General features: G+C 59.1%; 47 protein-coding genes and 1 tRNA gene (2 of these 48 cut by a window edge). 18 read left to right on the top strand and 30 right to left on the bottom strand.

Going from position 1 to position 57,671, the window contains the following annotated elements; all coding sequences use genetic code 11:
• The 4 genes from ABJM03_RS08935 to ABJM03_RS08920 form a co-directional block, all read right to left on the bottom strand.
• Window positions 1–4,261, bottom strand: partial view of a MupA/Atu3671 family FMN-dependent luciferase-like monooxygenase gene (locus tag ABJM03_RS08935; protein ID WP_348417043.1) — the 5' portion only. The gene continues 176 nt to the left of window position 1, outside the view; only the first 4,261 of its 4,437 coding nucleotides appear in the window; its start codon is at window positions 4,259–4,261; its stop codon lies off the left edge, out of view.
• Window positions 4,258–5,232 carry a glycosyltransferase family 2 protein gene (locus ABJM03_RS08930; protein WP_348417042.1) on the bottom strand — a complete coding sequence of 325 codons (975 nt, stop codon included), beginning with the start codon at window positions 5,230–5,232 and terminating at the stop codon, window positions 4,258–4,260. The genes ABJM03_RS08935 and ABJM03_RS08930 overlap by 4 nt, the downstream gene beginning before the upstream one ends.
• A 4-nt stretch (window positions 5,233–5,236) precedes the next feature.
• A complete protein-coding gene (locus ABJM03_RS08925) occupies window positions 5,237–11,650 on the bottom strand; it encodes a beta-ketoacyl synthase N-terminal-like domain-containing protein (protein ID WP_348417041.1) in 6,414 nt (2,137 codons plus the stop codon).
• Window positions 11,651–11,949: 299 nt separating this feature from the next.
• The gene (locus tag ABJM03_RS08920) at window positions 11,950–13,407 is read right to left on the bottom strand and encodes a hypothetical protein (protein WP_348417040.1); all 1,458 of its coding nucleotides are present in this window, start codon (window positions 13,405–13,407) and stop codon (window positions 11,950–11,952) included.
• A 198-nt stretch (window positions 13,408–13,605) separates the two neighbouring features.
• Here ABJM03_RS08920 and ABJM03_RS08915 point away from each other — a divergent pair, with 198 nt between their 5' ends.
• On the top strand, window positions 13,606–14,352 hold the full coding sequence (locus ABJM03_RS08915; RefSeq protein ID WP_348417039.1) for a WecB/TagA/CpsF family glycosyltransferase: 747 nt from the start codon (window positions 13,606–13,608) through the stop codon (window positions 14,350–14,352).
• Window position 14,353: 1 nt separating this feature from the next.
• Here ABJM03_RS08915 and ABJM03_RS08910 read toward each other — a convergent pair whose 3' ends face one another.
• From ABJM03_RS08910 to ABJM03_RS08885, 6 genes are all read right to left on the bottom strand, one after another.
• Complete coding sequence (locus tag ABJM03_RS08910; protein WP_348417038.1) at window positions 14,354–15,295, bottom strand: glycosyltransferase; 942 nt, start codon at window positions 15,293–15,295, stop codon at window positions 14,354–14,356.
• Window positions 15,292–16,320 carry a glycosyltransferase family 2 protein gene (locus ABJM03_RS08905; protein WP_348417037.1) on the bottom strand — a complete coding sequence of 343 codons (1,029 nt, stop codon included), beginning with the start codon at window positions 16,318–16,320 and terminating at the stop codon, window positions 15,292–15,294. The genes ABJM03_RS08910 and ABJM03_RS08905 overlap by 4 nt, the downstream gene beginning before the upstream one ends.
• Window positions 16,321–16,428: 108 nt before the next feature.
• Entirely contained in the window at window positions 16,429–17,457 is a 1,029-nt protein-coding gene (locus tag ABJM03_RS08900) for a diguanylate cyclase (RefSeq protein WP_348417036.1), read from the bottom strand.
• Window positions 17,454–18,041, bottom strand: coding sequence for a heme NO-binding domain-containing protein (locus tag ABJM03_RS08895; RefSeq protein ID WP_348417576.1), 588 nt, complete (start codon window positions 18,039–18,041; stop codon window positions 17,454–17,456). The genes ABJM03_RS08900 and ABJM03_RS08895 overlap by 4 nt, the downstream gene beginning before the upstream one ends.
• Window positions 18,042–18,165: 124 nt before the next feature.
• Complete coding sequence (locus ABJM03_RS08890) at window positions 18,166–18,876, bottom strand: HAD family hydrolase (protein WP_348417035.1); 711 nt, start codon at window positions 18,874–18,876, stop codon at window positions 18,166–18,168.
• A 2-nt stretch (window positions 18,877–18,878) separates the two neighbouring features.
• Complete coding sequence (locus ABJM03_RS08885; RefSeq protein WP_348417034.1) at window positions 18,879–19,163, bottom strand: DUF3572 domain-containing protein; 285 nt, start codon at window positions 19,161–19,163, stop codon at window positions 18,879–18,881.
• A gap of 94 nt (window positions 19,164–19,257) precedes the next feature.
• Between ABJM03_RS08885 and ABJM03_RS08880 the strand changes: the two genes are divergently transcribed.
• Window positions 19,258–20,667, top strand: a complete 1,410-nt coding sequence (locus tag ABJM03_RS08880; RefSeq protein WP_348417033.1) for a diguanylate cyclase — start codon at window positions 19,258–19,260, stop codon at window positions 20,665–20,667.
• A gap of 142 nt (window positions 20,668–20,809) precedes the next feature.
• Here ABJM03_RS08880 and ABJM03_RS08875 read toward each other — a convergent pair whose 3' ends face one another.
• From ABJM03_RS08875 to ABJM03_RS08860, 4 genes are all read right to left on the bottom strand, one after another.
• On the bottom strand, window positions 20,810–21,283 hold the full coding sequence (locus ABJM03_RS08875; protein ID WP_348417032.1) for a periplasmic heavy metal sensor: 474 nt from the start codon (window positions 21,281–21,283) through the stop codon (window positions 20,810–20,812).
• A 4-nt stretch (window positions 21,284–21,287) separates the two neighbouring features.
• The gene (locus ABJM03_RS08870; RefSeq protein ID WP_348417031.1) at window positions 21,288–21,647 is read right to left on the bottom strand and encodes a hypothetical protein; all 360 of its coding nucleotides are present in this window, start codon (window positions 21,645–21,647) and stop codon (window positions 21,288–21,290) included.
• Complete coding sequence (locus ABJM03_RS08865; protein WP_348417574.1) at window positions 21,634–22,206, bottom strand: RNA polymerase sigma factor; 573 nt, start codon at window positions 22,204–22,206, stop codon at window positions 21,634–21,636. The genes ABJM03_RS08870 and ABJM03_RS08865 overlap by 14 nt, the downstream gene beginning before the upstream one ends.
• A gap of 80 nt (window positions 22,207–22,286) precedes the next feature.
• The gene (locus tag ABJM03_RS08860) at window positions 22,287–22,922 is read right to left on the bottom strand and encodes a hypothetical protein (protein WP_348417030.1); all 636 of its coding nucleotides are present in this window, start codon (window positions 22,920–22,922) and stop codon (window positions 22,287–22,289) included.
• A 30-nt stretch (window positions 22,923–22,952) separates the two neighbouring features.
• On the opposite strand from ABJM03_RS08860, the gene ABJM03_RS08855 reads away from it, so the two are divergent.
• On the top strand, window positions 22,953–23,369 hold the full coding sequence (locus tag ABJM03_RS08855) for a DUF983 domain-containing protein (RefSeq protein WP_348417029.1): 417 nt from the start codon (window positions 22,953–22,955) through the stop codon (window positions 23,367–23,369).
• A 24-nt stretch (window positions 23,370–23,393) separates the two neighbouring features.
• Complete coding sequence (locus ABJM03_RS08850; protein WP_348417028.1) at window positions 23,394–24,101, top strand: NUDIX hydrolase; 708 nt, start codon at window positions 23,394–23,396, stop codon at window positions 24,099–24,101.
• Here ABJM03_RS08850 and ABJM03_RS08845 read toward each other — a convergent pair.
• From ABJM03_RS08845 to ABJM03_RS08825, 5 genes are all read right to left on the bottom strand, one after another.
• Window positions 24,098–25,012, bottom strand: coding sequence for a DMT family transporter (locus ABJM03_RS08845; RefSeq protein WP_348417027.1), 915 nt, complete (start codon window positions 25,010–25,012; stop codon window positions 24,098–24,100). The two genes, ABJM03_RS08850 and ABJM03_RS08845, sit on opposite strands and share 4 nt — an antisense overlap.
• A gap of 33 nt (window positions 25,013–25,045) precedes the next feature.
• Window positions 25,046–26,512 carry a carnitine 3-dehydrogenase gene (locus tag ABJM03_RS08840; RefSeq protein ID WP_348417026.1) on the bottom strand — a complete coding sequence of 489 codons (1,467 nt, stop codon included), beginning with the start codon at window positions 26,510–26,512 and terminating at the stop codon, window positions 25,046–25,048.
• Window positions 26,509–27,042, bottom strand: coding sequence for a lipocalin family protein (locus tag ABJM03_RS08835; protein ID WP_348417025.1), 534 nt, complete (start codon window positions 27,040–27,042; stop codon window positions 26,509–26,511). The genes ABJM03_RS08840 and ABJM03_RS08835 overlap by 4 nt, the downstream gene beginning before the upstream one ends.
• Window positions 27,039–27,950: a 3-keto-5-aminohexanoate cleavage protein gene (locus ABJM03_RS08830; protein WP_348417024.1), complete on the bottom strand. Its 912-nt coding sequence runs from the start codon at window positions 27,948–27,950 to the stop codon at window positions 27,039–27,041. Before ABJM03_RS08830 ends, ABJM03_RS08835 begins: the two co-directional genes overlap by 4 nt.
• 89 nt (window positions 27,951–28,039) lie before the next feature.
• The gene (locus tag ABJM03_RS08825; RefSeq protein ID WP_348417023.1) at window positions 28,040–29,083 is read right to left on the bottom strand and encodes an aldo/keto reductase; all 1,044 of its coding nucleotides are present in this window, start codon (window positions 29,081–29,083) and stop codon (window positions 28,040–28,042) included.
• A 143-nt stretch (window positions 29,084–29,226) separates the two neighbouring features.
• Between ABJM03_RS08825 and ABJM03_RS08820 the strand changes: the two genes are divergently transcribed.
• Both ABJM03_RS08820 and metG read left to right on the top strand, forming a co-directional pair.
• Window positions 29,227–30,459 carry an MFS transporter gene (locus ABJM03_RS08820; RefSeq protein ID WP_348417022.1) on the top strand — a complete coding sequence of 411 codons (1,233 nt, stop codon included), beginning with the start codon at window positions 29,227–29,229 and terminating at the stop codon, window positions 30,457–30,459.
• A gap of 63 nt (window positions 30,460–30,522) precedes the next feature.
• On the top strand, window positions 30,523–32,235 hold the full coding sequence (gene metG, locus ABJM03_RS08815; protein WP_348417021.1) for a methionine--tRNA ligase: 1,713 nt from the start codon (window positions 30,523–30,525) through the stop codon (window positions 32,233–32,235).
• 206 nt (window positions 32,236–32,441) lie between these two features.
• Here the strand turns inward: metG and ABJM03_RS08810 are convergent, their stop codons facing one another.
• Window positions 32,442–33,323: an arginine deiminase-related protein gene (locus tag ABJM03_RS08810; RefSeq protein WP_348417573.1), complete on the bottom strand. Its 882-nt coding sequence runs from the start codon at window positions 33,321–33,323 to the stop codon at window positions 32,442–32,444.
• Window positions 33,324–33,492: 169 nt separating this feature from the next.
• Between ABJM03_RS08810 and ABJM03_RS08805 the strand changes: the two genes are divergently transcribed.
• Complete coding sequence (locus tag ABJM03_RS08805; RefSeq protein WP_348417020.1) at window positions 33,493–33,939, top strand: Lrp/AsnC family transcriptional regulator; 447 nt, start codon at window positions 33,493–33,495, stop codon at window positions 33,937–33,939.
• A gap of 163 nt (window positions 33,940–34,102) precedes the next feature.
• Here the strand turns inward: ABJM03_RS08805 and ABJM03_RS08800 are convergent.
• Both ABJM03_RS08800 and ABJM03_RS08795 read right to left on the bottom strand, forming a co-directional pair.
• Window positions 34,103–34,188 (bottom strand) — tRNA-Leu (locus ABJM03_RS08800).
• A 62-nt stretch (window positions 34,189–34,250) separates the two neighbouring features.
• A complete protein-coding gene (locus ABJM03_RS08795; protein ID WP_348417019.1) occupies window positions 34,251–34,724 on the bottom strand; it encodes an Lrp/AsnC ligand binding domain-containing protein in 474 nt (157 codons plus the stop codon).
• Window positions 34,725–34,834: 110 nt separating this feature from the next.
• Between ABJM03_RS08795 and putA the strand changes: the two genes are divergently transcribed.
• From putA to ABJM03_RS08780, 3 genes are all read left to right on the top strand, one after another.
• Window positions 34,835–38,248, top strand: a complete 3,414-nt coding sequence (gene putA, locus ABJM03_RS08790) for a bifunctional proline dehydrogenase/L-glutamate gamma-semialdehyde dehydrogenase PutA (RefSeq protein WP_348417018.1) — start codon at window positions 34,835–34,837, stop codon at window positions 38,246–38,248.
• 91 nt (window positions 38,249–38,339) lie between these two features.
• Window positions 38,340–39,056 (top strand): rhomboid family intramembrane serine protease, encoded by a 717-nt coding sequence (locus ABJM03_RS08785; protein ID WP_348417017.1) that lies wholly within the window; start codon window positions 38,340–38,342, stop codon window positions 39,054–39,056.
• Window positions 39,053–39,424: a GFA family protein gene (locus ABJM03_RS08780; protein ID WP_348417016.1), complete on the top strand. Its 372-nt coding sequence runs from the start codon at window positions 39,053–39,055 to the stop codon at window positions 39,422–39,424. Before ABJM03_RS08785 ends, ABJM03_RS08780 begins: the two co-directional genes overlap by 4 nt.
• A 2-nt stretch (window positions 39,425–39,426) precedes the next feature.
• Here ABJM03_RS08780 and ABJM03_RS08775 read toward each other — a convergent pair whose 3' ends face one another.
• Entirely contained in the window at window positions 39,427–40,212 is a 786-nt protein-coding gene (locus ABJM03_RS08775; RefSeq protein ID WP_348417015.1) for an inositol monophosphatase family protein, read from the bottom strand.
• A 138-nt stretch (window positions 40,213–40,350) separates the two neighbouring features.
• On the opposite strand from ABJM03_RS08775, the gene ABJM03_RS08770 reads away from it, so the two are divergent.
• Window positions 40,351–41,391 (top strand): NADP-dependent oxidoreductase, encoded by a 1,041-nt coding sequence (locus tag ABJM03_RS08770; RefSeq protein WP_348417014.1) that lies wholly within the window; start codon window positions 40,351–40,353, stop codon window positions 41,389–41,391.
• A 121-nt stretch (window positions 41,392–41,512) separates the two neighbouring features.
• On the opposite strand, the gene ABJM03_RS08765 is transcribed toward ABJM03_RS08770, so the two are convergent.
• Window positions 41,513–42,418 (bottom strand): LysR substrate-binding domain-containing protein, encoded by a 906-nt coding sequence (locus ABJM03_RS08765; RefSeq protein ID WP_348417013.1) that lies wholly within the window; start codon window positions 42,416–42,418, stop codon window positions 41,513–41,515.
• 104 nt (window positions 42,419–42,522) lie between these two features.
• Between ABJM03_RS08765 and metF the strand changes: the two genes are divergently transcribed.
• Both metF and ABJM03_RS08755 read left to right on the top strand, forming a co-directional pair.
• Entirely contained in the window at window positions 42,523–43,389 is an 867-nt protein-coding gene (gene metF, locus ABJM03_RS08760; RefSeq protein ID WP_348417012.1) for a methylenetetrahydrofolate reductase [NAD(P)H], read from the top strand.
• 62 nt (window positions 43,390–43,451) lie between these two features.
• The gene (locus ABJM03_RS08755; RefSeq protein ID WP_348417011.1) at window positions 43,452–43,934 is read left to right on the top strand and encodes a PaaI family thioesterase; all 483 of its coding nucleotides are present in this window, start codon (window positions 43,452–43,454) and stop codon (window positions 43,932–43,934) included.
• 21 nt (window positions 43,935–43,955) lie between these two features.
• Here the strand turns inward: ABJM03_RS08755 and ABJM03_RS08750 are convergent, their stop codons facing one another.
• Both ABJM03_RS08750 and ABJM03_RS08745 read right to left on the bottom strand, forming a co-directional pair.
• A complete protein-coding gene (locus ABJM03_RS08750; RefSeq protein ID WP_348417010.1) occupies window positions 43,956–45,029 on the bottom strand; it encodes a DUF2235 domain-containing protein in 1,074 nt (357 codons plus the stop codon).
• Complete coding sequence (locus ABJM03_RS08745; RefSeq protein ID WP_348417009.1) at window positions 45,010–47,304, bottom strand: xanthine dehydrogenase family protein molybdopterin-binding subunit; 2,295 nt, start codon at window positions 47,302–47,304, stop codon at window positions 45,010–45,012. The genes ABJM03_RS08750 and ABJM03_RS08745 overlap by 20 nt, the downstream gene beginning before the upstream one ends.
• Window positions 47,305–47,518: 214 nt before the next feature.
• Between ABJM03_RS08745 and ABJM03_RS08740 the strand changes: the two genes are divergently transcribed.
• Entirely contained in the window at window positions 47,519–50,458 is a 2,940-nt protein-coding gene (locus tag ABJM03_RS08740) for a valine--tRNA ligase (protein ID WP_348417008.1), read from the top strand.
• Window positions 50,459–50,497: 39 nt separating this feature from the next.
• On the opposite strand, the gene ABJM03_RS08735 is transcribed toward ABJM03_RS08740, so the two are convergent.
• Both ABJM03_RS08735 and ABJM03_RS08730 read right to left on the bottom strand, forming a co-directional pair.
• Window positions 50,498–51,286, bottom strand: coding sequence for a crotonase/enoyl-CoA hydratase family protein (locus ABJM03_RS08735; RefSeq protein ID WP_348417007.1), 789 nt, complete (start codon window positions 51,284–51,286; stop codon window positions 50,498–50,500).
• Window positions 51,287–51,361: 75 nt separating this feature from the next.
• On the bottom strand, window positions 51,362–51,529 hold the full coding sequence (locus ABJM03_RS08730) for a Tat pathway signal protein (protein ID WP_348417006.1): 168 nt from the start codon (window positions 51,527–51,529) through the stop codon (window positions 51,362–51,364).
• 97 nt (window positions 51,530–51,626) lie between these two features.
• On the opposite strand from ABJM03_RS08730, the gene ABJM03_RS08725 reads away from it, so the two are divergent.
• Both ABJM03_RS08725 and ABJM03_RS08720 read left to right on the top strand, forming a co-directional pair.
• The gene (locus tag ABJM03_RS08725; RefSeq protein WP_348417005.1) at window positions 51,627–52,730 is read left to right on the top strand and encodes a pyridoxal phosphate-dependent aminotransferase; all 1,104 of its coding nucleotides are present in this window, start codon (window positions 51,627–51,629) and stop codon (window positions 52,728–52,730) included.
• 53 nt (window positions 52,731–52,783) lie between these two features.
• On the top strand, window positions 52,784–52,960 hold the full coding sequence (locus ABJM03_RS08720; protein WP_348417004.1) for a hypothetical protein: 177 nt from the start codon (window positions 52,784–52,786) through the stop codon (window positions 52,958–52,960).
• On the opposite strand, the gene ABJM03_RS08715 is transcribed toward ABJM03_RS08720, so the two are convergent.
• Window positions 52,957–54,165: an aminotransferase class V-fold PLP-dependent enzyme gene (locus tag ABJM03_RS08715; RefSeq protein WP_348417003.1), complete on the bottom strand. Its 1,209-nt coding sequence runs from the start codon at window positions 54,163–54,165 to the stop codon at window positions 52,957–52,959. The two genes, ABJM03_RS08720 and ABJM03_RS08715, sit on opposite strands and share 4 nt — an antisense overlap.
• A 162-nt stretch (window positions 54,166–54,327) precedes the next feature.
• Here ABJM03_RS08715 and ABJM03_RS08710 point away from each other — a divergent pair, with 162 nt between their 5' ends.
• Complete coding sequence (locus tag ABJM03_RS08710) at window positions 54,328–56,187, top strand: ABC transporter ATP-binding protein (protein ID WP_348417002.1); 1,860 nt, start codon at window positions 54,328–54,330, stop codon at window positions 56,185–56,187.
• 3 nt (window positions 56,188–56,190) lie between these two features.
• Here ABJM03_RS08710 and ABJM03_RS08705 read toward each other — a convergent pair whose 3' ends face one another.
• On the bottom strand, window positions 56,191–56,874 hold the full coding sequence (locus tag ABJM03_RS08705) for a TIGR04283 family arsenosugar biosynthesis glycosyltransferase (protein ID WP_348417001.1): 684 nt from the start codon (window positions 56,872–56,874) through the stop codon (window positions 56,191–56,193).
• A 78-nt stretch (window positions 56,875–56,952) separates the two neighbouring features.
• On the opposite strand from ABJM03_RS08705, the gene ABJM03_RS08700 reads away from it, so the two are divergent.
• Window positions 56,953–57,671, top strand: the 5' portion of a protein-coding gene (locus ABJM03_RS08700) for a folate-binding protein (RefSeq protein ID WP_348417000.1). 31 nt of this gene lie beyond the right edge of the window; 719 of the gene's 750 nt are visible here — the first part of the coding sequence; its start codon is at window positions 56,953–56,955; its stop codon lies beyond the right edge, outside the window.

Here is a 57,671-nt window from a genome sequence, read left to right as displayed (position 1 = left end):
TATCCGCGCCCAGCGCTGCTTTGATATCGCGGTGCGCCTGTACGGCCAGCAACGAATGCCCCCCCAGCGCAAAGAAGTTATCCGATGGCCGGATCACTGCCACCCCAAGGATCGCCGTCCAGACCTGTGCAATTGCCGCCTGCGTGTCGCTTTGCGGTGCGGCCTGCATGGCAGGTGCCTCAGCCACCGCTTTGGCCTGCGGCGCAGGCAGGGCCTTGCGGTCGATCTTTTTGTTCGGCGTCAAAGGCATACGCGCCACTTCTACAATGCGCGCAGGCACCATAATATCTGGCAAACGCTCAGCCAGTGCTGCACGCAAGGCGTCTTCATCAATGGTGCCGCCCGTCACATAGCCAACCAGCTGCGCACCACCGGCCGCGTCGCGCGCCACAACAACGGCTTGGGTGATGCCTGCCTGTGCGGCAAGCGCGCTCTCGATCTCGCCCAGCTCGATCCGGTGACCACGGATTTTCACCTGATCATCCGCACGGCCCATAAAGCCAAGGCTGCCATCTGCGCGCCATGCCGCCAGATCGCCTGTGCGGTACATGCGCCCTGCGCCAAAGGGGTTATCGACAAAACGCTCCGCCGTCATCTCAGGGCGCGCGTGATATCCATGTGTGACGCCATCTCCCGCGATATAAAGCTCTCCAGCCACGCCTACGGGGCGCGGCTCAAGTGCTCCGTCCAACACATAGACCTGCGTATTGGCAATCGGCGTGCCAATGGCGGCTGTTGTCTCCGCCTGCGTCACCATCTGCGTTGTGGACCAGATCGTCGTTTCGGTCGGCCCGTACATATTCTGCACCCGCCCCCCACAAGCCGCCATCAGATCCGCCGCCAGTGCACCAGGCAAGGCTTCGCCGCCTACCATCAGCTCCTTCAGCCCCGCAAGTGCGTGGCGCGTCTCATCGTTCATCACCAACATCTGCGCCATAGAGGGCGTGCATTGCATATGGCTCACTTTGTGCCGCATCAGCTGCGCGGCAAGCGAGAAATCATCATCCGCCAAAGCCGCGCCCGCATTGCTGCGCGCCAGAACCTCGGCCAATGGTTTAAGCCCTGCCATGACCCTATCCACAGCAATGCCATAGTCGATCAAACAGGCAATCTCATCCACGCCGATGCGTTTGAGCTCTTCTGCGCGGGCCACGCCATCTTCGATCGTGCCAAACAGCCCGCTGTCATTGAAATAGCGCTGAAAGGCGAACTCAAGGATCGCTTCCATCTCCTCAGCATCCAGCCCCTCAAGATCCACCTGAAACGGGCTTGTCGCGCCTTCGGGTTTCTTGAAGGCCGGAAAGGCCCAAGCGTATTGTTTGATCAGACCCGCCGCCGAGCGCAGGTAATCCTTCATCGGCTCGCGTGCGATTTCCTCAGCGCGTTCACGCGTTTCATCCAGATAGGTGTGCAGCATGACTGTCACCTTGAAATCAACCGGATCATGCCCCGCCTCGCGAAGTGCCGCGTGGTAGATTTTGATCTTATCGGCCACTTCGGCCACCGATTGGCCCAGCAGGTGCGTAAGCACATTCGCCCCGATCTGCCCCGCTTCTTTCCACGTCTCGGGGTTGCCCGCAGTGGTCACCCAGACCGGCAGCTCTTTGGACACAGGACGGGGCTGGGTCACCACAGCAAACGGCGTGCCGTCTTTGGTCGGGAACTCAACCGCATCGCCGCGCCACAGCGCGCGCAGCTGATCAATGGCCGCATACATGGCCGGCTTATTATGGGGCGGCGTGTTCTCGGGACGCAACACAAAATCATCGGGCTGCCAGCCGCTGGCGATGGCAAGCCCCACACGCCCGTTGGTCAGGTTGTCGATCACCGCCCATTCCTCGGCAATGCGGGCGGGATGGTGCAAAGGTGCGACGCAAGACCCTGCGCGCACGTCCAGATTTGAGGTCACCGCCGCCACCGCAGCCCCCGTCACCGAGGGGTTCGGATAGGGGCCACCAAAGGCGTGGAAGTGCCGCTCGGGCGTCCAAACGGCGTTGAACCCATGGGCATCGGCAAATTTCGCCCCCTCCAGCAACAGCTGGTATTTTGCAGGGCCCACGCCATCGTCATTGCCCCAGTAGAACAGGTTAAAGTCGATCTTGCGATCCGACACAGCAATCGGGCCACGCGACAGCTCGGTCCGGCTATCATCCCCAGCAAGCACCAGTTTGAACCCGCGCGATAGTGTCCAGAACAGCTCTAGCACAGAAATATCGAAGGACAGGCTCGTCACTGCGAGCCAAGCATCCCCTGCCTCATAGGCGATCCGTTGATCCATGCCCGCAAAGAAATTGGCGACATTTCCGTGGCCCACCATCACCCCTTTGGGCGTCCCCGTGGAGCCAGAGGTGTAGATGAGATAGGCCAGCGTCTCAGCGTCAGCGCCTGCGTCGGGATTGCTTTCGGCTGCGGTGGCAAGCTCTGCATCCGTGTCGAGCACCAAAAGCGACGCCTCCCCGCGTGGCAAGCTATCTGCCAGCGCGGATTGCGTCACGATCACCGGTGCGCCGCTGTCCGCGATATAATGTTTGATCCGGTCCGCAGGATAGGCAGGGTCAAGCGGCACATAGGCCCCGCCGGCCTTCAAAATTCCCAACGCACCGATCAACAAATCAGGCCCGCGCGACGTGGCAAGGCCCACGGGCGTGCCGGTCTTCACCCCAGTCGCAATCAAACGATGCGCCAACCTGTTGGCGGCCGCGTTTAGCGCGGTATAGCTGAGGCTTTGATCTTCAAAAACCAGCGCTGTGGCATCTGGCGTCCGTGCAACCTGTGCCTCAAAACTCTTGTGGATCGGCTCGGCCGTATAATCGGTTTGCGTGGCGTTCCATGCCTCAAGCAACAGGGCACGTTCGGCCTCGGGCAGGCCAGCGGTATCCGTAATGCGGGCCGCGATCAGATCCATTGCGGCATCTGACAGCAACCCACTGTCACCATGCAGGGTGATCTGGTCACCCGCGACCGTAATGGTCAGCGCACTGCCCGCCACAGGCGCATCCGCCAGCATAATCGCAGGGCGCTCCAAGGTGATCGCGGGGTCACGCAGGCCCAAATCGCTTGAGAAACCGGCCGTCTTTTCGATCCGCGCCATCTGTGCGTCCAACGGCGCATCACAGCGCAGTGGCACCCAATCCGCGGCAAATCCTGCCAGCGCAGGCGTCACGGCAACGCCAATATCGCCAGCAACCTGCCCCGCGCCCAAGGTCAGCGCCGCCATCACAACCTTGATGTCGCCCTCTACCCGCCGCTCAACCCATGTGCCGGATGCCTTCCCCGTGGCTAAAGGCAGGGGCAGTGCCTCCATGGCAGCAAGCTTACCGCGCCAATAGGCTTCATCTGCCACCAAACGGTCCTGAACTGCGGCCATCGCATCTGTTGGCGCATCGAGCATTGTACCAACAGCAGGCAAATCGCCCGTCACCCCATTCAGCGCAATGGCAGCATCAGAGGTCGCAACGACCAACCGGCCCGCCGCGCTTTGTAGTACTGTGCCGCTTGGGCCTTCACCGGCTGCAGCCTCACCGCCCGAAACCGTAAGGATGTCCCCGTTGCAAGCAATCTTGGCCACGCCCAATGGGTTCCAATAGCCCGCAAAATCCATCCCCCGCAGCAGGGCTGCAATCTGGCTGGTGCTTTGCGTAAAATCAATCAACCCCAGCACTGCAGGCCGCTGGTCCCGCGCGAAATAGCTGCGCTGACTGAGGTCTTGGGCGCGACGCTCTGGCGCGCCACTCTCCAGCTGTGCAATCACGCTGGCAAAGCTCTCCATCCCTGCCGCATAGCATTTGGAATTGAGACTAAAGGCCGTTTCATCCTCGGCGATATCCACCATCTGTTGGGCCAACAGATCGCCCTCGTCCACGCCCCCCTCGATCATGTGCCAGCTGACGCCGTGCTGCGTTTCGCCGTTGATGATCGCCCATGCTGGCGTGTTCAGCCCTGCATAGCGCGGCAAAGGGCCATCATGGAAATTCACCGCCCCTTTTGTGGGCAGCGCCAATGCGGCTTCGGGGATGATGCGCAGATTGGCAATGCTCAGCAACCAGTCGAAACTGGGCAAATCAACACGGGCAAGATCGGCAGGCGCGTTGTAAACAGCAATGCCTTGCGCCTCGGCCCAGCTGCGCACATCTGTATCCCGCGTGACAACCGCCAGAACGCGGTGCCCGCCTGCCACGATCATATCGGCGCAAGCAATGGTCAGCGACTCGTCGCCCAGCAATACACAGGAAAATGCGGATGGATTGAATGGCGCGGTCATGATCGGTCCTCCGGAGACAGACGGTAGGGGGTCGTGGCATGGGCTGCAAGGTCACGTAAGAACCAGCTTGGGTCCTGCGGTTTGCGGCCAACAAGCCCTGTACGCAAGCGGTGCAAAACCCCGCCAGACAGATGCGCCCACAGGGCGAGGGCGGCATAAAAGCGCCCGTGATTTTTGATAAAATAATGGCGGCGCGAGTCGTACCAATAGGATGGCATGCGCCGTTTGGTCTTCATCCCCGTAGAGACAGAGCCGATATGCACAACCCGGCTGTCAGGCACATACCAACAGCTCCACCCTGCCCGTGCTGCGCGCAGGCACAGATCGGTTTCCTCAAAATACAGGAAAAAGACCTCATCAAAGGTGCCGATTTCCTCAAGCATCGTCCGGCGCAGCATCATGCTTGCGCCTGCGCTCCAATCGACCTGCTGCGTTACTGTGGGCTGTGGCATGGGCACAGGGGCCTCAGGCAGCAGCCGCTCGAACAGACCAAGACGCGCGGCCCCGACAAATTCACCCGCAATGGTTGGAAAGCGAAACGCCGTGGTGTGTACCACATTATCTTCGCCGCGAATGTGGCTACAGGCGATGCCCGCAGTTGGGTTCGCCTCTAGATGCTGGACCACCGCCGAAGTACAGCCCGCATCAGGGAAGGCATCAGAGTTCAGGATATAGTAATAGTCCGGCAGCCGCCCATCGCTCATCGCCATGCGCAGGCCGATGTTATTGCCCGCGCCAAAGCCGCCATTGACCGGCGATGCCACAACCCGCACCAGTCCGCCCTCACCCCAGCCGCGCGCGGCCACAACTTCGCGGATCATCTCGAATGAGCCGTCACCAGAGGCGTTATCGACAATCACCAATTCCCCGCCCAAGCCATGTAGATCAGCCAAGGCCGCCTCTGCTGCGCGCAGGGTCATCTCGGGTGTGCGGAAATTGAGCAAGATGCACAGGACAGAAGGCACAGGCATCCGGTTACTCCGCTGCGGTCGCTTGTTGGGGGCTGGCCGCGGATAGTGCGGCGTCAATCACTTCGCGTAACTCGGCCGCCATGACCACCACATTCGGAGAAAGCACCATACTGTCGTGATCCCCCGGCACTTCGATCACCTGCACGTGGGGTGCATATTGCGTCCAGTCATTGTCGGCAAAAACATATTCGCGCGCCTCACTCACCCAATTTCCGCCCGTCACCTTAAACCTGCGGTCCAGCACGGGACGCAACAGCGTCATCGGCCCGTCCCACCGCGGCGTGTCATAACGGGCTACAGCGCGCAAAAAGGCGGCTTCGATTTTGGTATTGTTGAACTGCGCCTCTTCTGACACGGCAACCGGCCTATCCGCCCGCTTTGCCCTTTCCCAGGCAATGCGGTTTTGCCCCCATTCCAGCAGGTAACGCGGACCTTTTGCACGCAGCTCTGCCAGTTTGATCAATGCCTTGTCAGGCTTGCTTAAACCGGGGCGCACGGGGAGCGGCGTATCCAGCAACGCCAGAACCGCCACCTCTTGGCCTGCTGCACGCAACTGGCGTGCCATTTCATAGGCGGTGATTCCGCCCCCCGAGAAACCCGACAGCAGATAAGGCCCCTCAGCCTGTACCTGACGCAGCTCTGCAATATAATCGGCGGCGGCCTCTTCGACCGTTTCATGGGGTGCGCTGTCACCGATCAGCCCGCGCGCCTGCAAACCGAATACAGCCCGCGTATCGCTGAACTGCAACGCCAGATGGCGCAGGTTCAACACATTGCCGAACATGCCAGCCACCACAAACAACGGGGCCGCCTGCGCAGGTTTCACCCCGTTAAGTGGTACCAGATGGATGAACCGGGGCTGTGCCGCTGCCACATCAGAAACGGCCACAGCCGTGTCCGACGCACCGGTCTGCTCAATGATCCGCGCCGAGATTTCCGCAATTGTCGGTGCCTCGAACAGAATCGAAATCGGGAATTCTACGCCGAATTCACGTTTGACTGCTGCAAACAGGCGTACGGCGATCAACGAATGCCCGCCAAGATCAAAAAAGCTGTCTTCGGCCCCAACAGGCGAGACCCCCAGCAAAGTGGACCACATGTCTGCAAGCGCCTCTTGCACGCGGCCTTGGGGGGCAATGAAACCTTCCAGATCGGTCCGCTCAAAGCTCTGCCCCTTAGGCATCTCGCGCGGCGGCACATCCGCTTGGGCAACCAGCGCCTGCAACGGCATAGACGAGACATAGACCTGCGGCACATCCAGTGCGAGCGCCCTCGAAAACGCGTCCGGACCTTCGGTCGCTGTGATCCCCTGTGCCACCAGATAGGCCAGACGCTCTTCGGCCTCGCTGGGCGCTCGGTCCTGCTTGGCCGTGTCCGTGTCAAAGATCACTTCATTCGCTTTCAACACTGTCGTTTGGGCCGCAAATCCCCCCTTGAGGCGGGTCATTGCAAAATCATACACCTCAACCAGCACGACACCGTCCGTATCGCAAATCGTGACGTCAAAGCGGGCGTCATCAGCGCCAGCACTTACAAGGCGCACCCAGCTGTAGATGTCTTTGGGCAGCGGTGCCTGCACAGTAATCTCGCCATATGACATCGGCACCCAAAGATCTGTCCCGTCATACCCACCAGCCAATTCAATCGCCCAACCTGTGGCCAAATCCATCAAGCCGGGGTGTAGAATTTGCCCTTCATCCAGCGCGCTATCCAATGTGAGCCGTGCAAGCCCCTCACCCCTGCCCAGTTGCCGTGCGCGAAGCACTTGCCACTGCGGCCCAAAGCGCAAATGCGCCTCCTGCGGCGTGGGCATATGTGCGCCAGCCTGCTCTTGGATATCGCCAAGACGGTTCGAGATTCCTTTAAGGTCGATCCTCACCTGCGCCGCAGTGGAGCCGACGATACGCGCCTCGCTATGGGCTTGCCAGCCAGAGCGGCCTTCAAGGGTGCAATCGCTCATCAACACCGCGCGAAAACCGTTGCCCGCTTCAGGCTTCAGGCTCACTCGCATCTGACGGTTTTGACCTTCAGGAGCGTTGAAAGCGCGTAAAAAGTACAGATCGCGCAACGTGAAAGTTGTGCGCAACCCCGCAGCACGCCCCGCTTGCGCCAATGCCTCGATCATGCCCGTGCCGGGCATCACCGAAGTGCCATCAGCCATGCGGTGCTGGTCCAGAACCCAATCCCGACCCGCGTCAAACGATCCGGCAAAGCGGGTCTCGTTCTCGAGCACCTCGACGCTATCCAACAGCGGTACGTCCAGATCGCGCGGCGGTAATGTCTCGACCGGTGCATGGCCAACGGCTTCGGCTGCCATGCCGACATCTGCCCAGACGCCCCAGTTTATCGCGACCACGCGGGTTTTGCCCTGCTTGCGCGATTTGGCAAAGGCATTGAGATACTCATTGGCGGCGACATAGTCTACCTGCCCTGCGGCGCGGGTCGCCGTAGAAGTCGAAGCAAAGAGCACCATCAAATCGATACTGCCATCTGGCAACAGCTGGTCCAACACACGCAAACCTTGCACCTTGGGGGCCAGAACTGCATCAACCTGCGCCTGTGTCTTACCCAGCAACGGCGCATCATCTAAGGTGCCAGCGGCATGGATCACGCCATCAATTGCGCCACGTGTTTGCAACCCGTCGATGACCTTGCGCATTTGCGCGACATTCATCACATCCGCCGCGGCGACCTCAACCCTGCCGCCCAGCGCCTCGAGCCGTTGCACCGCGCGGATGCGGCGCGCAGTGGCGTCCCCCGCATGGGTGGTCTCAAGCACATGGGGCCATGTCTCGCGCGCGGGAAGCGGCGTCCGGCTCAACAAAACAACATGGGCGTTATGAGAGGACAGCAGGTCTGCCGCGATGGTCTGGCCGATGCCGCCGAAACCGCCCGTAATCAGATAGGTGCCGTCGCGTTTGATCGCTGGTGCATCCGCTTGGGCCAATCGCTGCGGGCGCAGCCCCTGCTCATACCGGCGCTCCCCGCGCAGCGCACAAACCGCATTCGAAGGCGTGGCCAGAATTTCCTCCAGCAGAACATCCGTGATCTCACCGGTTGCCGCCTCTACCGGACGTTTGAACAGCCCTGTAGATTTCGTGGCCTCGGGCAGCACCACATCAACCGTAGAGACAGTTACACCGGCAATCTCATGCGGGATCACACCGGCAGGGCCGCTAATCATTGCCTTGGCCGGATATTGCAAAAGCTCATCTGAGACCTGCGCCGCGCCATTGGTGAAAACAGTCAGATGTGTCGGGGCCGGATCCTTCCGCTCGGCCAATGCCTGACCCAGCCACAACAGGCTGTAAAAGCCCTGCTCGAGCATCCGGTCATAAAAACTGCTGCCCGGGCGGTAGGTTTCGGCATCGGTGACGCCCCAGAGATGCGCAATACGGTCGGGACTGTGCCCTGCATTTTCCAACGCGGCCATAAGCGCGTCATAGCCTTCGCGCCCCTGCTCCGGTGCAAGCCTATAACGCCCCTCACCCAAATCGGCAAAACTGTCGCCGGCGGTTACAACACTCACCACAGCACCTGCGGCGCGCAGACGGGCAATAACCGGCGCCGCAACAGCATCGCTGTCAGCAAAGACCAGCCATGTCCGGGCTGCCCCCTGCGCAAGCGCGGCCTCGGGATCGGCGTCCACATCGGCATAGGCAGCACGCCAGCTTGGCACGCTGCCCCAATCGGCCATGTTCTCCAACCGTGCAGCCGCTTTTGGGGCCGCTTCTATGGCTTGTGTTCCCGGCTCGATGAAATAGGGGCTGCGCTGGAATTGATAGGTAGGCAACACAACGCGGTTGCGCCGCGCATCGCCCCAGATCTGATCCCAGTCGGCCTCGACCCCGCAAGCCCACAACCGCCCGATGATACCCATGAAATACACATCATCCGCAATTTCCTGATCGGGATGGCGCAAAGAGCTCAACACCTGAGCCGGAGCCACATCCGAGCACATCTGAGCTAACGAAGACAGCGCCTTGCCGGGGCCAACCTCAAGGAATACGCGCTTGTCACCTGCCGCCAGTGTCGCGATGCAATCGGCAAAATGCACGGTATTACGCAGCTGCCCAACCCAATAATCGGGATCGGTGGCCTGTGCTGCTGTCATTTGCTGACCGCTGGTGTTCGACATAACAGGCATTTCAGGCGCGCGCAGGTCCAGCGATGCCAAAAAGGCGCGGTAATCGCTCAGGATCGGCTCCAACATGCGGCTGTGCGCCGCGATATCAATGGCGATGCGCTGGCTTTCGACGTCATCCTTGGCCAGCCGCTCGGCCAGCGCCAAAAGCGCCCCGTCAGGGCCAGAAACCGCTATAAGCTCAGGCCCGTTCACCGAAGCGATATCAAGATCACCGTCGAGATAAGGTGTGACCGCTTCCAGAGACAGAGGCACGCTCAGCATTCCGCCCGCGGGCACGGTATCGAACAAACGCCCGCGCAACAGCACCAGATCAATCAGGTTCTCAAAGCTCATCACACCCGCAAGGCAGGCCGCGACGTTTTCACCCATCGAATGGCCAACCATTGCCGCAGGCCTTACACCCCAGCTGATCCACAGCTGCGCCAGCGCATATTCCACAATCGCAATCAGTGGCAGCTGCACCGAAGGTTTCTTGAACTCCTCAGCTGCCTGCGCCATATCGCCGTCCGGCAACCAAAGCGCGCGGATGTCATACTCCAACTGCGGCGCAAGATGGGCAAGCCCGCGGTCCATAGCTTCGGCAAAGGCCGGTTCGGTTTCGTAAAGATCACGCGCCATAGCCGGATATTGCGCCCCGCCACCGGGGAACATGAATACAACCTGTGGCGCATCACCCAACAGCTCATGGGTAAACACGCGGCGGGTGTCCATGCCTTCGAGCAGATCGGCCGCTTCGCTAGCGGTTTCCGCGACCACCACACGGCGGCGATCAAATCCGCGCCGCCCGTTTTTCAGCGTAAAGGCCACATCAGCCAGATCAAGATCGGGATTGGCCCGCAGATGCGCAGCCAAGGCCGCCGTGTTCGCGTCTAATGCCGCTTTGCTTTGACCCGAAAGGCACAGCGGGTGAAACGGAAAATCACCTTCTTCCGAAGCTGCACGTGCAGGCGCTTCGCCAAGGATCATATGGGCATTCGTGCCGCCCACGCCCAGCGCGTTAATAGCCGCATAGCGGGGCGTATCCCTCCGCGGCCAAGCCGTGAGTGCAGCGTTCACAGAAAACGGGCTGCCCTCGAACCCGATGGCGGGATTGGGCGCTTCATAGCCCAGCGACGGCGGCATTGCGCCGTGGTGAAGCGCCAGCGTCGCCTTGACCAGACCGGCCACCCCCGCAGCGGTATCCAGATGCCCGATATTTGTTTTGACAGAACCCAGCCGCGCATAATCCACTTTGTCAGTCTGCGAGCGGTATGCCTCGGTTAATGCGGCCACCTCGATCGGGTCGCCAAGATAGGTGCCCGTGCCGTGACATTCGACCATTTCGATCTGGTCCGCCGGCACGCCCGATACCGCCAGCGCCTTACCAATGGCCTCGGCCTGCCCCTCGACGGAAGGGGCAAGATATCCCGCCTTGGCCGCACCATCATTGTTGAGCGCCGAGCCCTTGATTACGGCCCAGATGTGGTCGCCATCCGCCTGCGCGTCCGATAAACGCTTGAGCGCGACACAGCCCGCACCAGAGCCGAACACCGTGCCCTGAGCGCGGTGATCAAACGCATGGCATTCACCGTCCGGCGACAGAATCTCGTTTTCCTTAAAGACATAGCCCCGCCCCTGCGGCAGTTCGATCGTAACGCCCCCCGCCAGCGCCATATCCACCTCACCTGAACGCAGTGCGGCAGCCGCATAGTGGATTGCAACCAGCGACGTCGAACAGGCTGTTTGCAGATTGATTGACGGGCCCTTGAGATCAAATACATGGCTCACACGGGTCGACAGGAAATCCTTGTCGTTGCCTGTGTGACGCAACAGGAACATGCCGGTTTCATCCACCAGATCGCGGTTCGAACAGATGTTGAAATAGAAATAGCTGCCCATGCCACAACCGGCATAAACGCCAATAGGGCCCGACACATTTTCCGGCACATGGCCAGCCTGTTCCATTGCCTCCCATGCCACTTCGAGGAATTTGCGGTGCTGCGGGTCAAGGATGGCCGCATCTTTTGGCGAAAATCCGAAGAAATCTGCATCAAATGTCTCGAACCCTTTGAGATCGGCTGCTGCGCGCACGTAATTTTTGCGGGCGATATTCTCGGATGTCTCGCCAGCGGCCAGCAGTTCTTCTTCGGTGAGCTTGCGGATGGATGAAACACCATCGCGCAGGTTATCCCAGAAGGCCGCAACCGTCTGCGCACCGGGCACATTCACGGCCATGCCGACAATGGCAATATCATCCCCTGCGCCAGATGCCTTGCGATCCTGCTCAGTCATAAAACTCACCCTTCGGGCCGCCGGCCTTGGCGGTCCCCTTCTCCAACGAACTTGTATTAAATGCAGACCATTTACTCAGGCACGATTGTCCTACCGAGAACACATTATTGCCCTATCTTGTCGATTCAATGGCAATAGGCGCAATTTTCAACATGAAAATAAGGGGAGAATACCACATGATTGCCCCTCATATTACACCTAAATTCACCTTGCCCCCAACAGTTACCAACACCACAGACCGATTGCATATGCCTCATGCAGCCCCCCCCTACAAAGTCGCGGTCATCCGTCACGCCCACTTATAGAACGGTCTGCTGCCGATTGCCTCGTTGCGCCCCCATGACCGGAGCATGTTTGAGCGCATAACGCGGTTTGCGGGCACGGCGCGGGCTCAATCGCTCGGCATAGCCTAAAACCGCCCCTGCCGTCAGCCAGGTGAACGGGGTCAAAGTGGCGTTGAGCAACATATCAATCAACGTAATCCCGAGGATCAGCGCCACCGCCCCGATGTAGGGCGACAGCTCTGCCTTTTTGTGTCGCAACACATGCACACCCAACAACAGCAGCGGCAGCGCCAGCAGGCCAAATTCCGCGATATACCCCAGCCAGCCGAAGCTGCCGAAAACGATGATCCAGCGCCCGTCAGGGATGGTCAAAATCTCCCCATCCTCGGGGTCGCGCACCAGACTGCGTCCCCAACCGCTCCATCCGAAGGCAGGCTTTTGCGCCGCGCGGTCCAGCAGCTGCGCCTCATTATTGAAACGGTATTCGAGCGATTGTGCCCGCAAGGGGTTCACATCAGCAATTCTGGACACAATCGCATCCGTCGGGATCGCCCCGATATTACGCAGCGCAGGATAGGTCACCGCGACCAACGCAAAGACGGTCGCCAACAGGATCATCCAACGGCGCGGCGCGAAATAGACGAAAGGCACCAGCAAAAGACCATATGCCATCGAGGCGGCACTTTTGCAGGCAATTAGAAACACAACAAGGTACAGCGTCCAAAGCACCGCCTTCCAGCGCTCAAGGCGTGGCGTGATCCGAGCCAAAGCAGCCGCGGCCATCGCAGCGGTGCATACAAACAGCGCCAGCCAAAGACCATGCGGCAGGAACACGATAGGACGGTAGCCCCCTGCCCGAATTGTCTGCTCGAAACTATGCTGGAAAAACCCGTAGACCCAGACATTCATCTGCGGTGAGACCGCGATTTCAATGAACGAGGGCACTGAATAGAACAACGCCCCCACCATCAGCGCCCGCAAAATCTCGCGCAAACCGCTTTCAGAGCTCAGAAATTGCCGCGCAATCAGGAAAGGCACCACCGTCAGGACCTGCCCGATCAACACCGAACCGATGTCGCGGACCGATTGGCCGGGCAGCGCATCAATCAAGAACAGGATCGGGTCCGCATCGCGCAACACCTCGAATAGGATGGGTTCGCGATTGGTCAGCACTGTCGGGATGGCCGAGAACACCAAAAGCCCGACCAGCCCCCGTGCCAATCGCCCTTCGGGCAACAGCTGCAGCTTATGCGTTGTGCCGAACATCAAGATCAGCAAAACACATAGGTTCGGCACCGATACCTTGTCCATTGCGGGCACCAGCGGCAGGTTGAATTCGGTCAGCGGGGGCAACAAAAGATACCCGCCAAGGATCGACCAGACCACCGCCCGTTCGACCGATTGCGTACGAAACAGCACAAGGCACGCCGCAGGCCAGATCAGCAGCATCAGATATGCAATCGGGTTGGGCATGAGGCTTTTGGCACCGCAGGGTTGGGAATAGATCCCCTAAATACACCCTTGGCCAAGCTGTGTCATCACGGTAGTTTGCCCAGCAGCACCGGAACGGGCGCATAAAAACACAACTACGCAATTGAATTGGCTATATATTTTGAAAATCGCCACCGATAAAACTGCCACCACCCTATGGCACTGCTGCGCAGGTGTGTTGTGAAATTTGGCAAAGACAGTAACGCAGTCGAGGTCAATATCCCGACCCGCACCGCATTGTTTCATGCCGTGCAGACAAGGTTTGAGAAGTCCAAAGGATTCGCATTGGCCACGCTCAACCTTGATCACCTGACAAAACTCCCCGCCGATCCGGCCTTTGCCGCTGCCTACCGCGCGCAGGAGCTTGTGGTGGCCGACGGGCGGCCCGTGGTCTGGCTGGCGCGGCTGGCAGGCAAACCCTTAGAGCTGATCCCCGGATCGGATTTGGTTATCCCGCTGTGCGAGCTTGCCGCGAAGATGCAGATGCCGGTCGCCTTGGTGGGCAGCACCGACACAGCCCTTGCCGGTGCCAAAATCGCCCTCCAAGAGCAGATCCCGGCACTGAACATCGTACTCACCTATGCGCCGCCCTACGGGTTTGACCCCGCAGGTGATATGGCTACGGAAATTTGCGAAATGCTCAATACATCCGGTGCGCGATTGTGCTTTGTCGCTCTTGGTGCGCCAAAGCAGGAGCTGTTCGCCGCCTTTGCACGGAACAAAGCCCCGACCGTGGGTTTTGCCTCTGTCGGGGCGGGTTTGGATTTTCTGGCAGGCCAACAGGTACGCGCGCCGAAATTCATGCGTGCATTGGCGCTGGAATGGCTATGGCGCGCGCTGCAAAGCCCCAAGCGGATGATCCCGCGCTATGCTAAATGTTTCGCCATCTTACCCGGCCTCATATGTGACGCTTTGCGCCAGCGCTAACTCACTTATATTCGATGAGCCGCTTTTTGCGCCCCATCAGGCGACTCCGGTAATAGCCCAGCGCGCCCTGCGCCTCGGCGAATTTTCCCAGCACGCTAAACAATGCCCAAATACCCCCGCCCCTGCGCGAAAGCCGCAGCACCTGTAACGGATAGACCAAAGCACCCAACAGCCCGACAGGACCAATTGCCACGACAAGCAGCACAATCGCCAACGGTCCCGCCATCCCCCAAAGCAATGCACGGCGCGCCTCGGCAACCCAATGGCGTTCAGGCATGGTGCCATGCAGTGCGGCCCCTTCGGCAAATGCATGGCCTGCGCGTTTGCTGCGCTGCCACCACTGCGCAAAGCGGGTGATCTGGGCATCATGGGCTGTCATCTCGGCCTCCAACCGCCAGATCCGCCAACCCGCCTGACGCAGGCGCACGCACATCTCCGGCTCTTCGCCCGCGATCAGATCCGCACGGTATCCGCCCACAGCGCGCAGCGCCGCCACGCGCATCAACGCATCGCCGCCACAGTACAATGCCTCGCCCACTGGCGTGTTCCATTCATCGTCGATCAGGCGATTATAGACCGACGCTTCGGGGTTGATCTCGCGGCGCCGGCCACACACAATGGCCACATCCGGCTGCGCCTCCAGAAAGCCGACCGCCGCCGCAATCCAGCCCTCCTGCACCACACAGTCGCCATCCAGAAATTGCACCAGCTCCGCCTCTTTGGGCAAAGCGGCCAAGCCCGCATTGCGCGCACGTGCCGCCGTAAAGGGCTGCGTCATATCCAACGCCACCACCTGCGCGCCACGTGCCTGTGCCGCCGCAACCGATCCATCGGTCGAACCGCTATCCACATAGATCACGGGAGCGACCCCGCCCAGTGCATCAAGACAGGCGATCAGCCGTGCGCCCTCATTACGCCCGATCACAATGGCGGCCAGACTCATGCCTGCACCGTGGCTTCGTAAGCTTCTGATTTAACTATAAAACCAGCCTCCTGCAGCGGCGCAATCCCTGCCCATTCCCGCGCATCCGGTGAATATAGCGACAGCGCTTCTTGGGCCTGTAAAACCGCAAGGCGGGCCTGATCCTCGCCATGGGCCAAATCGCCGCTTTCGGCAGAGGCGGCATCCCGTGCAGCTACATTGCCTGCGAATTTATAATGCCGGATCACAGCCGACATATCCGATACAGTCACATTTCGGGACAAATGCGGATGCGGCGCAGGCACCACACCCGCTCCGTTAAAGATAAGCGGGTGTTTGGTCAGGCAGCAGGCCTCGCCAAACACTTTGCCGCGCACCCCACCGAATTTGAATTTGAGTTCATCCGTGCTTAGCCGGTTATCCCGCAGCAGCGCTTCGAAGCTAATAGCGCGCGCATGATAGTCAAAGCTTTCGACAGTACTGATGTCGTAAAAGCGGAACGCTTCCAACGATTGGGCAAAGGACAGATCACACACCTCTGACAACGGGGCGCGAGGGAACATCTCAAGCATTTGCGCCATCAACGCCGTGTGGCCATTCCGTTCGAGATAACGCAGCAACGCAGGCAATCCGGCTGTTTCACGCCCTGTAAAATCGAATTGCTCGTCCATATCCACATAAAGACACCAACGATCCCGCCCGTAGGTTTGCGCCGGATAGGCCCGCAATAAATCCTCGTATTGTGCCAACGGCAGCACCGCACGGTCCACCACGCAGCCAGCTTCGTTGCGCAGACGTGCCACTGTTCCGTCGGTCGATCCATTATCGATAAAGGCAAAATACCGGATACCCAGACTGCGGTAGTAATCGAAAAACGCATCCATATAATACGCACCGTCCCTCACCAGCACGATGGCCAGCATCTCGCCCTCAGGCACAGAGATCGTCCCGTGCAGATGCTCGACAGCGCGGGAAAACCGGCGGCGGCGGGCAACCTCGTTTAATCGGGTGCGGATGCGGGTCAAAAGCGAGCGGGTTCGGGTCATACTACGTCTTTACGCCAAGGCCACCCGCCGGTCTACTCTCCAGCCCGGCGCGGGGGCCTTTGTTCAGCAATCAGGCATTTGTGTCGCTTGGCGCAAACGCCTCTGGCGTCAGTTTGCACCCGATCCGCGCCCCACAGGGGGCTTGGCGCAATTGGCACTGGCGCGCAGCTGCGGTGTATAGAATGTCTGGCACGCGCGGCCTTTGTTTTTTGACGCATAAAGGGCAAGGTCCGCATCGGCCAATACCCTTTCGCGGGTCGCAGCCTTATTGCTCTGGATCCAGACAGTGCCAATGCTGGCTGATATATTGCACAAGCTGTCGTTAAAGGGGATCGGCACTTCGATCCGGTCAATGATGCGGCGGCCAATGCGCGTAAGCACGTCCAGATCCGCCACCTGCGGTAAGATGACTGTGAACTCATCACCGCCCACACGCGCGACCGTGTCCGACGCGCGCGTTTCCTCAAGCATTGCTGCAGCGACCACTTGTAAAACATGATCGCCCGCCGCATGCCCCAAAGTATCATTGACCGCTTTGAAATAATCCAGATCAATATGCATCACTGCAAACTGCATTTTCGCCGCCAGCATCATCTCTAACACCTGATCCATCGCACGGCGATTTTTCAGCCCGGTCAATGTATCGGTAAAGGCTTGCTCTTCGGCTGCGGCCTTGGCCCCTTGCAAGCGCAGATTGAGCTTGCGCGACGCCTCCATCGCTGCGGTTTTCGCCTCAACCAAATAGAGCATCTCGATCGCGAGATCGGTCGCTGCGAAATCCGCGTTGGTCAGGGCATAATCCCGCACACCGTCGAGAATGGAGATCCCGAAGGACAGGTTAACAATCGCCCCGCCCGTCGTATCACAGACCACAACCCCCTTTAACCGCGCCGGTGGTGCGCCTTGCATTTCAAGATGCAGCTTGACGTTCAGCGACTTCCACACCTGAGACATCGTAACGATCCCGCGCGGTCGCATGACGCGAAACGCCTCAAGGAACGAAGTACCGACAAGCGGTGTATCAGGGCGCAGTTTTTGTGTGGTAGGCCCTGCATTGGTGATTATCCCATCGCCATCCAACGTCAGATGCATCGGGCACAGAACATCCAGAATGCTCGCTTTTATGGGACCCGTCATTGCGCACCTGCACCAAGCTCGAATCGGCGACCATCGGTAAAATCCGTCTTGATCAACTGTATACGCACCGTTTCACGCCCGTCTTCGCAATCCTCGAGATCCAACAGGGCAAGTGCACCGTAATCATCAGCCATTACCCGCAGCACCCCCATCATCAGGTTTCCGAAACCCGCCAGACCACTGACACAGATCAGGCTAAAGCAGCCTGCCGCGTGTTCGTGCAGCTCAATCGCAGGCAGGTGCAGATCAGAAACCGCCATGCGCGCCCGATCGGGCAAATCATCCAGCGAATGCAGAAAATCCTCAAAATTCATTCCGCCGAAACGCAACAGGCGCCGGACGGCTTCGGTATTGGGATGGGAGACAAGAAAGGCGCCGATATCCTCCATCACATCCGCACGCGCCCTGCGCAAAACCGCAGCGCAGGCATCCAGAACAGCCGGCGTAACCTCGTCAGGGTAGGTCAGCATCGCCTCGAATTCAGGCGGCGAAAGCCCGACCCGCGCAGCCACAGCGTGCCACGCCCCGAGGCCGTAGCTGTCGGTCATGTAGTTCTGAATACTTCGATTTATCAGCCCATGCATGGTTTTACTCACTCCTACCCCCTCACTTTGGGCGTATGGAAGTTAACATCAGGCTAAAGGCACCGTGCCAACAAAGAGTGGTCCGAATTTCTATAGGCGCAATCGGTTTTAAATGCTCTCTATTTTAGAACGCTCTTTGCGCGGCGAGCCATACGGGGATTTCTCCGATGTCATTTAAAACGACATCCGCAAGAGGAGCCAACGCCGGCGCTTTGGCGGCTCCTGTCAGAACTGCGATTGTGCGCATGCCTGCCGTGCGGCCCGCATGAAGGTCATGTGTGCTATCCCCTACCATCGCGATTTGATCAGGCGACACCCCGACCGCCTGCGCAAAGGCCAACAACTGCCCTGCGGCCGGTTTTCCACCATACCCGCTATCGTAACCTGCAATAAAATCGAACAATCCGGTCACCCCTGCCTGATCCAGATGGGCTCGCGCCGGACCCTCGGCATCATTGGTAGCCACCCCCAGTTTTAGCCCTTTGTCCCGCAATCCCGTCAGCAAAGGATGCAGCGGCACTGCAGGGAATTGCGGTGCATTGCTGGCCTCTTCATTGATCAAGGCCAGACATTCGTCGACCGACCGCGGCGCAAACAGCGGAGCGAGGGCTGCTGAAATCTCACCTGCTGTACCCGCGATGACGATACTATCAGAGCTATATTTACGCAGCGCCATATCAAAGCCGATCACCGCCCCTGCGCCGGTCGCAAGGGCCATATCGCCTTCGGCCAGGCGCAACAACAATGACGCCGCCCATGCCTCCCAGGTGGCTGCAAAATCGAACAGGGTGCCGTCTTTGTCAAAACACAGCGCTTTTATTTTCTGGGGCCGCATATTCATGTCCAATGTATTGTTTCTCCGCCCGGCAGACATTGCCGCGCCTCCATCAAGCGCTCATAGGGGATCGTCTGGGCATCACAGCAGCCGATTATCCATGCGTCATCCATCAAAATGAAATCCAGCACCGATCCCAGAAACCCCGGATCAGCCGCTGCCGCGCGCAAATCGCCCTCGGATACACCCGTCGCCCCCAGAAAGACCGGCAGCAATTCCTCATTGCCCACCAGCCACCCCAAAGCCTGTAACGCAATGGTTTCGGCGGATTCACGCGTAAGACTCATGGGGGTTCCTTTTTGGTAGCAATCTAAAGGCTTTGTTAACCAATTGGTCAGAAAACAGAAGCTAAGTTAACACTTAAACGTGGAAGGAATGCATATGCAGGGCAAAATCCTCATCATTGATGGAATCTCCACGAACCGTATTGTGCTGAAGGTTAAACTTTCAGCAGCCCTTTACCAAGTCGTACAAGCCTCTACTCTCAAAGAAGCGATGGATATTATCGAGGAAGACCCACCCGATATCGTCCTGACAGCGATGAGTCTGCCCGATGGGACAGCCGCGCAACTGTGCAGACAGATCTACGCCCACAATATCAAGATCACCCTGCCCGTTTTGGCGATTGCCAATGATAACGACCGCGAGGCACGTATCGAGACATTGCGTGCGGGTGCGTTTGACGTAATGGAAAAACCGGTAAACGAGGCGCTTTTGCTGGGGCGTGTACGCAGTATGATCCGCGCTCATCACAAATTCGCCGAATGGGAAATTCGCGACGATACCAGCTGCGCGCTGGGCCTTGCCGAAGCACCAACAGAATTTCTGGCACCGGATGCGATTTCGCTCATCGGGCCGGATGCCTCACCGCTACAAGGCTGGGTCCGCAGGCTTCAGGGGCAAATGCGCGGCCAGTTCAGTGTTACTTTGCTTCGTGATGCTTTGGCAGGTCTGCACAAAGGGCGGCTTACCGATGCTGTTGTTCTGGCCCTGCCCGATACACCCGCTGCGACCGATGATTGCTTGCGGCTGATCTCGGCCATGCGGGCCAGCGCGATCACCCGTGACATCGCCTTGCTTGTCATCCAGAACACCCCCGACCCTACCCGCGCGACATTGGCGCTGGATATGGGGGCAGATGATGTCATGACTGCCGGCTTTGACGCACAGGAACTCGCGTGGCGTTTGCAGGTCTTGCTGCGCCGCAAGCGCCAGGTCGCAAAGATGCTGCATTCGGTCCGGACCGGTCTGCGCGAGGTGGTGCATGATCCGCTCACGCAATTATATAACCGCCGGTACGCCGTGCCCTTCATTGCCCGTCTGATTGACCGCAGCGTGACGTCAAAGGCGCCCTTCGCGCTGATCCTCGCAGATATGGATCACTTCAAGCGCATCAATGACCAATATGGCCATGCTTCGGGAGATGCCGTTCTAATCGAGACTGCCTCACGCTTGCGCAACGCTGTGCGCGAGGCTGATATGGTCGCACGAATAGGGGGGGAGGAATTTGTCATTGCCATGCCCGCCACGGATATGGCCACAGCGCGCCGCATTGCCGATCGGCTTTGCCAATGTATCAGTGATCGACCTTTTGACGTGCCGGGCGCAAAACGGCCCGTCAACATTACGGTCAGCCTTGGCCTTGCCATGGGGGGAACCGCTGCTGATAGCAAGCAGCTTGAAACCGTAGATACGGTGATGGACCGCGCAGACAAAGCACTCTACCGCGCCAAGACCCAAGGTCGAAACCGCGTCACCCTAAGCCGGCCACATTCACGACCCGCAGCCTGAAAGCCTGCAACAGGGGCATTGCCCCAGGGCCGTCCTTGTTGCCGGATCTCACATCTCTAGCCACCGGCATTATTGTCGCATGAAAGCAAACGTCGCCAACTGTATGCGCCTAAAAGGCGCAGATCGTTGGCGGCGGTGATCTTTATTCGTCGCGGTCTTTGCGCGGCTTGTCTTTTTTCTGGGCAATCATTTCTTCAAGCCGATCCGCATATTGCGCCCGTTCCTGCGCCGTCATCGCCTCGACCTGAACAAACCATGCCGCGCGGGCGATATCATTGCGCGCAAGCCCGTGGTTGCGTTGCGCATCCAGAACAAGCGCAGCCGTTTCCGTATCAAAGGGGTCTTTCCGCAACGCCGCCAACAGCGCGCTATTATCCATGCGCAAACGCGGTTGGTTGCGCAGCTCGTCGCGTACCGCGGCCCGTGCCTCCGGGGGCAATGCCTTTACGAATGCGGCCCCCTTTTGAGCACCACCGTCACGGGGCATTCCGCCATTGGGGCCGCCATGGTTCCGCCAGACCGCGCCGCCAATGGCCGCAATCACCGCACAGTTCAGCGCCAGCGAGACCGTCAGCACAACCGGCATCCAGCGCCGTTTCGGTTTCATATTCTCCATCGTGCTATCCCTCTTCGCTGTCCCATCCGATTGCGCTGAGGTTCAGAAAGGCCTCATCCACATCGGTATCTGTTTCTACACCCTGCGCAGTTCCCCGCAGCCCGACCAGCTCAAGCGGATCGCCCACGCCGTTTGGCGGTGCTACCCCGATCCACAGGCCGACCATTGTCGCCGTGACCAGCCCGCCAAGGCTGGCAGTTCCGCCAATCGCAGCCATCAGCCGCTGCAATAACGGCGCAGGCGGCAGGTTGGCTTCGGCATCTGCCAAAATTCGTGCGCTCAGCCCAATCGGCATCTGCGGTGGCGTGTTGCGCGCGGCATCAAAGGCCGCTTCAAGATCAAAGGCGTTATCAGACTGTGTCATCATCATATCCCAATGCATCGCGCTGCGCGGCCAAATCCGCTGTAAGCGCCCTTTTACCCCGTGCTGTCAGGCTCTCTACGGCCTCGACGCCCACGTCCAGTATTTCGGCGATTTCAGGGTTCGCCAACCCTTCGATATGCCTCAAGATAACCGCCTGACGCTGTCGTTCCGGCAGGCGCAACAAAGCCGCCTGTAACGCGTCATAGCGTGCCGCATCCTGCATCCGTGCCTCAACCCCTGCCGACGGATCAGCCGGCACATCAATCTCGTCCAGCCCGCTTTCGCGGCGCTTGCGCAGCCGGTCGGTACACAGATTGGCCACCACACGGTATACCCATGTGCTTGCCTGTGCGCGACCCGCGTCCCATTTTGCGGCCTGTTTCCACAGGCGCAACAAGGCTTCTTGTGCCACGTCCTCGGCCTCGGCGCTGTCGCCCAACACGCGATACGCATGGGCATAGGCGCGCGGCGACAAACGGGCAGACAGCACACGCGCTGCCGCCATATCCCCCGCCGCATAACGCGCCATCAACTGCGCATCTTCGGCACGGGCATCCATATGCTCTGGCAAATCTTTCACAGCGCCCCTTCCAGTTCCGGGCGGCCCCTACGGGCCGCCCGATGTCTTCACGTCAAAGATTAGTCGGCTTTTTTGTGGCCGGGCTTGTCTTTACCATGGGGCTTACCTTTGCCATGTTCGCGCGCCTTTGAAAACTCATCCAAGCTGACGCCGCCGCTTTTGTCAGTATCCAGCTTTGCAATCATCTTCGCCGGATCACGACGACCTTGGGATTCTTCCTGTGTCAGATTGCCGTCTTTATCGGCATCCATACGCTCGAATTGCTTATCCACGCGCTTGGCCATACGTTCGGCTTCACGCTTCTGGGCCGAAGCCAGCACTTCGTCTTTGGACAAAACGCCATCGCCATTGGTGTCTGTCTCGGTAAAGCGGGCCAGCGCCCCCGTTTCCAATTCGGCTGCAGTCACTTCACCGTCGCCGTTTACGTCCATTTGAGTAAAGCGGGCTTCCATCTTCTCGCCGCCTTCTTGTGCTTGCGCTCCTGTAGCTACAAAGCCTGCAACGATGGCGAATGCTGTCATAGTTTCTTTAAACATGGTGTTCTCCGTTTTTATGGACTGCACAGTGTCTTTCTTGCGCAGTTGGATGTCATACGCCCCTGCCAAACGGTTCCGTCGCAATAAATGTGAATTAATTTCACGCCCCCGAATATTGAGACAAATCGCCACCTTCCCTTTGCCCGTCAATTCCATCATCAATTACGGGCTTGAGCATAGGATACAGACATGACGACTTCCGGCCCCCCCGCGACCGATACAAGCCGTGACACAGATACAGGCGAGCGCGCGCGCTGGCCGGCTATGCTGCGCGGGTGGCGGGGCAAATGCCCCAAATGCGGCGCGGGGCCATTGCTGTTCGGTTATCTGAAGGTTCACGACCATTGCGCGGTCTGCGAACAGGAATTCCACCACCACCGTGCGGATGATGGTCCTGCCTATCTGACCATCCTTTTGGTCGGGCATTTGATGGCTCCCAGCCTGCACATCGCATTTGTGCACTTCCGTCCCGAACCGATTGTCCTGTTTACTATCTTTGCAGTTGGCACGGTTGGCTTGTCCCTCTACCTTCTACCCAGATTGAAGGGAGCCCTGATCGGTTTCCAATGGGCCAAGGAAATGGGCGGCTTCGGACGCAACCCCTGACGCCCGCAAGCACATCGAGGGCATATGGCGGAGATTGACAAGGCGGCGATCCGGAATGCGGCCACTGTTATTGTAATCCGCGACCGCATGACCGCGCCTGCGATCCTGATGGGCCAACGTGGCGCGACAGCGGCTTTCATGCCCAATAAATTCGTCTTTCCCGGTGGGGCCGTGGATGAGGGGGATGCTCAGGTCCCACTTGCCAGCCCTCTCAATCCGCAATGCGCCGCGCGCATAGGCGAAGACGCGGCTCCTGCACTGGCTCATGCGATCCCCGCCGCCGCCATTCGCGAGCTCTGGGAGGAAACCGGCCTCATCCTTGGGACGAAAGGCACATGGCAGGGAGATACGCCCGCCGATTGGCAAAGCTTTGCCGCCACGGGCCACCTGCCCCATGCAGCCCCCTTGCAATTTGTGTTCCGCGCCCTCACTCCGCCAGGCCGCCCTCGCCGGTTTGACGCGCGGTTCTTTTTGCTGGACGCGGATGAAATCGCCAGCGATCTGGACAACTTTGACGCCGCCTGCGACGAGCTATCACATCTGCAATGGGTCCCGCTAAGCCAAGCACGCCGTTTCGATGTGCCCTTCATCACCGAGGTGGTTCTGGCCGAGATCACCGCACGCATCCGCGACCCGCATCCGCCCGCCTCAGTCCCGTTTTTCAAAAACAATGACGAAGAAAGCTTGTTCTTACGTCTGCGCGGCACCCTGCCGGAGGCCGCCACAGATTAGACGAAGAGGATCAACAACAAGATCGAAACCGTCAGGACACCCATGCCAATCGCTTCACGCAGGCTGATCTTTTCGCGAAAAAACAAAGTTGTGGCAAAGACGCTAAAGATCAGCTCAACCTGACCCAGCGCATTCACATAAGCTGCATTTTGCAAGGTGAAGGCGGTGAACCAGCATATTGATCCCGCCATTGAGGTCAGCCCGATCCACACCGCAACGCGGCGCGCGCGCCAGACACGGCCCAGCTCTCCGCGCTCGCGCAGGTGCAACCAGACCGCCATGATTACGATCTGCATCGCAATCACCGCCATCAATGTCACCCCCGCCCGCAACAACGGGTCCTCTACCGCCAGCGCCAAACTCGCCCCGCGATAGCTCACTCCGGAAAAGCCGAACAAGACGCCCGACAGCAGCCCAAGCCCAACCGCACGGTTCTTCATATCGCGCAGCTTGAAGCCTTTTGCATCTTTAGGCGCTGACAGCAGCAAAACCCCCACCAGCCCCAACACAATCGCACCAAAACCCCGCCAGCTGACCGTTTCGCCCAGCAAAACAATACCCACCAGCACAGTCTGGATGACTTCGGTTTTCTTGAAGGTGATACCGACCGAAAAATTGCGCTCCTTAAAAACTGCAACCACACAGATCGTGGCAAGGATCTGTGTAACACCTCCAAGCAGCCCGAACCCCCAGAACCGCGCATCCAGCGCAGGCAGGCTCGCCCCCGTCTGGCCCATATAAAAGAGCAACAACACGGCAAGGAAAGGCGCAGCATAGATGAACCGCGCAAAAGTAGCCCCCGCCGGACTAAGCGTGGCGGTGGCCAGCACCTTTTGCAGCATAAAGCGCACAGTTTGGAAGGCCGCCGCGATCAGCGTTACGACAACCCACAGATCAGGCAGGTTACTCATTCAGGAAACCACCGCCCTCTGGGCTGCAATTTGTCACCTTGGTGCACCGATTGCACGGCCCAGCCCGTCGGGCGCAGGCAATGTGGCATGACCTTGGGCAAAGCGCACCAAAGCCGCTTCGATATGGGGCGCAGGTGGCGTGGGCTTGCGGGTCTCAAGGCTCACGTGCAGCAAGAAATGCTCACCTGTGGCCAGCAGGCGCTCGCCTTCAAACATCTCATGGAACAGATGCATCTTCTTGCCTTCGCCCATCACCACACGGGTGCGTATGGTAATCAACGCACCCGCGTGGACCTCATCTATATGGCGGATATGGGTCTCAGCGGTGAAATAGCTGCCGCCTGATTTGATGTATTCCGCATCGCAGCCAATGATCGTCATAAAGCGGTCTGTAGCATCGGCAAAAGCCTGCAAATAGCGCGATTCCGTCATGTGCCCGTTATAGTCGGTCCAATCCAGCGGCACAGTGCGATGCGCCGTCTCAACCAGTGCAGCGGCCTCCAGATCAGCCGCCACAGCGCCCTGAACGGTGCCTTTGCGCATCTCGGCTTCTTGGCGGTTCAGCAACGCGCCTGCCCCCCAATTCTGCGCCTTCAGCCCACGGATCATAGTCACCAGATTATTGTCGCGGATACGCTCTAGTTCGCGGATCGAATGCATGCCTGATTGCGCGTCTGACTGCCCTGCGATCAGGTCCACCAGCTCTTCGGTGAACTCGGGCACATCCATCAGCTTGGTCCATGGCGATTTCAAACAGGGACCAAATTGCGCCATGAAATGCTTCATGCCTGCCTCGCCCCCCGCCACGCGGTAGGTCTCGAACAGGCCCATCTGCGCCCAGCGGATGCCAAAGCCATAGCGGATCGCATCATCGATTTCCTCGGTGGTGGCGATACCGTCTTTGACCAGCCACAAAGCCTCACGCCAGACCGCCTCAAGAAAGCGGTCAGCAACATGGGCGTCGATCTCTTTTTTCAGGTGCAGCGGGTGCATGCCCAAAGATTCAAGAGTGGTTTTCGCCGTCTCGATCAGCGCCGCATCGCCATTGGTCGTGACCAATTCGATCAATGGCAGCAGGTAGACGGGGTTAAACGGATGCGCGACCATGATCTGGCTCGGACGCATAGCCCCGACCTGCAGCTCAGAGGGTTTAAAGCCCGAAGTCGAAGAGCCGATCACCGCATCCGCGCGGCAAGCAGCCTGAATTTCGGCGAATGTCGCATGTTTGATCTCGATCCGCTCCGGCACGCTTTCCTGAACCCAATCCACCCCAGCGACCGCCTCGGCAATCGTGTCGCAAAACCGCATCGTACCCTCAGCGGGCAGCGCCACATCAGTGAGCCCCGGCAGCGAGCGGCGCGCGTTCTCCATCACTTCGCCGATCTTCCGCTCGGCCTGAGGATCAGGGTCGAACACCTGCACGTCCCAGCCATTCAGCAAGAACCGCGCAGCCCAGCCGCCGCCAATCACGCCACCGCCGATAATCGCTGCTGTTTTCATTTTATCACCCTGAGTTTGCTCACATCGTAGCCATTAAAATCTAATATCTCGCGCGCGGCCTTGATCCGGTCCGCACCACCTTTGGTGCTGCGGTCGATGATCCAGCCGAATTCGCCCGTCTTATTGCCCAGTACCGCCGTTCGAAAACCTTCATCCACCCAAAGCACCCAAAAATCGCGTGGCGTGCCATCTGGCAGCGTCACGCGAAACTGCCCGTTGCCAAAAGGGCTTACAGGCAGGTCTTCGGAATAGTCGCCACAGACGCCTTCACTTTCGCAAACGAAAACGCCCAACCGCATCACGCGCCCTTTCGGACCGTCCAGCAGGTTAAATCCCGTCCGCCCCATCGCAGGGTCAAACCCTGCGCGCACGTACCAGACGCCCGCGAACTTTGCATCGTCATAGCGCGACGTCACACCAATGAGCGCGTTGGGGTCGCGGTAGCTGGGCCCAAGCACGACAGGTTCAGGCGCTGTGGCGGCACAGGCCCCCAACGTCAACGCTGCCGCCAAGGCCCAGCTAAACCTCATTTTGGCATCCGTTTTTGCAGGCCCAGCTTTTCACGCACCTGCGCGGGGCTCATCAAAGTGGCCCCCATGCCCTCGATGATGCCGCGCGCGCGGGTCACCAGCTGGTGGTTTTCGGCCAGCACGCCTTTATCGAGCCACAGGTTGTCCTCAAGCCCGACGCGCACATGGCCCCCAGCCAGAACCGATGCCGCAACATAGGCCATCTGGTTGCGTCCCAGACCAAAGGCCGAGAACGTCCAGTCATCCGGCACATTATTGGCCATCGCCATAAAGGTATTAAGATCATCAGGCGCCCCCCATTTGACGCCCATGCACAGCTGAACCAAGGCAGGGCTGTCCAGCACGCCCATTTTCACCAGCTCTTTGGCGTACCAAAGATGGCCCGTGTCAAAGGCCTCAATCTCGGGCTTTACGCCCAGATCGGTCATCATCTGCCCCATCGCCACCAACATGCCCGGCGTGTTGGTCATCACATAGTCTGCCTCGGCAAAGTTCATCGTGCCGCAATCAAGGGTGCAAATCTCGGGCAGGCATTCGGTGATATGGGCCATCCGCTCGGTGGCGCCGGCCATGTCGGTGCCCGCTTCGTTGAGGTCCATGGGGTTTTCCACATCGCCAAACACGATGTCGCCGCCCATGCCCGCAGTGAGATTCAACACAACATCCGTATCGCTGTCGCGGATACGGTCGGTCACTTCACGGAACATGCCCACATCACGGCTTGGCGCGCCGGTCTCGGGGTCGCGCACGTGGCAATGCACCACGGCAGCGCCCGCTTTGGCGGCGGCAATGGCGCTATCGGCGATCTGTTCGGGGCTGCGCGGCACATGGTGGCTGCGGTCTTGGGTGGCACCGGATCCGGTGACGGCGCAGGTGATGAACACCTCACGGCTCATGGCAAGTGGCATAGAAGCTCTCCTTGGAAATATAGGGTGATAGTCTGCGACGGGCAGCATTTTACTACCCTCAAAACGGCATCTTCAGGTGTCTTTACGCCTTAATAGGGCATCGGATGGGCGCGGTGCGCTGTGTCGATATCGGCCATCACCTCATCGCCTAGCACCACGTCGGCACCCGCAATGATATGCTCCAGTTGCGCGATGCTCGTCGCTCCGAAGATGGCCGAGGCTATGAACGGACGGTCGCGCACAAAGGCCATCGCCATATGCACCGGATCAATCCCGTGCTTTTTCGCAACGTCAAGATAGGCATCAACCGCTGCAAACGCGCGCGGCGTTTTGCGCCCGCCCAGCTCTGGCGACAGCGAAAGGCGCGACCCTTCGGGCACCGCGCCGTTTTGATATTTGCCCGTCAACAACCCCGTAGCCAGTGGCGAGAAGGACAACATGCCGATGTCTTCGTTATGGAGCGTTTCAGCCACGTCAGTGTCGTTCAGCCGGAACATCAGCGAATATTCGTTTTGCACCGTGGCCACACGCGGGCCGCCCACACGTTCGGCGGCATTCACCCATTGTGTCAGACCCCAAGCGCCTTCATTGCTCATGCCAAAGGCGCGAATACGGCCGCGATCGACCTCCCTTTGCAAGGCACCCAAACAGTCTTCCATGTCCTGCAATGTCGCGGCACGGTCCTGACTCGTCGGATCATAGGTCCAGTTCTTGCGAAACATATAGCTGCCGCGATTGGGCCAGTGGAATTGATACAGGTCGATGTAATCCGTCTTGAGCCGCGCAAGCGAGCCATCAATCGCCTCGGGAATTGAATCCGGCGTGATATCGCGCCCGTCGCGCACCCAGCGGATCCCGTTGCCCGAGTGTTTGGTGGCCAGCACCATGCGGTCCCGCGCACCACCTGCGGCAAACCAGTCGCCGATCACGCTTTCGGTGGCCCCTTGGGTTTCGGCGCTAAGCGGATTGACGGGATACATCTCGGCAGTGTCGACAAAGTTGATCCCCGCATCCAGCGCGCAGTCAATCTGCGCATGGCCTTCGGCGATGGTGTTCTGCGTGCCCCAGGTCATCGACCCTAGACAGAATTTGGAGACCTCGATGCCGGTCCGCCCCAATTTGGTCATCTGCATTGCGCACTCCTTTTCGCCTGTTTGAGCGCACCCTAATCGCCCGCAGCGTCGCCGCAACCGGTTTTACGACAAACAGACGCAAACTGACCCGTCTTTGTCGGAACGGGCTATATTTTTGCCGTCAGGAGGCGCATGAAAACCGTATGCGCATGATGATCTCCTTTGCAGCCCTGTTTTTCTCGCTGGTACTGTTGCAGCTGTCTTCTGGCGGTGTGGGTCCTCTGGATGTGCTGTCGGGCACTCAATTGGGCTTTAGCCGACAGGAAATCGGGATGCTGGGCTCCGCGCATTTTGTGGGGTTCTTTATCGGTTGCTGGTTCGCGCCGCGCTTGTTGGGATCGGTCGGGCACTCCCGCGCCTTTGCCGCGTTTACCGCAGCAGGCAGCATCGGGTTGATTGCACATATGATGATTATAAACCCCTACGCATGGGCTCTGATGCGGGTGGCATCGGGCCTGTGTATTGCGGGCTGCTATACGGTCGTCGAGGCATGGCTACAGGCAAAAGTTACCAATGAAACTCGTGGCCGCGCCATGGGCAGCTACCGCATGGTAGACATGATGGGCAGCCTGTGCGCCCAAGGGATCATCGGCATTCTCGCCCCTGCAGATTATATTTCCTATAACATATTGACGATCCTGTGTTGCGCGGCCCTTCTGCCCATCACCCTGACCAAAGCGACCCAACCCGACACCCCCGCATCGCCCCGATTGCGCCCGGGGCTGGCCTATGCACGCTCACCCTTGGCGGTGGCAGGCGTGATCGTCGCCGCCCTGTCCAGCGCGTCGTTTCGCATGGTCGGCCCGATCTACGGACAGGAAATGAACCTGAGCCCCAGCCAGATCGCATGGTTTCTGGCTGCTTTTGTTGTCGGGGGCGCGTTGGCACAAATCCCTGTGGGGCTGATCGCAGATAAATACGACCGCCGCAAAGTGCTGGTCTGGATGTCGGTCGCCGCCATCGCAAGCTGCGGCGTCACAGTGTTCACTGCCCAATGGGGTATCACGGCCATGTTCCTCTCTTCGGCTCTGTTCGGCCTGACCACCTTTCCTATTTTCTCGGTCGCAGCAGCGCACGCCCATGATTTTGCGACCTCCGAAGAACGTGTCGAACTTTCGGCTGCGCTGATGTTCTGGTTTGCGCTGGGGGCCATCGCTGCGCCCTATGGCTCGGCTTGGCTGATTGAACAATTCGGGCCGAAGGCACTGTTTTACATGCTGGCTGCGGGTCACAGCGTGCTGATTGTGTTCAGCGTGTTGCGCATGCGCTCGGGCCGCGCCGTGCACAGCCGCACCCGTTATATCACATCACTGCGCACCAGCTTTTTGACAGGGCGGCTGACGGGTCGCAGCCGCGAAAAACCCGCACGCAAGTGACCCCACTGGCACGCGGCTCCAACCCCTGCTAAAGCAGCACGTAAGCATAGCAAGGGCCGCATTATGACTCGTCATCTGATCACCTCCGCCATTCCGTATATCAATGGCATCAAACACCTCGGCAATCTGGTGGGCAGCCAATTGCCCGCCGACCTTTACGCCCGCTACCTGCGCGCACGCGGCAATGAGGTTTTGTTCCTTTGTGCCACGGATGAACACGGCACCCCAGCCGAGCTGGCCGCCGCCAAAGCAGGCAAACCCGTCGAGGAATACTGCGCCGAGATGTATGCCGTGCAGGCAGATATCGCCCAGAAATTCGGCCTGAGCTTTGACCACTTTGGCCGCTCCTCCTCAGAGCAGAACAAACGCCTGACCCAACATTTCGCCGGTGCCCTCGCAGATGAAGGCCTGATCGAGGAAGTCGAGCAAAGCCAGATCTATTCCGAAACCGATGGCCGCTTCCTGCCAGACCGCTATGTTGAGGGCACCTGCCCCAACTGCGGCTTCGAGGATGCGCGCGGCGACCAATGCGACAATTGCACCAAACAGCTTGACCCCGAAGACCTGATCAACCCGCGCTCTACCGTATCGGGTGCCACTGATCTGGAAATGCGCGCAACCAAACACCTGTTCTTGCGCCAATCCAAGATGAAGGACCGCCTCAACGAGTGGATCGACAGCAAGGCCGATTGGCCCGTACTGACCACCTCGATTGCCAAGAAATGGCTCAATGACGGGGACGGGTTGCAAGACCGCGGCATCACCCGCGATCTGTCATGGGGCGTACCCGTCAAACGCGGCGATGCCGATTGGCCGGGTATGGAGGGCAAGGTTTTCTATGTCTGGTTCGACGCGCCCATCGAATATATCGCCTGTTCGCAAGAATGGGTGGATGCGGGCAAAGGCAGCGACTGGCAGCGCTGGTGGCGCACCGATAAAGGTGCCGATGACGTGCGCTATACGCAATTCATGGGCAAGGATAACGTGCCCTTCCACACGCTGGGCTTTCCCGCCACGATCATGGGCTCAAACGAGCCTTGGAAGCTGGTGGATTACATCAAATCCTTCAACTACCTGAACTATGACGGCGGCCAATTCTCCACCTCGCGCGGGCGCGGTGTCTTTATGGATCAGGCGCTGGATATCCTGCCTGCGGACTACTGGCGCTGGTGGCTGCTGTCCCACGCGCCCGAAACGTCAGATGCCGAATTCACATGGGACGCCTTCCAAACCGATGTGAACAAAGACCTCGCAGATGTTCTCGGCAACTTCGTCAGCCGCATCACCAAATTCTGCCGCTCCAAATTTGGCGAAGCTGTGCCAGAGGCAGGGGAATACGGAGAGGCCGAAACGGCACTCATCGACGATCTGACTGCCCGCGTCGCCCGTTACGCTGAGGCAATGGACAAGATGGAAGTCCGCAAATCCGCAGCCGAACTGCGCGCAATCTGGGCCGCTGGCAACGAATACCTACAAGCCCAAGCACCATGGACCACCTTCAAGACCGACCCCGACCGCGCCGCAGCCCAAGTGCGGCTCGCGCTCAACCTCATCCCGCTCTACGCCACACTGGCTGCGCCTTTCATCCCCGATGCGGCCGCAAAGATGCTGGCAGGCATGAAGATCGAGGATGCAGGCTGGCCCGATGATGTACCCTCCGCCTTGGCACAATTGCCCGCAGGCCATGTGTTCGAGGTCCCCGAAGTGCTCTTTGCCAAGATCACCGATGATCAGCGCGAGGAATGGGCAGAACGCTTTGCGGGCAAACGCGACTGAGCGGCCCGCAAAGCAGGAAGTTTTTCAGCGCTCGGCCCTTGCAGCGTCCAATAGCGATGTCCAAAATCAGCATCCGGTTTTGAGCGGGGCATGTGACGTTTCATCAGGCCGAGCGCATCTGCGCCAGAAAAACGAGCATCAAAGCAGCTAGCAGTGTCCGCTGTGCGGGACGAAGTGTGCTTTCGCTGCGGTTGCCCCAATGGCTGCTATCCACGTGACGTCAGGTGTATTCCCGCGATAGTACAACGTACCGACCCTCCGGAAAGCTCGATAGTTGGTATCTTCAAGGCAACCAAGGTGGCGCTGTCAGAAATCCTTGCCTTTTGATCTTGGGTCAACGCGTTCAACGCTGTCTCAGACAGGGCAAGAATGCGTCCTCCGCTCCCTTGTAATTCTATGGCGTTGCCTGCAAACTTTCCAACTTGGCCTTCGCTGAGGTCGATAATGATACGGCCGGATTGGCCAAGTCGATTTAGCACGTCATTACGGCGCGCAGGGTCTTCAATCATGCAGCTACCAATCATTGCGAAATCAGTCGCGATACACATCAGCACGTTGGTATGATATACGGCCCTACCTTGTGCGTCCGCTGCGCGAAACGCCATAGGCTCATAATTGAAATGGGTGCAGAAGCGCTCCAAAGCGATCTGGCTTGTGCGGTCAGATTCAACCGCGTAAGCGATCCGGTCGACATGGTCCAGAACCATTGCGCCTGTGCCTTCGAGGTAGAGACCATCGTGTTCTAGGCCAGAATAATCCAGAATGTCTTGCACGCGAAAATTGGCCTTCAGCATGTCCAATACATCAGAGCGGCGCTCCAGTCTGCGGTTAGGGGCCATCATCGGATAGACCGCGATATGCCCCCCTGCATGCGTGGAAAACCAATTGTTTGGAAAGACACAGTCAGGTGTTCTGGGGTCATCCCCCTCAAATAGATGAACATCGACGCCATGGGATCGTAGCGTCGCCGCCGCGTCGGTCAGTTCTTGATATGCTTTGGTCGCATCCTTCCCCGAGCTCGGGTTTGCAGCTTGGAAGGCATTATCAGTTGTCTCTGGATTTACCGCAAAATGGTGGGGCCGCACCATCACAACAGATGAGGGTGCTTGAAGGCTTTTGGAAACGGTCACGAAACTACTCCTGTCAAATCGGAGGCCAGTTTCCGCTTAACATAATGCAATAACAACGCTCAAGAATCTTTAAAATTGCTGTTATTTCATACATATTGCTAGGACCTTTCCTAACATTTGTGATGATATGCCTGAAAATACCCCTAATAAACATCAGTTTGATGACTTTGATCGCCGTCTGGTTGCGCTTCTCCTACGGGATGGACGAGCACCGATTGCCAAGCTGGCGGATATTTTGGATGTGTCACGCAGCACCGTGCAAAGTCGGCTTGACCGCATGTTGGAATCGGGCGCTCTGCTTGGGTTTACGGCGCGTGTGCGGGAAGACTATGAAGGTGGTCAGATTAACGCGATTATGATGATCAAAATATCAGGCAAGAGTACCACGCAGGTCATTACAAACCTGCGCCGACTGCCAGAACTGAGAAAAGTTCATACGACCAGTGGAAAATGGGACTTAGTCGCCGAGGTCCGTGTCGAGTCACTTGCGGAGTTTGACCGGATACTCCGAGAGGTGCGGCAGATAGATAATATTCAGGACAGCGAAACGAGTATGTTGCTAACGAGCGTATAAATCAGAAACAGCCATTCAAGCAAGCTGCAGCATTGGTCAATATGGGCTCATAACGGCCATTCGCTGCATCTACACAACCTATGCTAAATTGCTCTCACGCATAGAGCGCCCCGTTTCGGGTATCATCACCACAGCGGCTCGGGCTGCGCATTGTCCGATGAAATGGTGCGGGCGGGGGGACTCGAACCCCCACGGGCATACGCCCAACAGATTTTAAGTCTGGTGTGTCTACCATTCCACCACGCCCGCAACGCGTGCAACATACCGCGCAGGCGCACGGTGTAAATACGCCAAATGCCCCGTTTCGGTTCTTACGCCCCTTCTGACAGCATGACTTCCTTCACCGCTTCCATCGCCACATAAGTCGATGTGGAGGCCACATGCGGCAATCCGGATATCGTATCGCCCAGAAATGCGCGATAGCTGGCCATGTCGCGGGTGCGCACCTTGAGGAGATAGTCGAAATTCCCCGCAATCATATGCGCCTGTTCGATCTGCGGCACGCGGGCCACCGCGGCGTTGAACGCCCGCAGCGCCCCTTCGCGGGTATCCGTCAGCCGCACCTCGACAAACGCCACGTGAACAAGCCCCAGACGGATCGGGTTCAACATGGCACGGTAGCCCAAAATCACACCGCTTTCTTCCAGCCGCCGGAGCCTTGCCTGTGTCGGTGATTTGGACAGGCCAATGCGCTTTGCAAGTTCGGTTATGCTGATACGGCCATCCTCGGCCAGTCGCGCCAGAATCGCCTGATCGAATTTATCCAACTCGGAAGTCTTTTCCACTGCAAATACACCCAAATTTAATACTTTTCACTACCATTACCCAATTCTTAAGCCAACAGCCCTTTAAAATCCAGTATAATCTAATCGAAATTCAATGATGGAGCGGTCCCATGGCCTCTGATACCAAGCTTTCCTTTCGTTCGCAGATCGACACCGGCACTTATGCAGGCCCCGACGCCGTTCTGGCCACGTTGATCCAGACGGCAGACCTTACCGAGGCTGATCGCGCCGCTATCGTCAGTGCCGCCGCAGGGCTGGTACGCGACATTCGCGGTGCCACCGCCCCGGGCATGATGGAGGTTTTCCTCGCTGAATATGGCCTTTCCACCGATGAAGGCGTGGCGCTGATGTGTCTGGCCGAGGCGCTGCTGCGGGTGCCTGATGCCGAAACCATGGACGCGCTGATCGAAGATAAAATCGCACCCTCCGATTGGGGGCGCCACCTTGGCCATTCGACCTCGACCATGGTCAATGCCTCCACTTGGGCGTTGATGCTGACAGGCCGCGTGCTGGATGACGAGCAACCCGGTCCTATCCGCCATCTACGCGCCGCGATCAAACGCATGGGCGAGCCGGTGATCCGCACTGCCGTGGCCCGCGCGATGAAGGAAATGGGCCGTCAATTCGTTCTTGGCGAAGATATCACATCGGCGATGAAACGCGCCGCAGGGATGGAGAAAAAGGGCTTTACCTACAGCTACGATATGCTGGGGGAAGCGGCCCGCACCGAAGAAGACGCCCGCCGCTACCACCTAAGCTATTCCGACGCGATCTCTTCTATTGCGCGCGGCTGTACCCATGATGATATCCGCAAGAATCCCGGTATTTCGGTCAAACTGTCGGCCCTGCACCCGCGCTATGAGGTAGCGCAGGAAGCCGCCGTCATGCGTGACCTTGTACCCCGCCTGCGCGCGCTGTGCCTGCTCGCCAAATCAGCGGGCATGGGCCTGAATGTCGACGCCGAAGAGGCCGACCGTCTGGGTCTGTCGCTTGACGTGATCAATGCCGTAATGGGTGAGCCCGCGCTGGCGGGCTGGGATGGTTTTGGCATCGTGGTTCAGGCCTACGGCCCCCGCGCCGCCCCTACCATTGATGCACTTTATGCCATGGCCGCACAGCACGACCGCCGCATCATGGTGCGTCTTGTGAAAGGTGCCTATTGGGACACCGAGATCAAGCGCGCTCAGGTCGAAGGCATGGAAGGCTTTCCCGTCTTCACCCGCAAGGCGGCGACCGATGTCAGCTACATTTCGAACGCCCGCAAACTACTGGGCATGACAGACCGTATCTATCCGCAATTCGCCACTCATAACGCCCATACTGTCGCCGCTGTCCTGCATATGGCGCAAGATAAAGAGGCCTTTGAATTCCAGCGCCTGCACGGCATGGGCGAGACACTACACGATATCGTCTTGCAAAAACACGCTAGCCGCTGCCGCATTTATGCGCCTGTTGGTGCCCATAAGGACTTGCTTGCCTATCTGGTGCGTCGCCTGTTGGAAAACGGCGCGAACTCTAGCTTTGTGAACCAGATCGTGGATGAGGAAGTCGCGCCCGAAGAGGTCGCTGCCGATCCTTTTCCCAAACTGGCCGAAACCGTCCCGACCATCCCCACCGGTCCCGAACTGTTCCAGCCTGCCCGCGCCAATGCCCGCGGGTTTGACCTGACCCACACCCCGACGCTGACCATGATCGACGCAGCCCGCGCGCCCTTTGCCAACCACAGCTGGCAGGCGGCACCCGTGATAGCAGGCGGCGCACAGGGTGCGACCCCGCAAGAGGTGCAGAACCCCGCCGGCCTCGCCTCTCCCGGTACGGTCCAGAACGCAACGCCCGCAGATGTAGCACAGGCACTAGCGGAAGCGACCCCATGGGACGCCCCGCTTGATGCGCGCCGCGCAGCCCTGCTGCGGGCTGCCGATATCTATGAAGAACGCTATGGCGAAATCTTTGCCCTGCTGGCCCGTGAGGCAGGCAAAGGCCTGCCCGATTGCGTGGCCGAGCTGCGCGAAGGAGTGGATTTCCTGCGTTACTATGCGGCTCAGGCCACCAATACACCAGCCGCAGGGATTTTCACCTGCATCTCGCCGTGGAACTTCCCCTTTGCGATCTTCCTTGGCCAGATCAGCGCGGCACTGGCCGCAGGCAATGCTGTATTGGCCAAACCGGCCGAACAGACTCCCCTGATCGCCCATCTGGCAGTGCAGGTCCTGCATGAAGCAGGCGTGCCTGCAACGGCTTTGCAACTGCTGCCCGGTGGTGGCGAAGTAGGTGCGGCGCTGACCTCGGATGCACGTATCGGCGGTGTGGCATTTACCGGCTCGACCGCGACAGCCCTGCGCATCCGCGCGGCCATGGCCGATCACTGCGCCCCGGGGACCTCGTTGATCGCAGAAACTGGCGGGCTGAACGCCATGATCGTCGACAGCACTGCCTTGCCCGAACAGGCCGTGCAAGCAGTTGTCGAAAGCGCGTTCCAGTCTGCTGGCCAACGCTGTTCGGCGCTACGCTGTCTTTACGTTCAGGAAGACATCGCCGCTTCGTTCCAGAAAATGCTCATCGGGGCTATGAACGCGCTCGAGCTGGGCAACCCGTGGGACCTGAGCACAGATGTCGGCCCCGTCATTGACGAAACCGCCCGCGCTGGCATCGCCGCACATATCGAAACCGCCCGCAAGCAGGGTCGCGTCGTGGCCGAGCTACCGACACCGGACAAAGGCACCTATATCGCGCCCACGGTCATCAAAATCGACGGCATTGCCGATCTTGAACGTGAAATCTTTGGCCCAGTCTTGCACATCGCCACCTTCAAGGCAGACCAGTTGGACACAGTCATCGACGCCATCAACGCCACGGGTTACGGGCTGACGTTCGGCTTGCACACCCGTATCGACGACCGGGTACAGCACGTCTCAGAACGGATAGAGGCAGGCAATATTTACATCAACCGCAACCAGATCGGTGCCATCGTGGGCAGCCAACCATTCGGCGGCGAAGGCCTGTCGGGCACCGGCCCCAAGGCGGGCGGGCCCAACTACCTGCCGCGCTTTTCGGCCCCTGATATGGCCGATCCTGCCCCCGCATGGTCAACCACCGCTCCGCTGCCTGCGCTGCCGCAGCACACACCGCGGATCATCGACACCCTTTCGCTGCCCGGCCCCACAGGCGAAAGCAACCGGCTCTCGACCCTGCCCCGCGCGCCTTTGCTCTGTGCAGGTCCCACAGCCGAAATCGCAGCAACCCAACAGCGCAGCGTTGAAGCCTTGGGCGGCGAAGCCGTGGTCGCCATCGGGGCAATCAGCCCCGATGACCTGACCAACGGTCCGGCCTACGGCGGCGTCCTGTGGTGGGGGGATGAAGATACCGCACGACAGCTGGAGCAAGCCCTGGCTCAGCGCATGGGCCCGGTCATCCCTCTGCTGCGCGGCCTGCCCGACACCGCCCGCGTGCGTCAGGAACGCCACGTCTGCGTCGACACCACTGCTTCAGGCGGCAATGCAGCCCTGCTAGGTGCCTCGGCCTGAGCTATAGCGCGCAGCCCTATGACCGGCTGCGCGCATCCCTTCAGAACCACCCTTGACCCGCCCGCGTCCTTCACCCAACGTGGGCCGCACTATGTTCCCCATCCGCGATCATAACCCCTCGGGCCGCGTGCCATACGTGACCTATGCGCTGATGGCCGCGAACATCGGCATCTTCCTTAGCATGCTGCCCATTTTCGAAGATGAGCGCGCATTGGCCCAGCTATATTACAACTGGGCCTTGTTGCCCCGCCGTGTGATGGGTGGCGACGGCTATGCGGCCCTTCTTACGTCGCAATTCCTGCATGCGGGATGGATGCATATTGCCGGCAATATGCTGTTTCTATGGATATTTGGCGACAACGTCGAAGACGAGATGGGCCACCTGCCCTATCTGGGGTTCTACCTGCTGGCAGGGACGCTGTCTGGCTATGCCCATGTGATCTCTGATCCTGCCTCATTTGTCCCCATGGTCGGAGCCTCCGGCGCGATTGCGGGGGTGATGGGCGGTTATCTGTTGCTGTTTCCCAAGGCGCGGATCGACGTTTTATTCATCATCAAGATCATCACCATCCCCGCATGGATCATGCTCGTGCTGTGGTTTGTCATGCAATTCACCGGCAGTATCCTCACCCGACCCGGTCAGGGCGGCATTGCCTATTGGGCCCATACGGGCGGCTTTGTTGCGGGATTTTTGCTTGCTCTACCGCTTTGGGTCAAACTGGGCGGCAAGCAGTTCTGGCGCAAAACCCGTGGCCATCCACCCCATCCGCCTGCCCGCTATGGCATGCCAAAGGTAAAACGCAAATGAGTATGACCATCACAGCCACCTGCCATTGCGGCGCCTGCGCCATACGCGCCACCTTACCGAACGGGCTGTCGGATGTGGGCCGCTGCACCTGTTCGTTCTGCCGCCGCAGACAAGCCGCTGCTGTCACGGCAACCACAGCCAGCCTGCAGGTCACCAAAGGCGCGGATCACCTTAGCCAATACAGCTGGAACACCCACACAGCGAAACATTATTTCTGCAAGACTTGCGGCATCTATCTCTACCACCAGCGCCGGTCAAACACCGCGCAATGCGGCGTCAATCTGGGCTGTATCGAGGGCGTGAACCCGTGGGAACATGAACCCGTTGCATGGACGGATGGCATCAACCACCCGTCCGATGCGCAATAGCTTTAACCCCGCACGATCTTCGAGAAACCGGTGAACAGCGGCTCGTTTGATGCGATAATTTCGCCGTCTTGCAGCACATCGCCCTGAGGATTGATCGGCTCGACCAGACCACCGGCCTCTTTCACGATGATGATGCCCGCAGCCAAATCCCATGAATTGAGGCGGCGTTCCCAATAACCGTCATAACGGCCTGCCGCCACATATGCCAAATCCAGCGCTGCCGACCCCCAACGGCGAACACCCGCGCATACAGGTGCCAAACGCGCGAGGTCTTGCAATGTTGCAGGCAGATCAGAGCGGCCCGCAAACGGGATACCCGTGGCAAAGATCGACTCGATCATTCTATTGCGTCCCGATACGCGCAGGCGGCTTTCATTCAACCAACACCCAGTACCTTTTTCAGCATAGAACATCTCGTCTTTGGCGGCGTCAAAGATAACACCCGCCACAATCTGACCTTTATGCTCCAACGCGATAGAAACAGCCCAATGCGGCAAACCGTGTAGAAAGTTTGTCGTGCCGTCCAGCGGATCAACAATCCAACGGCGTGTAGGATCATCGCCATCTTCCGCGCCGCCCTCTTCGGCAATCCAGCCATAAGTCGGGCGCGCACCGCGCAGCTCTTCTTTCAGGATTTTTTCAGCGTTGATATCTGCGCGGCTGACAAAATCGCCAGCGCCCTTCATCGACACCTGCAATTGTTCAACTTCGCGAAAGTCCTTGACCAACGCACGGCCCGCTCTGCGCGCGGCCTTGATCATGATGTTAAGATTTGCACTGCCTACCATGGTTCGACGGCCTTTTCTGAATGGATCATCGCCCTCTTAGGCGGTCCCCCGCAGAAAGCCAATAGCCCGTTACGCAGCGTGCCCCTTGTTCATACAAGATGCAAGCCTACGTTGTGCTGTAACAAAAAGGAGATACCCATGTCTGATACGATGAAACAAATCGTTCTGGCCAGCCGCCCCAAGGGCGCACCAACACCCGAAAACTTCCGCCTCGAAGAGCTCCCCCTGCCCACACCGGGTGAGGGCGAAGTACTGGTGCGGGTGCATTACATGTCCCTCGACCCTTACATGCGCGGCCGGATGGACGATGCAAAATCCTATGCTGCCTGCATCCCGGTAGACGGCAAGATGGAAGGCGGATCAGTCGGTGAGATCATCGCCTCCAACGCCGAAGGCTTTGCCGTGGGCGAGTTTGTCATGGGCGGATTCGGCTGGGCCACACATGCCGTGTCGGGCACCCAAGGCCTTGCCAAAATTGATCCCGACACCACGCCGATCACCTATGCGCTGGGGGCTTTGGGCATGCCCGGCCTTACCGGCTGGTACGGGCTAACCGAACTTGGCAAACCGAAAAAAGGCGAGACACTTGTTGTAGCTGCCGCAACCGGCCCCGTTGGGTCAATGGTGGGGCAGATTGCGAAAGCCAAGGGTTTGCGCACCGTGGGCATCGCTGGCGGGCCCGAGAAATGCAAACTTGCGGTCGAACATTTCGGCTTTGACGTCTGCCTTGATCACCGCGCCTATGACACCGCTGCCGACCTGCGCGCCGCGTTGGAAAAAGAATGCCCCGATGGGGTTGATATTTACTTTGAGAATGTCGCCGGCAAAGTGCTTGATGCTGTACTGCCCTTGATGAACGCCCACGGTCGCATTCCGATCTGCGGCATGATCGCATGGTACAACGAGGGCGGCGTTGGTGCGGATGCGATCGAAAAGACCCTCACCGCTCCAAAGCTATGGCGCACAATTCTGGTCAATTTCCTCAGCGTGAATGGTTTCATTATCGCCAACCACTTTGACCGCATGCCCGACTTCCACAAAGAAATCGGCCCTTTGATTTCGGATGGCAGCATCAGAGTGCAAGAGGACATCACAGAGGAGCTCGAGAATGCGCCAAAAGCCTTCATCGACCTTCTGAGCGGCGGCAATACCGGCAAGGCCATGGTCAAAGTCATCTGAACCACGCCCGCGCCGCTCTAACATGCGGCGCGGGTTACCTATCTATCTTGCGACCAGACGGGTGCCACGCCCGCGCACAGGTCAAGCCGCATGAGGCACAGACCTCATGCGGAGACCGCCGTTACACCGCTTGCAGTTTGCGCGCCTCGGCCTCCGCAAGCTTGAGCAATTCTTCCATGAACGGCTTTCCGCGATCCTCGGTGCGGATCGCAGCATAAAGACTGCGCGTGATCCCCTTCTCCGTCAAAGGCCGCGTCACATAGTCAGAGGAATATTTCACCTCCCGCACCACCCAATCGGGCAACACTGACACCCCCCGATTTGAGGCGACCAACAGCAAAATCACCGCCGTCAGCTCCACCTGCCGGATGCTTGCCGGTTCGACCTTGGCAGGGATCAACAGCTGGCTGAACACATCCAGCCGCGTCCGCTCAACAGGGTAAGTGATCAGGGTTTCGTTGCGAAAATCCTCTGCCTCGACGAAAGCCTTCTTGGCCAGAGGATGCGTGCTTGCTGCGACGAAAACAGCGCGGTAATCGAACAATTCGATAAATTCGACCCCTGCAATCTCTTCCGGATCGGAGGAGACAACCAGATCAACCTCTTCGCGCAACAGCGCAGGCAAGGCATCAAATGCCAGACCAGGGCGGATATCCACATCCACCTCGCCAAAGGTGCGGCGGAACTGTTCGAGCACCGGAAACAACCATTCAAAACAGGCGTGGCATTCTATCGCTATATGCATCCGTCCTGTGCTGCCGTTCCGCAGACCGCTGAATTCGTCTTGCAAGGCAGCCACCTGCGGCAACACCTGCTGCGCCAGCTTTAACAACCGCTGCCCCGCAGGCGACAGTTTAAGGGGCTTGGAACGGCGCACAAACAGCTCCACACCCGCCTGATCCTCAAGGCCCTTCACCTGATGGCTCAGCGCGCTTTGGGTGATATTCATCATTTCGGCAGCGCGGGCCAGCCCCCCTGCTTCGTGGATGGCCTGAATGGTGCGCAGATGGCGGAACTCGATATGCATAGAAAACCCTTGTGAGGCGGAACTCATGTTTATGATGAGAGTTATGAATTTGTCTCATATCTGTATCTATGCGACAAGAGAACAAATTAATAAGGATCAGCATCATGACCCCGCCTGCAGTCTCGTTCGAAGTCTTCCCACCTAAATCGGTGAATGCCGCATTCAAGCTCTGGGACACCGCACAGGCATTGGCACCGCTTGAACCACGCTTTTTCTCTGTCACCTATGGCGCAGGCGGCAGCACCCGTGATCTGACCCATGATGCGGCCCATGTGCTGCACCGCACCTCGGGCCTGCCTGTCTGCGCGCATCTGACCTGCGTCGGCGCAAGTGTCGCCGAGACAATGGAAATTGCCGATAAATTCCATGACGCCGGTGTGACCGATATCCTTGCCTTGCGCGGTGATCCCGCCGATGGTGCCTCGCGTTTTACCCCGCATCCAGACGGCTTTGCCAACTCTGTTGAGCTGATCGAAGCGCTCGCGCTCAAAGGTACGTTCAACCTGCGCGTCGGAGCCTATCCCGAAAGCCACCCCGACGCGGTAAGCCAACACGCCAACATCCAGTATCTCAAGCGCAAATTCGACGCAGGCGCGGATGAGGCTATCACCCAGTTCTTCTTCGAGGCCGAGGATTTTCTGCGCTTCCGTGATCAATGCGCCGCCGCCGGCATCGACAAACCCATCGTGCCGGGCATCCTGCCAGTGACCAACTGGACCTCGGCGCGCAAATTCGCCGAACGCTGCGGCACCCGCGTGCCTGCATGGCTGGACGAAGCCTACCGCGCAGCGGAACGTGACGGCCGGACGGACCTGTTGTCGACCTCACTGTGCACCGAATTGTGCAGCACCTTGATCGACGAAGGCGTGGATGCACTGCATTTCTACACGCTGAACCGGCCCGAACTGACACGCGATGTCTGCCGCGCCTTGGGCGTGACACCGAAAAACACCCTGTCCAACGTGGCGTAAACGCTTGTGACAGATGACCTCGTGGGCTTAGGCTGCGGTCATACATTGACCGGAGCCTGCCCATGCCACGCATCGCCACCTCGCCCGCTGATCTACTAAGCCAGTCCGAAGCGCTCGAACTGTCCGGTCTCGAGTTCATGCAGGCGATCGCCGATGGCACCAACCCCGGCCCGCCCATCGCCGAAACAATGGGTTATACACTCCACAGCGTCGAGGAAGGCCAATGCGTCTTTCGCGGCACGCCGGAATTCAACGCCACCAATCCCATCGGAACCGTGCATGGCGGCTGGTACGGCACACTGCTGGATTCCGCGATGGCCTGTGCCGTAATGACAAAAGTGCCCCGCGGTTCTGTCTATACGACATTGGAATACAAGATAAACATCCTGCGCTCGATCCCTTTGGGCATGGAAATCGAATGTATCGGCGTGGCCGATCATGTGGGCCGTTCCACCGGCGTGGCCCACGGCGAGATCAAAGGCGTGCAGGACGGCAGGCTGTATGCCACCGGCTCGACCACCTGCATTGTGATGAAAATCGCCTGATCCCCGTATCACAAACCCGCGCTAGGTGCCTGTCGCATCAATCACCTGCGACCAGTCTGCCGCGCGCGCATCCACGCTTTCATGCACTTGCTCGGACGGATCAAGCCCTACAGGCCGCTTGCGCCGCGTCACAAATATCTTGCTCCACCCGACCCAAGTCCCCACCGAAGGGGCATTGACGTTCTGGGGGAATTGCCTTGCCCAACCCTCAGGCAGCGGCAGCCCCGCCTCCTCGGCCTGCTCCAACATCCAGACCAGCGGGATATTGGACAAATGCCGCGCATAGTGACGCCCGCTCAGCTGGCCACCCACATCCCCGTGACTGCCGCGAAACCACATCTGTATGATCCGGTTCGGATCATCAGGGTCTGCCTCCCATAATACGGGGCGGTAAACCACACGGGTCTCATCCATCGCCAATGCGTGACGGCCATATTTGACCAACGGGCTTAGCTCCAGATTGTGAAACGCATAGCGCGCAACGCTCAACCGCCATAGCACCGGCGCATTGACCCCCAAGGATTTCACAGTATCCCAGACGCCAATCATCTCGATCGGCACCTCGTCATAGCAGTTCTCTTGGCGAAAACTTTGCGCCGCCTCGCCCAGCGCGTCGCATTCATACAGATGATAGATCCTGCGGATATTTTGTTCGTTTGCCTTGCCACGCTCCAAAAGGCCCATCCGTTCAATGATCCCCGCCAATGAACGCACTGCAAAAGCCCCACGAGAATAGCCCATCAGGAAAATCCGGTCACCGGGCCGGTAGCGCGAAGCAAGATGCCCATAGGCCCGCTTGATCTGTCCGTTCAGCCCCCGCCCCGACGCCACATCGGGGATGGATCGCCAATCCGTCCACTGCAACCCCGGTTCGTAATAGACCAGAACGCCCTCCCCCATCTGCTGGGCAAGCCGGTACGTCAGCCCCGCGTTGGTTTCCTCCCCCGGTTCAAGCGAGGACATCGTGCCGTCGAGAATGATCAGATGGATCAGCGGATCGCGCACCGGAGGCGACGGGTCGGGCCGCGCCCACGCACGCCCGAACAGATGCCTCAGCCTGGCAAACCGGCCGTCCTTATGCGGCGTTGTCTCCACCCTGTAGCAGCTCCCAAACCTTATGCGGCGTGAATGGCATATCTGCCTGTCGCACGCCCTGTTCCCACAGTGCATCTTGCACCGCGTTGGACACAGCCGCAAGCGCACCCACAGTACCCGCCTCGCCACAGCCCTTCATGCCCATGACATTGGCCGTAGAGGGCACCGGCTCGCTCGTGAAGGAAATCGACGGCATGTCGATGGCGCGCGGGACCGCATAATCCATAAAGCTGGCCGTCAGCAATTGCCCGTCCTCGTCATAGACCACATGTTCCTGCAACGCCTGTCCGATCCCTTGCACCACACCGCCATGCACCTGCCCCTCGGCCAGCAGCGGATTGATCAGGTTTCCAAAATCATCAACAACCGTATAGCGGTCGACGCGCACGACACCGGTTTCAGGGTCAATCACGACCTCGCAGAAATGCACCCCGTTAGGAAAGCTGCGCGCCTCAAGCTTGACCCGCGCCTGTTGGGTCAGCAAATCGTCGCGCCCCTTGTCGCGCGCCATTTGCGCCACTTCCAACATGCTGGGCGTCAGGTTGCTGCCCTCTACGCGGAAACGCTCATCATCAAAGGTGATTTGTGCTGCAGGCACGCCTATTTCTTCAGACAAAAATGCCGTGAACGCCTCGGTAATCTTGGCAACTGTGGCCAAAGTCGCGGTGTTCTGCACCGTGACCGAACGCGACCCGCCCGTGCCGCCACCCTTTTTGATCAGGTCACTATCGCCCTGAACAACGCGGATCGCCTCTGCCGGTATGCCTGTCTGATCGCTCAGGAATTTGGCATAGACTGTCTCATGGCCCTGCCCGCCCGATTGCGTACCCACCAGAATCTCGACCGTGCCATCATCGCAGAAATTCACCTTTGCCCCCTCACTTGGATCGCCAAGGATACTTTCGATGTAATAACAAACCCCTACACCACGCAAAAAACCGCGCGCCGCATCCGACGCACGGCGCGCGGCAAATCCCGCCATATCCGCCTCTACCGCGCCACGGCTCATCACCTTGTCAAAATCGCCCACGTCATAGGTTTCATCCGTAGCCGTGGCATAGGGAAACTGGTCCGGCTTGATAAAATTGATCCGCCGAAGCTCCAACGGGTCCACGCCCAACTCACGCGCCGCACGGTCCATGACACGTTCCAACACATAAATCGCCTCCGGCCGCCCCGCCCCGCGGTAGGCATCTACCTGCACGGTGTTGGTGTAATACCCCTCGACCTGCAACCAAGTGGCCTGCACGTCATACACCCCCATCAACACACGGCTGAACAACTGCGTCTGGATCGCCTGACCATATTGGCTGTTATATGCTCCCAGATTACAGCGCGTGCGGACACGGTAGGCGGTGATCTTGTGATCCGCATCAAACGCCAGCTCCGCCAATGAGGTCAGATCACGCCCGCCATTATCGCTTAGCATCGCTTCGGTGCGTTCGGACATCCAATGCACCGGCACGCCCAACATGCGCGCAGCATGACACACAAGCAGATACTCGGGGTACACCATCGCCTTCATCCCAAAGGCACCGCCCGTGTCGGGATTGGTCACCCGCACATGGCCCTCATCCAGACCAAATGCCTTGACCAGATTGTTCTTGGGCACCCAGACCCCCTGCCCGTTATTGGCCAGATGCAACCGCGTGCCGTCCCATTCCGCAAAGCAACCACGCGGCTCGATCGAATTTACGATGATCCGGTTGTCATCCACCTGCAAGGATACCACCTTTTCCGCCGCCTTGAACGCCGCATCGGTCGCCGCCTCATCTCCTAAACCCCAGTCAAAGGCGCAATTATCCGGCGCCTCGGCGTGCAGCGTCTCACCGCCCCGCGCGACCGTAATCTTTGCGGGCAATTCATCCACGTCAAACATAATCAACTCTGCCGCATCGCGCGCCTGCGCATAGGTTTCGGCCACCACCATTACCACAGGCTCCCCCACAAAACGCACCCGATCACGCGCCAGCATCGGCCGCAGCGGCGCGGCCCCCGTGCTGCCATCACGGTTCTTGGCCGTTGCACCGCCGATGGCAATGTTCACCCCCGCCGCTTCCAGATCGGCACAGGTCACCACCAGCCGCACACCTTCGGCCTGTGCGGCCTCACTCACATCCAGCTCGGTGATTACCCCATGCGCCACAGGTGAGCGGAAAATAAACGTGCTCAATGCCCCCTCAGGCGCAATATCATCCACATACCGCCCCGCACCGGTCAGAAAGCGGGCGTCTTCCACCCGCGTAATCGGTTGGCTTTTGCCGAATTTTTCCATGATGATACTCCAAAAGACACGCAGCCCGTGCCCCCAAGACTTAACTGCCCCTCGCGCAGTGTCCAGCCACACGCACCCGCTAAATTGTACCAATACGGGACGGCGGGCGGGGCAATCTGGCGCCCGCAGGGCCGACAGGAGCGCCGCACGCCCTTCCCTCAGCCGCGCGCCTGCGCTACATCACCGCAAAACCGTTGCAATAAAGGCTATGATCATGGCACTGGACAAGAAATTCGAGGCCCAAGAGGCCGAAGCCCGTCTCTACGCAAAATGGGAGCAATCCGGCGCCTTCAAGGCAGGCGCAAACGCTTCGCGAGACGAGACCTATAGCGTCATGATCCCGCCGCCCAACGTCAACGGGTCGCTGCACGTGGGCCACGCATTCAACAACACGCTGCAAGACATCCTGACCCGCTGGCACCGCATGCGCGGGTTCGACACCCTGTGGCAACCCGGTCAGGACCACGCAGGCATCGCCCTGCAATTGGCCGTGGAAAACAAGCTGGGCGAGGAAGGCATCAAACGCACCGACCTCACCCGCGATGAATTCCTCGCCCATGCGTGGAAATACAAAGAAGCCACCGCCGACACCATCGTAGGCCAGCTCAAGCGCCTCGGCTCAAGCTGTGATTGGTCGCGCAACGCTTTCACCATGTCCGGCGCGCCGGGTGACACGCGCACAGGCCATGAAAACTCGCCCAATTTCCACGACGCCGTGATCAAAGTCTTTGTGCAAATGTACAACGAAGGCAAAATCTACCGCGGCAAACGCCTTGTGAACTGGGACCCACGGTTCGAGACCGCGATTTCCGATCTCGAGGTCGAAAACATCGAAGTCCCCGGTCACATGTGGCACTTCAAATACCCGCTCGCAGGTGGTGCCACCTATGAATACGTCGAGAAAGACGAAGACGGCAACGTCACCCTGCGCGAGACCCGCGATTATATCTCGATCGCGACCACACGCCCTGAAACCATGCTGGGCGATGGCGCGGTTGCCGTGCACCCCTCTGATGAACGCTACGCGCCTATCGTGGGCAAGCTGTGCGAAATCCCTGTCGGCCCCAAAGCGCTGCGCCGCCTGATCCCCATCATCACCGATGAATACCCCGACAAAGACTTTGGTTCCGGCGCGGTGAAAATCACCGGCGCGCATGACTTTAACGACTACCAAGTCGCCAAGCGCAACAACATCCCCATGTATAACCTCATGGACACCAAGGCCGCCATGCGCGCCGATGGCAAACCCTACGCCGAAGAGGCCGCCGTGGCCCAAGCCATCGCCAATGGCGAGCGCGAATTCGACGAAGCCATGATCGCCGCCATGAACATGGTGCCCGAAGACTACCGCGGCCTCGACCGCTTTGCCGCCCGCGAGAAAATCATCGCCGACATCACCGCCGAAGGCCTCGCCGTGATGCACGACGTCACCCGCACGGTCAAAGACGAAGACGGCAATAAGGTTGAGCAAACCGAGACCGTCGCTTACGTCGAATCCAAACCGATCATGCAGCCCTTCGGCGACCGCTCAAAAGTGGTGATTGAGCCGATGCTGACCGACCAATGGTTCGTAGACACAGACCAGATCGTAGGCCCCGCCCTCGACGCCGTGCGCAACGGCGATGTGAAAATCATGCCCGAGAGCGGCGAGAAAGTATATTACAACTGGCTCGACAACATCGAGCCATGGTGCATCTCGCGCCAGTTGTGGTGGGGGCACCAGATTCCAGTTTGGTTTGACGAAGACGGCAATGAATATTGCGCCGAAACCCTAGAAGCCGCACAGGCCCTCGCAGGGGATAAGACCCTCACCCGCGACCCCGATGTCCTAGACACATGGTTCTCCTCCGGCCTCTGGCCCATCGGCACGCTCGGCTGGCCCGAGCAAACCGCAGAGCTGGGCAAATACTTCCCCACCTCCGATCTGATCACAGGCCAAGACATCCTGTTCTTCTGGGTTGCGCGTATGATGATGATGCAGCTCGACACCGTGAAACAGATCCCCTTCAGCACCGTCTATCTCCACGGCCTCGTGCGCGATGCCAAGGGCAAGAAGATGTCGAAATCCGTAGGCAACGTCATCGACCCACTGGAGATCATCGACCAATACGGTGCCGATGCGCTGCGGTTCACCAATGCGGCCATGGCCTCGCTTGGTGGGGCGCTCAAGATGGAAGAACAGCGCATCGCGGGCTATCGCAACTTTGGCACCAAAGTCTGGAACGCTCATAAATTCGCCGAAATGAACGGCGTCTTCGATCCAGATCGTGTGTACACGCGGTGCACAGACGGTGTACCGCCTGTGACACCCGCTGCGACCCTCAATAAATGGATCATCGGCGAAACCGCCCGCGTGCGCGAAGAAGTCGACGCGGCACTGGAAACCTACCGTTTCAACGACGCCGCAAATGCGCTTTATGCCTTTGTCTGGGGCAAGGTCTGTGACTGGTATGTTGAGCTTTCCAAACCCTTGCTGCAAGATGATGACGGCAAGGGTGATGTGGCAAAAGAGACCCGCGAAACAATGGCTTGGGTGCTGGATCAATGCTTGATCCTGCTGCATCCTATCATGCCTTTCATCACAGAAGAGCTTTGGGGGGAAACCGCGAAACGCGACAAGATGATCGTGCACGCCGATTGGCCAACCTACACCACCGCTGACCTGCTGGACGATGCCGCCGACCGCGAGATGAACTGGGTCATCACCCTGATCGAAAGCATCCGCTCCGCCCGCGCCCAAATGCACGTCCCCGCCGGCCTGAAGGTCCCTATGATCGTCACCGAAATGGACGCCAGCGCACAGGCCGCTTGGGATAATAACGAGGTGATGATCAAACGCCTTGCCCGCGTGGAAACCCTTGATAAAGCGGATGTATTCCCGAAAGGGACCGTGGCCATCGGGGCTGCGGGTGCCACCTTTGGTCTGCCGCTAGAGGGGCTGATCGACATCGACGAAGAGAAGGCGCGTTTGCAGAAATCGCTGGACAAGTTGACCAAGGAAATCGGCGGTCTCAAGGGCCGTTTGAACAACCCCAAATTCGCCGCCTCCGCCCCGCCGGAAGTGGTGGAAGAGGCCCAAGCCAACCTTGCCGCACGCAATGAAGAGGCCGAGCAATTGCAAGCCGCCCTCACCCGCTTGGCCGAAATCGGCTAAAGATCACAGGCGCAGGCCACACGGCCTGCGCCTTATCTGCTACTTAAAGACCGGATCGCGCTTACCAAAGGTCGCTGCGATGACTTCCATCTGATGCGGCTTGCCGATCAGATCAGCCTGCGCCTGCGACTCCGCATGTAGAACGGCTGTCTCATCCTCAGATTCAGCGATACTTATCAGACGTTTGGCGGCACGAATGGCCGAGGGACTTTTGCTCGCGATTTTCTCTGCCAACACTTGCGCTGCGGCCAACGGGTCCTCGGCAATCTCTGTCACCAGCCCCCACCGCTCCGCCTGTTCTGCACCGATCAGCTCTGCCGTATAGGTCAAGCGCCGCAGCACATCCGAGCGCACAAGGCGGGGCAGCAGGACCATCCCGCCCATATCCGGCACAATGCCCCATTTCATTTCCATCACCGCGAATTGCGCCTCAGGGGCGGCGATCCGGATATCCGCACCCAGCGCCAATTGCATGCCTGCGCCAAAACACACCCCCTGCACCGCCGCGATCACCGGAATATCCATCCGCGCCCAGACCATCGCCACTTCTTGCCATTGGTTCGTCGTGCCCTCGCCATGCGTGCGCGGCATCAACAGATCGGCGGGGTCTTTACCGATCATGGCCGACAGGCCGGAAATATCGATGCCCGCACAGAATGCTTTTCCCTCGCCCGATATAATCACAACGCGCGCGTCAGAGGATGCAACCTCTTGCCCTGCCTCAATAATCGCGGTGATCATTTCCTGATCCACCGCATTCATTTTATCAGCGCGGGTCAGGCGCACATGGGCGATGTGGTTTTCATAGGTAACAGAGACGCGGGCCATAGGTTTTCCTTTCAGGACAGGGTTGCCCCATCCAACCAGATGCCTTGCCGCGCGGCTAGATAAACGTGGCGGCAGTCAACGCGGCACCAGCTTTTCCACAGCGCGCATCATGCCAAGGCTTTTGTCATACACCAGCGTCAGCACCGGCCGCATTTTGCCCCGCGCAATGGATACACCCGCGCCACGCAGGCTGACTGCGGCGGCGGTCGTTCCGATAAATCCACGTCTTGTGAGCTTGGCCATGGTCTGTCCTCCCGTTTATGCGATCCATTCTCATGTAAGCACATAACGCCCCAGAACAAGGCTTGCCCTTGATGCGCGGCGCGCATTAACTGGCCTAATGACAGATATTCGCCTTACCCCGCTTGCCCGATCCCTGCCTGCCACGGTCCCCTTTGTCGGCCCCGAAACCCAAGAGCGCGCACGCGGTGCCGTCTTTGATGCACGTCTGGGGGCAAATGAGAACGTCTTTGGCCCTTCGCCCCGCGCGATTGAGGCTATGGCGCAGGCCGAGCAGTGGATGTACGGCGATCCCGAAAGCGCCGAGCTGCGGGCGGCACTGGCTGCCCATCACGGCTGTGCCGCGGAAAATATTATGGTCGGCGAAGGCATCGACGGTCTGCTGGGGTATCTGGTGCGCCTGATGGTAGAGCCCGGCGATGCGGTTGTCACATCGGCCGGCGCTTACCCTACCTTTAACTATCATGTCGCCGGTTTTGGCGGCACCTTGCACACTGTGCCTTACAAGGGCGATTTCGAAGACCCTGACGCGTTGTTTGCCAAGGCGGCAGAAGTCGATGCCAAGCTGGTTTATCTTGCCAATCCCGATAACCCTATGGGCAGCCATTATAGTGGGGCGGATATTGCCAATGCCATGAGGTCACTGCCACCCCGCACCCTGCTGGTCCTTGATGAAGCCTATGTCGAATGTGCCCCCGAAGGCACGGCGCTGCCACTGCCTTTTGACGATCCACGCGTAATTCGAATGCGCACCTTCTCAAAGGCTTACGGGCTGGCGGGGGCGCGTGTCGGCTATGCTTTGGGGGCTGCTGATCTGATCAATGCGTTTCATAAGGTTCGCAATCACTTCGGCATGAACCGCGCCGCACAGGCAGGCGCTTTGGCCGCGCTTGAGGATCACGACTACCTTGCCCATGTCCAACAACAAATCGCACAGGCCCGTGATACGATTGCAGCGATTGCCCGCGAAAACGGGTTGGTTCCGTTGCCGTCGGCGACCAATTTCGTGACCATCGATTGTGGCCGTGACGCGGCTTTTGCCAAGGCTGTTGTGGACGGGTTGATCGACCGCGGTATCTTTGTGCGCATGCCTTTTGTCGCGCCGCAGAACCGCTGCATCCGCATAAGCTGTGGGACGCCTCAGATGCTGGCCCTGCTAGGCCGAACCCTGCCCGCGGCTTTGGCCGATGCAGAAAAAAGCTGACGCCGGGGAATCTTGCGCTACTTTTTGATCACGTCAGGAAAAAGAGGCCGCAGATGAACAACAGCCCCGGCAGTGCGCCGAATTTCACCAAAGCCTGTATCGTGATATTCGGCGTGAACATCGCCTGGATCCTTATCGCGCTTTGGGCGTTTTGGGGGCTGATTGCCGCCGCCGCAACGGGCTGGGGCATCAACCGCCTGTTCACATGGATCGAGGGTAGACGGGATTAACTCCCGCCAATCACCTCGGCCGCCGCATCCAGCGCGCCCTGACCATGCGCAATACCCAGTGCTTTCATGCCTGCCTGAATACCCCCCAACAGCCCCATAACCATCTGGCCACTGACATGGCCCATATGCCCCAAGCGGAAATAGGCGTGATAGGCCGGATCATCAGGTTCAGCCATACCCAGGCCAATTCCCAATGTCAGACCTAATTCCTGCTCTACCCAATTGCGCAGGCGCGTGCCGTCTTCGGCTCCCAAACGCAAGGCGGTCACGGCCGTGCTGCGATGGATAGGATCGGCCACATTCAGGCGCAAATCGCCCTGCGCTGACCATGCATCACAAGCAGCCCAGACAGCGCGTGCCAGTACCGAATGGCGGGCCCATACCTGTTCAATGCCCTCGGCATGGATCATATCCAGCGCCGCACGTAGGCCGTAAACATGGTGCGTCGGAGCCGTACCGTTCCAGTATTGGTAGAACTCTGTCGGCGCACTGCGCGGCTTCCAGTCCCAATATCGGCTGACCCTTGGCATGGCGTCCCGCGCAGCCGCGGCGCGATCATTGAAGAAAACAAAGCTGCATCCCGGCGGCACCATCAGCCCTTTTTGACAGCCGGTGACCATGACATCCACACCCCAGTCGTCCATCTCAAAACGGTCACAGCCCAATGAGGCGATGCAATCCACCATCAACAAAGCAGGGTGGCCTGATGCGTCCAGCACATCACGAAGCCCTTTGATGTCATTCAGAATAGAGCTGGAAGTATCCACATGAACGGCAAGCACTGCCTTGATCCGGTGATCGGTATCCGCGGCAAGTGTCCGGGCGATTTCGTCCAAATCCATTGCGCTTGATTTACCGAAATCCATTACTTGAACATCCGCGCCAATGCCTGCTGCCATCTCGGCCCAGCCATGACCGAACCGGCCGGTTGCAGGTACCAAAACGCGGTCGCCTTCGGCGATGACGTTGGCTAGCGCGGCCTCCCATGCGGCATGGCCATTCCCGATATATAGCGCCACGTGATGCTTTGTACGCGCCACACGTTTCAAATCGGCCACGATCCCCGGCATCATATCGGGCAACTCCCCGGCATAGATGTTAGGCGCTGGCCGATGCATGGCCTGCAACACGGCATCAGGCATTACCGATGGTCCCGGAATAGCAAGATATCCACGTCCGTGTGACAGGTTGGGCCGTTGTGTCATGATTAATATTCCTGTTCCAATCAAAGCCTTGCCCGCAGCAAGTATTAGGCCGGACAATAGGTTTTTCGCAGGTGTCGTCAATCGGCCCCGCGCTTGCTCCTGTTGCCTGAGCACAGTAAGATTGCAATCACGCGCAAACGCCCAAAAACAAGGCCCCTTCCTATGAGCAGCGGACAAACCTATTCCTCCGCCCCGCTCATGCGCTGGCTTTGGCGGGGCTACCTTAAGCGCCACACCAGCACATTGGCCGTCGCGGTTTTGCTGATGACCCTTGAAGGGGCCAGCCTTGGCGCGTTGGCCAAGCTGATGCAGCCGATGTTTGACCGTGTCTTTGTCGGCGGGCAGGAAAATTTGCTATGGATTGTCGGCCTTGTACTGGTGGCCATTTTTCTGGTGCGCGCAATTGCGGGCGTGGGGCAAAAGGTGCTGCTGACACGCATTGCGCAACGTTCGGCTGCGAATATGCGGATCGATCTGCTGGACCGGATGATGCAACAGGACGGGGCCTTTCATCAAAACCACCCGCCCGGCTTTCTGGTGCAACGCGTTCAATCGGACGTGAGCGCCGTGGGCGATGTCTGGCGCGCGATCATCACCGGCGCTGGCCGTGACTTTATCGGGCTTATGGTGCTGCTAGGGGTCGCGATTTCGATTGATCCGGTTTGGGCGCTATTGGCCTGTATCGGCATCCCTATGATGGTGCTCCCCGCAGCTTTTGCCCAGCGGTTTGTCCGCCGCCGCGCCCGCGAGGCCCGCGATCTGGGGGCACGCCTGTCTACCCGCCTTGACGAGGTGTTTCACGGGATCGTCCAGATCAAGCTTAATGCCATGGAAGACTATCAATCCAGGCAATACCGCGACATCACCCAACAGTTTGTCTCGACCGAAGTGCGCAGCGCCTTTGGCAACTCGGCCATCCCCGCAATGGTCGATATTATTTCCGGCATAGGGTTTATGGCCGTCATCCTTTATGGCGGCTCAGAGATCCTGAGCGGCGACAAAACCATTGGCCAATTTATGACCTTTTTCACCGCAATGGGTTTCACTTTTAATCCGCTGCGCCGGCTGGGAGGGATCAGCGGGCAATGGCAGGTCGCGGCCGCCGCGCTGGAGCGGATCAAAGAGCTGATGGATGCGCCTTTGCGCCTTGTCTCACCACAGGCCCCTCTCCCTGCCCCCACCACAAACCCCGATATCATGCTCAACGAGGTGAGCCTGTCATTTGGCGAAAGCCAGGTGCTGAACGGGCTGTCGCTGCATGCGAAGGCCGGGCAGACAACCGCGCTTGTGGGCGCGTCGGGCGCCGGCAAATCGACCGTTTTCAACCTGCTTACCCGTTTATTGGACCCTTCAAGCGGCGAAGTCCGCATTGGCGGGGTCGCGACCTCGGACATGGCCATCCCCGAGCTGCGCAAACTGTTTTCCGTCGTGAGCCAAGAAGCCCTGCTGTTTGATGAAACCCTGCGCGAAAATATCGTATTGGGCCGCACGGACGTCACAGATGCAGCCCTCAAACAAGTGCTGGATGCCGCCCATATCAGTGATTTCCTACCTCAACTGGAGCAGGGACTGGACACACCTGTCGGTCCGCGCGGCTCGGCCCTGTCGGGCGGGCAACGGCAACGCGTTGTTATCGCACGCGCACTGCTGCGCGACACACCACTTTTGCTGCTGGATGAGGCGACCAGCGCGCTCGACGCCCAATCCGAACAGGTGGTTCAGGATGCGCTTGAGCATCTGTCCCAAGGCCGCACAACAATTGTCATTGCGCATCGGCTCAGCACCATTCGCAATGCCGACAAGATCATCGTGATGGAACGCGGTCGCGCAGTTGACGAAGGCACCCACAATGAACTGCTGTCGCGCGGGGGCATCTATGCCGATCTGTACCGGCTGCAATTCAAAGACGGTAAAACCGTTCTGGAAGAACCACGAAAACGGGTGATCTGGCGTCGTGCCACAACCGCGCCCCGCCCGCCTGGCCTGCTGCAACGCATCGGCCAGCGGCTTTTTGGCAGCTAGGCCTCAGGTTTGGCGGTTATAACTTTGCACAAGCCGCTCTGCCGGAGTGCCCGCAGCATAGCGCAGCAAAGTCCAAAGATTACGCGCACCGCGCCGCAGCCATCCGTCGCGACGGTATTTAGAGGCCGAGGTCACGGCCTTTGCGTCCAAGGCCTGCAAACGCCCGCGCAAGCGACGTGCAAGGTCGACGTCCTCCATCAATGGCTGATCCGAATAACCGCCCACTTCCAGATAAAGATCGCGCGGCACCAGCAATCCCTGATCCCCGTAGGGCAATCCGAAATGGCTGCGTAGATTGGCCCAGCCGGCAACCAGCATCGGTGCCAGCCCCTTTGCATCAAAAGCAAGGCGGAACCATCCTGCATCTGTCGAACTTTCCAAATGCGCGGCGACAGCTTCGGCCCAGCCTTTTTCCAGAACCGTGTCGGCATGCAGGATCAAAAACCACTCACCCTGTGCTGCTGCAACGCCGCGCCGCAATTGCCCGCCCCGCGACGCCGCACCGTCAATCACCTCTGCGCCCCAGGCCTGCGCCACTGCCCCTGTTGCATCGGATGATCCGCCATCACTCACGATCAACTCGCGGATGAGCCCTTGGTCAAGTCCTTCCAACAACGCATTAAAACACCCTTTGAGCGCCGGTTCGGCGTCCAACGTGGGAACGATCACTGATATCCGAGCCCGCATGGCACCTCATCTACTACATGCCCCTGTAAAGCGGGACGTTAACTGTTATATTAATAGTGTCGCCAAAAGGATACCCCGATGACCCAATCTACCCGTCAAATCTTGCGTCTTTCCGGTGCAGATACCCGAGATTTTCTGCAAGGATTGATCACCAACGACATCGCACTCACTCAAAAGGGCCTTGTCTATGCTGCTTTGCTCACACCGCAGGGGAAGTATATAGCCGATTTCTTCTTGCAGGCCGATGGGGACGACATCCTGCTGGATGCGGATGCGGCACAGGCGGAGATGTTGGTGCAGCGGTTGTCGATGTATAAATTGCGCGCCGATGTGACCATCACGCCGACCCAGCTCTACCTGCACCGCGGCACTGGCCCCGCGCCAGAGGACGGTCTAGCCGATCCCCGCCACCCTGCCCTTGGCTGGCGCGCCCTGCGCGACACTCCGCAAAGCGACGAAACAACCGACTGGGACGCGCTTTATGTCAGCCACATGATCCCGCGCAGCGGCGCAGAACTGACCCCGGACAGTTTTATCCTTGAAATGGGGTTCGAGCGGATTTGCGGCGTGGATTTCCGCAAGGGTTGTTATGTGGGGCAGGAAGTGACTGCGCGTATGAAGCACAAGACCGAGCTGCGCAAAGGGCTGGCCAAAGTGGCGATCACAGGCGATGCCGCCTTTGGCACAGCAATCGTGTCAGACGGCAAAGCCGCCGGCACATTGCTCAGCCGCGCGGGGGATGAGGCACTTGCCTATTTGCGCTACGAGCGTGCCACAGGCGAGATGCAGGCAGATGC

The sequence above is a fragment of the Sulfitobacter sp. genome (genome assembly GCF_039977885.1).
Taxonomy (GTDB): Bacteria; Pseudomonadota; Alphaproteobacteria; order Rhodobacterales; family Rhodobacteraceae; genus Sulfitobacter.
The sequence above is the reverse complement of the archived record's forward strand: the minus strand, read 5'-3'. Positions and strand labels throughout refer to the sequence as shown.

Excerpts from the sequence above, each read along its gene's own strand:
- ABJM03_RS08930 (WP_348417042.1), bottom strand. The coding sequence starts at position 5,232 with ATGCCTGTGCCTTCTGTCCTGTGCATCTTGCTCAATTTCCGCACACCC.
- ABJM03_RS08925 (WP_348417041.1), bottom strand. The coding sequence starts at position 11,650 with ATGACTGAGCAGGATCGCAAGGCATCTGGCGCAGGGGATGATATTGCC.
- ABJM03_RS08920 (WP_348417040.1), bottom strand. The coding sequence starts at position 13,407 with ATGCCCAACCCGATTGCATATCTGATGCTGCTGATCTGGCCTGCGGCG.
- ABJM03_RS08910 (WP_348417038.1), bottom strand. The coding sequence starts at position 15,295 with ATGAGTCTGGCCGCCATTGTGATCGGGCGTAATGAGGGCGCACGGCTG.
- ABJM03_RS08905 (WP_348417037.1), bottom strand. The coding sequence starts at position 16,320 with ATGACCCGAACCCGCTCGCTTTTGACCCGCATCCGCACCCGATTAAAC.
- ABJM03_RS08900 (WP_348417036.1), bottom strand. The coding sequence starts at position 17,457 with ATGACGGGTCCCATAAAAGCGAGCATTCTGGATGTTCTGTGCCCGATG.
- ABJM03_RS08895 (WP_348417576.1), bottom strand. The coding sequence starts at position 18,041 with ATGCATGGGCTGATAAATCGAAGTATTCAGAACTACATGACCGACAGC.
- ABJM03_RS08890 (WP_348417035.1), bottom strand. The coding sequence starts at position 18,876 with ATGCGGCCCCAGAAAATAAAAGCGCTGTGTTTTGACAAAGACGGCACC.
- ABJM03_RS08885 (WP_348417034.1), bottom strand. The coding sequence starts at position 19,163 with ATGAGTCTTACGCGTGAATCCGCCGAAACCATTGCGTTACAGGCTTTG.
- ABJM03_RS08880 (WP_348417033.1), top strand. The coding sequence starts at position 19,258 with ATGCAGGGCAAAATCCTCATCATTGATGGAATCTCCACGAACCGTATT.
- ABJM03_RS08875 (WP_348417032.1), bottom strand. The coding sequence starts at position 21,283 with ATGGAGAATATGAAACCGAAACGGCGCTGGATGCCGGTTGTGCTGACG.
- ABJM03_RS08870 (WP_348417031.1), bottom strand. The coding sequence starts at position 21,647 with ATGACACAGTCTGATAACGCCTTTGATCTTGAAGCGGCCTTTGATGCC.
- ABJM03_RS08865 (WP_348417574.1), bottom strand. The coding sequence starts at position 22,206 with ATGGATGCCCGTGCCGAAGATGCGCAGTTGATGGCGCGTTATGCGGCG.
- ABJM03_RS08860 (WP_348417030.1), bottom strand. The coding sequence starts at position 22,922 with ATGATGGAATTGACGGGCAAAGGGAAGGTGGCGATTTGTCTCAATATT.
- ABJM03_RS08855 (WP_348417029.1), top strand. The coding sequence starts at position 22,953 with ATGACGACTTCCGGCCCCCCCGCGACCGATACAAGCCGTGACACAGAT.
- ABJM03_RS08850 (WP_348417028.1), top strand. The coding sequence starts at position 23,394 with ATGGCGGAGATTGACAAGGCGGCGATCCGGAATGCGGCCACTGTTATT.
- ABJM03_RS08845 (WP_348417027.1), bottom strand. The coding sequence starts at position 25,012 with ATGAGTAACCTGCCTGATCTGTGGGTTGTCGTAACGCTGATCGCGGCG.
- ABJM03_RS08840 (WP_348417026.1), bottom strand. The coding sequence starts at position 26,512 with ATGAAAACAGCAGCGATTATCGGCGGTGGCGTGATTGGCGGCGGCTGG.
- ABJM03_RS08835 (WP_348417025.1), bottom strand. The coding sequence starts at position 27,042 with ATGAGGTTTAGCTGGGCCTTGGCGGCAGCGTTGACGTTGGGGGCCTGT.
- ABJM03_RS08830 (WP_348417024.1), bottom strand. The coding sequence starts at position 27,950 with ATGCCACTTGCCATGAGCCGTGAGGTGTTCATCACCTGCGCCGTCACC.
- ABJM03_RS08825 (WP_348417023.1), bottom strand. The coding sequence starts at position 29,083 with ATGCAGATGACCAAATTGGGGCGGACCGGCATCGAGGTCTCCAAATTC.
- ABJM03_RS08820 (WP_348417022.1), top strand. The coding sequence starts at position 29,227 with ATGCGCATGATGATCTCCTTTGCAGCCCTGTTTTTCTCGCTGGTACTG.
- metG (WP_348417021.1), top strand. The coding sequence starts at position 30,523 with ATGACTCGTCATCTGATCACCTCCGCCATTCCGTATATCAATGGCATC.
- ABJM03_RS08810 (WP_348417573.1), bottom strand. The coding sequence starts at position 33,323 with ATGGTGCGGCCCCACCATTTTGCGGTAAATCCAGAGACAACTGATAAT.
- ABJM03_RS08805 (WP_348417020.1), top strand. The coding sequence starts at position 33,493 with ATGCCTGAAAATACCCCTAATAAACATCAGTTTGATGACTTTGATCGC.
- putA (WP_348417018.1), top strand. The coding sequence starts at position 34,835 with ATGGCCTCTGATACCAAGCTTTCCTTTCGTTCGCAGATCGACACCGGC.
- ABJM03_RS08785 (WP_348417017.1), top strand. The coding sequence starts at position 38,340 with ATGTTCCCCATCCGCGATCATAACCCCTCGGGCCGCGTGCCATACGTG.
- ABJM03_RS08780 (WP_348417016.1), top strand. The coding sequence starts at position 39,053 with ATGAGTATGACCATCACAGCCACCTGCCATTGCGGCGCCTGCGCCATA.
- ABJM03_RS08775 (WP_348417015.1), bottom strand. The coding sequence starts at position 40,212 with ATGGTAGGCAGTGCAAATCTTAACATCATGATCAAGGCCGCGCGCAGA.
- ABJM03_RS08770 (WP_348417014.1), top strand. The coding sequence starts at position 40,351 with ATGTCTGATACGATGAAACAAATCGTTCTGGCCAGCCGCCCCAAGGGC.
- ABJM03_RS08765 (WP_348417013.1), bottom strand. The coding sequence starts at position 42,418 with ATGCATATCGAGTTCCGCCATCTGCGCACCATTCAGGCCATCCACGAA.
- metF (WP_348417012.1), top strand. The coding sequence starts at position 42,523 with ATGACCCCGCCTGCAGTCTCGTTCGAAGTCTTCCCACCTAAATCGGTG.
- ABJM03_RS08755 (WP_348417011.1), top strand. The coding sequence starts at position 43,452 with ATGCCACGCATCGCCACCTCGCCCGCTGATCTACTAAGCCAGTCCGAA.
- ABJM03_RS08745 (WP_348417009.1), bottom strand. The coding sequence starts at position 47,304 with ATGGAAAAATTCGGCAAAAGCCAACCGATTACGCGGGTGGAAGACGCC.
- ABJM03_RS08740 (WP_348417008.1), top strand. The coding sequence starts at position 47,519 with ATGGCACTGGACAAGAAATTCGAGGCCCAAGAGGCCGAAGCCCGTCTC.
- ABJM03_RS08735 (WP_348417007.1), bottom strand. The coding sequence starts at position 51,286 with ATGGCCCGCGTCTCTGTTACCTATGAAAACCACATCGCCCATGTGCGC.
- ABJM03_RS08730 (WP_348417006.1), bottom strand. The coding sequence starts at position 51,529 with ATGGCCAAGCTCACAAGACGTGGATTTATCGGAACGACCGCCGCCGCA.
- ABJM03_RS08725 (WP_348417005.1), top strand. The coding sequence starts at position 51,627 with ATGACAGATATTCGCCTTACCCCGCTTGCCCGATCCCTGCCTGCCACG.
- ABJM03_RS08720 (WP_348417004.1), top strand. The coding sequence starts at position 52,784 with ATGAACAACAGCCCCGGCAGTGCGCCGAATTTCACCAAAGCCTGTATC.
- ABJM03_RS08715 (WP_348417003.1), bottom strand. The coding sequence starts at position 54,165 with ATGACACAACGGCCCAACCTGTCACACGGACGTGGATATCTTGCTATT.
- ABJM03_RS08710 (WP_348417002.1), top strand. The coding sequence starts at position 54,328 with ATGAGCAGCGGACAAACCTATTCCTCCGCCCCGCTCATGCGCTGGCTT.
- ABJM03_RS08705 (WP_348417001.1), bottom strand. The coding sequence starts at position 56,874 with ATGCGGGCTCGGATATCAGTGATCGTTCCCACGTTGGACGCCGAACCG.